This window comes from Bradyrhizobium sp. F1.4.3 (assembly GCF_040548375.1).
In the GTDB taxonomy this organism is placed as follows: Bacteria; Pseudomonadota; Alphaproteobacteria; order Rhizobiales; family Xanthobacteraceae; genus Bradyrhizobium.
Window position 1 is genome coordinate 1 of the sequence record NZ_JBEPRN010000025.1, and the last position, 56,674, is coordinate 56,674.

General features: G+C 65.0%; 48 protein-coding genes and 1 pseudogene (1 of these 49 cut by a window edge). 20 read left to right on the forward strand and 29 right to left on the reverse strand.

All coding sequences use genetic code 11. The features are described from left to right. Positions 1-422: 422 nt before the first annotated feature. The 4 genes from ABIB73_RS35125 (at position 423) to ABIB73_RS35140 (ending at position 5,466) form a co-directional block, all read left to right on the forward strand. Positions 423-2,753: a Tex family protein gene (locus ABIB73_RS35125; RefSeq protein ID WP_354231785.1), complete on the forward strand. Its 2,331-nt coding sequence runs from the start codon at positions 423-425 to the stop codon at positions 2,751-2,753. A 299-nt stretch (positions 2,754-3,052) separates the two neighbouring features. Then, positions 3,053-3,616, forward strand: a complete 564-nt coding sequence (locus ABIB73_RS35130; protein ID WP_354231787.1) for a hypothetical protein — start codon at positions 3,053-3,055, stop codon at positions 3,614-3,616. 97 nt (positions 3,617-3,713) lie between these two features. Then, positions 3,714-4,406, forward strand: a complete 693-nt coding sequence (locus tag ABIB73_RS35135; RefSeq protein ID WP_354231788.1) for a response regulator transcription factor — start codon at positions 3,714-3,716, stop codon at positions 4,404-4,406. After that, a complete protein-coding gene (locus ABIB73_RS35140) occupies positions 4,393-5,466 on the forward strand; it encodes a sensor histidine kinase (RefSeq protein ID WP_354231790.1) in 1,074 nt (357 codons plus the stop codon). The genes ABIB73_RS35135 and ABIB73_RS35140 overlap by 14 nt, the downstream gene beginning before the upstream one ends. Here ABIB73_RS35140 and ABIB73_RS35145 read toward each other — a convergent pair. The 3 genes from ABIB73_RS35145 to ABIB73_RS35155 form a co-directional block, all read right to left on the reverse strand. Next, positions 5,463-5,834, reverse strand: coding sequence for a response regulator transcription factor (locus ABIB73_RS35145; RefSeq protein ID WP_354231792.1), 372 nt, complete (start codon positions 5,832-5,834; stop codon positions 5,463-5,465). The genes ABIB73_RS35140 and ABIB73_RS35145 overlap by 4 nt on opposite strands. Then, entirely contained in the window at positions 5,831-6,697 is an 867-nt protein-coding gene (locus ABIB73_RS35150) for a S1C family serine protease (RefSeq protein ID WP_354231794.1), read from the reverse strand. The genes ABIB73_RS35145 and ABIB73_RS35150 overlap by 4 nt, the downstream gene beginning before the upstream one ends. Positions 6,698-6,877: 180 nt before the next feature. After that, positions 6,878-7,645: a transporter gene (locus tag ABIB73_RS35155; protein ID WP_354231796.1), complete on the reverse strand. Its 768-nt coding sequence runs from the start codon at positions 7,643-7,645 to the stop codon at positions 6,878-6,880. A gap of 192 nt (positions 7,646-7,837) precedes the next feature. Here ABIB73_RS35155 and ABIB73_RS35160 point away from each other — a divergent pair, with 192 nt between their 5' ends. Beyond that, positions 7,838-8,713 carry a dihydrodipicolinate synthase family protein gene (locus ABIB73_RS35160; protein WP_354231798.1) on the forward strand — a complete coding sequence of 292 codons (876 nt, stop codon included), beginning with the start codon at positions 7,838-7,840 and terminating at the stop codon, positions 8,711-8,713. A 116-nt stretch (positions 8,714-8,829) separates the two neighbouring features. Next, complete coding sequence (locus ABIB73_RS35165; RefSeq protein WP_354231800.1) at positions 8,830-11,151, forward strand: xanthine dehydrogenase family protein molybdopterin-binding subunit; 2,322 nt, start codon at positions 8,830-8,832, stop codon at positions 11,149-11,151. Between the two features lie 196 nt (positions 11,152-11,347). Here the strand turns inward: ABIB73_RS35165 and ABIB73_RS35170 are convergent, their stop codons facing one another. Genes ABIB73_RS35170 through ABIB73_RS35180 form a run of 3 tightly spaced genes read right to left on the reverse strand, consistent with a single transcriptional unit; the run spans position 11,348 to position 14,570 of the window. Continuing rightward, positions 11,348-12,544: an acyl-CoA dehydrogenase family protein gene (locus tag ABIB73_RS35170; protein WP_354231802.1), complete on the reverse strand. Its 1,197-nt coding sequence runs from the start codon at positions 12,542-12,544 to the stop codon at positions 11,348-11,350. A gap of 17 nt (positions 12,545-12,561) precedes the next feature. Further along, positions 12,562-13,710, reverse strand: a complete 1,149-nt coding sequence (locus ABIB73_RS35175; RefSeq protein ID WP_354231804.1) for an acyl-CoA dehydrogenase family protein — start codon at positions 13,708-13,710, stop codon at positions 12,562-12,564. Positions 13,711-13,715: 5 nt separating this feature from the next. Next, positions 13,716-14,570, reverse strand: coding sequence for an enoyl-CoA hydratase (locus tag ABIB73_RS35180; RefSeq protein ID WP_354231806.1), 855 nt, complete (start codon positions 14,568-14,570; stop codon positions 13,716-13,718). 178 nt (positions 14,571-14,748) lie between these two features. Here ABIB73_RS35180 and ABIB73_RS35185 point away from each other — a divergent pair, with 178 nt between their 5' ends. From ABIB73_RS35185 to ABIB73_RS35195, 3 genes are read left to right on the forward strand one after another with little or no spacing between them, the layout of a single operon-like run. Further along, complete coding sequence (locus tag ABIB73_RS35185; RefSeq protein ID WP_354231808.1) at positions 14,749-15,357, forward strand: LemA family protein; 609 nt, start codon at positions 14,749-14,751, stop codon at positions 15,355-15,357. A gap of 14 nt (positions 15,358-15,371) precedes the next feature. Continuing rightward, positions 15,372-16,250: a TPM domain-containing protein gene (locus tag ABIB73_RS35190; protein WP_354231810.1), complete on the forward strand. Its 879-nt coding sequence runs from the start codon at positions 15,372-15,374 to the stop codon at positions 16,248-16,250. A 3-nt stretch (positions 16,251-16,253) separates the two neighbouring features. Beyond that, entirely contained in the window at positions 16,254-16,751 is a 498-nt protein-coding gene (locus ABIB73_RS35195; protein WP_354231812.1) for a TPM domain-containing protein, read from the forward strand. Between the two features lie 190 nt (positions 16,752-16,941). Here the strand turns inward: ABIB73_RS35195 and ABIB73_RS35200 are convergent, their stop codons facing one another. Continuing rightward, positions 16,942-17,754, reverse strand: coding sequence for an MBL fold metallo-hydrolase (locus tag ABIB73_RS35200; RefSeq protein ID WP_354231813.1), 813 nt, complete (start codon positions 17,752-17,754; stop codon positions 16,942-16,944). Next, complete coding sequence (locus tag ABIB73_RS35205; protein WP_354231815.1) at positions 17,751-18,122, reverse strand: Crp/Fnr family transcriptional regulator; 372 nt, start codon at positions 18,120-18,122, stop codon at positions 17,751-17,753. Before ABIB73_RS35205 ends, ABIB73_RS35200 begins: the two co-directional genes overlap by 4 nt. 279 nt (positions 18,123-18,401) lie before the next feature. On the opposite strand from ABIB73_RS35205, the gene ABIB73_RS35210 reads away from it, so the two are divergent. Beyond that, complete coding sequence (locus tag ABIB73_RS35210) at positions 18,402-19,385, forward strand: hypothetical protein (protein WP_354231914.1); 984 nt, start codon at positions 18,402-18,404, stop codon at positions 19,383-19,385. 93 nt (positions 19,386-19,478) lie between these two features. Continuing rightward, the gene (locus tag ABIB73_RS35215; protein WP_354231817.1) at positions 19,479-21,029 is read left to right on the forward strand and encodes a hypothetical protein; all 1,551 of its coding nucleotides are present in this window, start codon (positions 19,479-19,481) and stop codon (positions 21,027-21,029) included. A gap of 196 nt (positions 21,030-21,225) precedes the next feature. Here ABIB73_RS35215 and ABIB73_RS35220 read toward each other — a convergent pair. The 3 genes and pseudogenes from ABIB73_RS35220 to putA all read right to left on the reverse strand — a co-directional run. After that, positions 21,226-21,780 (reverse strand): annotated as a pseudogene (locus tag ABIB73_RS35220) (glutathione S-transferase family protein); the annotation flags it as partial. Between the two features lie 159 nt (positions 21,781-21,939). After that, positions 21,940-23,145 (reverse strand): CaiB/BaiF CoA transferase family protein, encoded by a 1,206-nt coding sequence (locus ABIB73_RS35225; RefSeq protein ID WP_354231819.1) that lies wholly within the window; start codon positions 23,143-23,145, stop codon positions 21,940-21,942. Between the two features lie 307 nt (positions 23,146-23,452). Further along, positions 23,453-26,452 (reverse strand): bifunctional proline dehydrogenase/L-glutamate gamma-semialdehyde dehydrogenase PutA, encoded by a 3,000-nt coding sequence (putA, locus tag ABIB73_RS35230; RefSeq protein WP_354231821.1) that lies wholly within the window; start codon positions 26,450-26,452, stop codon positions 23,453-23,455. A gap of 114 nt (positions 26,453-26,566) precedes the next feature. Here putA and ABIB73_RS35235 point away from each other — a divergent pair, with 114 nt between their 5' ends. Beyond that, positions 26,567-27,028: an Lrp/AsnC ligand binding domain-containing protein gene (locus ABIB73_RS35235; RefSeq protein ID WP_018643717.1), complete on the forward strand. Its 462-nt coding sequence runs from the start codon at positions 26,567-26,569 to the stop codon at positions 27,026-27,028. A gap of 168 nt (positions 27,029-27,196) precedes the next feature. Here the strand turns inward: ABIB73_RS35235 and ABIB73_RS35240 are convergent, their stop codons facing one another. From ABIB73_RS35240 to ABIB73_RS35255, 4 genes are all read right to left on the reverse strand, one after another. Further along, positions 27,197-27,397 (reverse strand): cold-shock protein, encoded by a 201-nt coding sequence (locus tag ABIB73_RS35240; RefSeq protein WP_008134691.1) that lies wholly within the window; start codon positions 27,395-27,397, stop codon positions 27,197-27,199. Positions 27,398-27,605: 208 nt separating this feature from the next. Then, positions 27,606-27,914 carry a SorB family sulfite dehydrogenase c-type cytochrome subunit gene (gene sorB / locus ABIB73_RS35245; protein ID WP_354231823.1) on the reverse strand — a complete coding sequence of 103 codons (309 nt, stop codon included), beginning with the start codon at positions 27,912-27,914 and terminating at the stop codon, positions 27,606-27,608. A 12-nt stretch (positions 27,915-27,926) separates the two neighbouring features. Continuing rightward, on the reverse strand, positions 27,927-29,126 hold the full coding sequence (sorA, locus tag ABIB73_RS35250; protein ID WP_354231825.1) for a SorA family sulfite dehydrogenase catalytic subunit: 1,200 nt from the start codon (positions 29,124-29,126) through the stop codon (positions 27,927-27,929). Between the two features lie 332 nt (positions 29,127-29,458). Further along, a complete protein-coding gene (locus tag ABIB73_RS35255; protein WP_354231827.1) occupies positions 29,459-31,192 on the reverse strand; it encodes an adenylate/guanylate cyclase domain-containing protein in 1,734 nt (577 codons plus the stop codon). Between the two features lie 381 nt (positions 31,193-31,573). Between ABIB73_RS35255 and ABIB73_RS35260 the strand changes: the two genes are divergently transcribed. Next, entirely contained in the window at positions 31,574-33,187 is a 1,614-nt protein-coding gene (locus ABIB73_RS35260) for a glycosyltransferase family 39 protein (RefSeq protein WP_354231916.1), read from the forward strand. On the opposite strand, the gene ABIB73_RS35265 is transcribed toward ABIB73_RS35260, so the two are convergent. Together ABIB73_RS35265 and ABIB73_RS35270 are read right to left on the reverse strand one after the other, a co-directional pair. Continuing rightward, the gene (locus ABIB73_RS35265; protein WP_354231829.1) at positions 33,096-34,124 is read right to left on the reverse strand and encodes a YcjF family protein; all 1,029 of its coding nucleotides are present in this window, start codon (positions 34,122-34,124) and stop codon (positions 33,096-33,098) included. The two genes, ABIB73_RS35260 and ABIB73_RS35265, sit on opposite strands and share 92 nt — an antisense overlap. After that, entirely contained in the window at positions 34,121-35,590 is a 1,470-nt protein-coding gene (locus tag ABIB73_RS35270) for a YcjX family GTP-binding protein (protein WP_354231831.1), read from the reverse strand. The genes ABIB73_RS35265 and ABIB73_RS35270 overlap by 4 nt, the downstream gene beginning before the upstream one ends. Positions 35,591-35,777: 187 nt before the next feature. On the opposite strand from ABIB73_RS35270, the gene trhA reads away from it, so the two are divergent. Then, entirely contained in the window at positions 35,778-36,473 is a 696-nt protein-coding gene (trhA, locus tag ABIB73_RS35275; RefSeq protein WP_354231833.1) for a PAQR family membrane homeostasis protein TrhA, read from the forward strand. Between the two features lie 60 nt (positions 36,474-36,533). Next, positions 36,534-37,328, forward strand: a complete 795-nt coding sequence (locus tag ABIB73_RS35280; RefSeq protein ID WP_354231835.1) for an SDR family oxidoreductase — start codon at positions 36,534-36,536, stop codon at positions 37,326-37,328. A 46-nt stretch (positions 37,329-37,374) separates the two neighbouring features. Here the strand turns inward: ABIB73_RS35280 and ABIB73_RS35285 are convergent, their stop codons facing one another. Beyond that, positions 37,375-37,836, reverse strand: coding sequence for a MarR family winged helix-turn-helix transcriptional regulator (locus ABIB73_RS35285; RefSeq protein ID WP_354231837.1), 462 nt, complete (start codon positions 37,834-37,836; stop codon positions 37,375-37,377). A 75-nt stretch (positions 37,837-37,911) separates the two neighbouring features. Here ABIB73_RS35285 and ABIB73_RS35290 point away from each other — a divergent pair, with 75 nt between their 5' ends. Then, positions 37,912-38,688, forward strand: a complete 777-nt coding sequence (locus ABIB73_RS35290; protein WP_354231839.1) for an SDR family NAD(P)-dependent oxidoreductase — start codon at positions 37,912-37,914, stop codon at positions 38,686-38,688. Positions 38,689-38,851: 163 nt separating this feature from the next. Here ABIB73_RS35290 and mdlC read toward each other — a convergent pair whose 3' ends face one another. From mdlC to ABIB73_RS35310, 4 genes are all read right to left on the reverse strand, one after another. Then, on the reverse strand, positions 38,852-40,474 hold the full coding sequence (gene mdlC / locus ABIB73_RS35295) for a benzoylformate decarboxylase (RefSeq protein WP_354231841.1): 1,623 nt from the start codon (positions 40,472-40,474) through the stop codon (positions 38,852-38,854). Between the two features lie 147 nt (positions 40,475-40,621). Then, positions 40,622-41,473, reverse strand: coding sequence for an HTD2 family dehydratase (locus ABIB73_RS35300; protein ID WP_354231843.1), 852 nt, complete (start codon positions 41,471-41,473; stop codon positions 40,622-40,624). Between the two features lie 14 nt (positions 41,474-41,487). Then, positions 41,488-42,591, reverse strand: a complete 1,104-nt coding sequence (locus ABIB73_RS35305) for a CaiB/BaiF CoA transferase family protein (RefSeq protein WP_354231845.1) — start codon at positions 42,589-42,591, stop codon at positions 41,488-41,490. A 9-nt stretch (positions 42,592-42,600) separates the two neighbouring features. Next, positions 42,601-43,770: an acyl-CoA dehydrogenase family protein gene (locus tag ABIB73_RS35310; RefSeq protein WP_354231847.1), complete on the reverse strand. Its 1,170-nt coding sequence runs from the start codon at positions 43,768-43,770 to the stop codon at positions 42,601-42,603. Between the two features lie 125 nt (positions 43,771-43,895). Here ABIB73_RS35310 and ABIB73_RS35315 point away from each other — a divergent pair, with 125 nt between their 5' ends. After that, the gene (locus tag ABIB73_RS35315; RefSeq protein ID WP_354231849.1) at positions 43,896-44,816 is read left to right on the forward strand and encodes a LysR substrate-binding domain-containing protein; all 921 of its coding nucleotides are present in this window, start codon (positions 43,896-43,898) and stop codon (positions 44,814-44,816) included. A gap of 233 nt (positions 44,817-45,049) precedes the next feature. Here the strand turns inward: ABIB73_RS35315 and ABIB73_RS35320 are convergent, their stop codons facing one another. Both ABIB73_RS35320 and ABIB73_RS35325 read right to left on the reverse strand, forming a co-directional pair. Next, entirely contained in the window at positions 45,050-46,324 is a 1,275-nt protein-coding gene (locus tag ABIB73_RS35320; RefSeq protein ID WP_354231851.1) for a cytochrome P450, read from the reverse strand. 241 nt (positions 46,325-46,565) lie between these two features. Then, positions 46,566-47,831: a cytochrome P450 gene (locus tag ABIB73_RS35325; protein ID WP_354231853.1), complete on the reverse strand. Its 1,266-nt coding sequence runs from the start codon at positions 47,829-47,831 to the stop codon at positions 46,566-46,568. 292 nt (positions 47,832-48,123) lie between these two features. Here ABIB73_RS35325 and ABIB73_RS35330 point away from each other — a divergent pair, with 292 nt between their 5' ends. Beyond that, positions 48,124-49,281, forward strand: a complete 1,158-nt coding sequence (locus ABIB73_RS35330; protein ID WP_354231855.1) for a YjgN family protein — start codon at positions 48,124-48,126, stop codon at positions 49,279-49,281. Between the two features lie 3 nt (positions 49,282-49,284). Continuing rightward, complete coding sequence (locus ABIB73_RS35335; RefSeq protein WP_354231856.1) at positions 49,285-50,418, forward strand: M48 family metallopeptidase; 1,134 nt, start codon at positions 49,285-49,287, stop codon at positions 50,416-50,418. Positions 50,419-50,423: 5 nt separating this feature from the next. Here the strand turns inward: ABIB73_RS35335 and upp are convergent, their stop codons facing one another. Genes upp through ABIB73_RS35350 form a run of 3 tightly spaced genes read right to left on the reverse strand, consistent with a single transcriptional unit; the run spans position 50,424 to position 53,609 of the window. After that, positions 50,424-51,053, reverse strand: coding sequence for a uracil phosphoribosyltransferase (gene upp, locus ABIB73_RS35340; protein ID WP_354231858.1), 630 nt, complete (start codon positions 51,051-51,053; stop codon positions 50,424-50,426). 53 nt (positions 51,054-51,106) lie between these two features. Further along, entirely contained in the window at positions 51,107-52,345 is a 1,239-nt protein-coding gene (locus ABIB73_RS35345; RefSeq protein WP_354231860.1) for a URC4/urg3 family protein, read from the reverse strand. A gap of 7 nt (positions 52,346-52,352) precedes the next feature. After that, on the reverse strand, positions 52,353-53,609 hold the full coding sequence (locus ABIB73_RS35350) for a GTP cyclohydrolase II (protein WP_354231862.1): 1,257 nt from the start codon (positions 53,607-53,609) through the stop codon (positions 52,353-52,355). Positions 53,610-53,988: 379 nt separating this feature from the next. On the opposite strand from ABIB73_RS35350, the gene ABIB73_RS35355 reads away from it, so the two are divergent. Then, a complete protein-coding gene (locus ABIB73_RS35355) occupies positions 53,989-55,116 on the forward strand; it encodes a threonine synthase (protein ID WP_354231864.1) in 1,128 nt (375 codons plus the stop codon). A gap of 187 nt (positions 55,117-55,303) precedes the next feature. On the opposite strand, the gene ABIB73_RS35360 is transcribed toward ABIB73_RS35355, so the two are convergent. Next, a complete protein-coding gene (locus ABIB73_RS35360; protein ID WP_354231866.1) occupies positions 55,304-56,119 on the reverse strand; it encodes a DUF2927 domain-containing protein in 816 nt (271 codons plus the stop codon). A gap of 84 nt (positions 56,120-56,203) precedes the next feature. Next, positions 56,204-56,674, reverse strand: the 3' portion of a protein-coding gene (locus ABIB73_RS35365) for a L,D-transpeptidase (RefSeq protein ID WP_354231868.1). 111 nt of this gene lie beyond the right edge of the window; only the last 471 of its 582 coding nucleotides appear in the window; its start codon lies off the right edge, out of view; it ends in the stop codon at positions 56,204-56,206.

Here is a 56,674-nt window from a genome sequence, read left to right on the forward strand (position 1 = left end):
CCCGCCAATCCATCATCGCCAGAGAATCACATTCCACCAGCATTCGGACAGATTTACCTGGCACGCTGCCAAAAAAATCACACGCTCTGAGGTGCAAGCCTTGCGGCGCCATTGCGCCGCTGGGCGAGCCTCGAAGGGCGACGGCCTTGCTACATCCCGGCCGTTCATCCTTCGAGGCTCACCATGTGGCGCGTTGCGCCCCATGGGTCGCACCTCAGGATGACGGGGTTAGTATCTTGGTCGAAGCAAGAGGAACGCCCGCGACCCCCACGATTGTGGCGAGATCGCATCGCTTCAACAAAAAAAATCCTCTGTCGACGGTTGCGCACCGCACCTTGATGAATCAACCTCGGTTGGTCCATAAGCGGCGTCCCGCGGCCGGTTTCGGTTCGCGTTGCGTGCTTGGATAGAGGGGTTCTCGCGTGGCGAATATCAACCAGAGAATTGCGCAGGAGCTTGGGGTTCGGGCGGAGCAGGTCGAGGCGACGGTGACGCTGCTCGACGGCGGCGCCACGGTTCCCTTCATCGCCCGCTACCGCAAGGAAGCGACCGGTGCGCTCGACGACGCGCAACTGCGCACCCTCGAGGAGCGTCTGGTCTACCTGCGCGAGCTCGAGGACCGCCGCAAGGCCATCCTCGAATCGGTCCGCGAGCAGGGCAAGCTCGATGCCGCACTCGAAGCCAGCATTCTCGCCGCCGACAGCAAGGCGCGCCTGGAAGACATCTACCTGCCGTTCAAGCCGAAGCGCCGCACCAAGGCCGAGATCGCCAAGGAAGCCGGCCTCGAGCCGCTCGCCAATCAGCTGATGACCGAGCCCATGAACGATCCGAAGGTGGTGGCGGAGATCTTCGTCAACGCCGAGAAGGGCGTTGCAGACGCCGCCGCTGCGCTCGACGGTGCCCGCGCCATCCTGGTCGAGCGCTTCGACGAGGACGCCGACCTGATCGGGAGCTTGCGCGAGGAAATGTGGACCAATGCGCACATGGCCTCCACCGTGCGCCAGGGCAAGAAGACCGAGGGCGAGAAGTTCGCCGACTATTTCGATTTCTCCGAGCCGCTGACCAAACTGCCGTCGCACCGCATCCTCGCGATGTTCCGGGGCGAGAAGGAGGAGATTCTGGATCTCCAGATCCACGCCGAGGCCGAAGCACCGCCCGCGGGTGTGCCGGGCGCCTATGAGCTGAAGATCATGAAGCGGTTCGGCATTGCTGACCTCAAGCGCGCCGGCGACCGCTGGATGATCGACACCGTGCGCTGGGCCTGGCGCACCAAGATCCAGGTGCATCTCAACATCGACCTGCGCATGCGGTTGTGGAACGCGGCCGAGACCGAGGCCGTGCGCGTGTTCGCTTCCAACCTGCGCGACTTGCTGTTGGCCGCGCCCGCCGGCACCCGCGTCACCATGGGGCTCGATCCCGGCTACCGCACTGGCGTCAAGGTCGCCGTGATCGACGCGACCGGCAAGGTGGTCGATACCGCCGTGATCTACCCGCACGAGCCGCAGCGGCAGTGGAACGAGGCGCTGGCGATCCTCGGCAAGCTCGCGCTGAAGCATCGCGTCGAGCTGATCGCGATCGGCAACGGCACCGCCTCGCGCGAGACCGACAAGCTTGCGGCCGACCTCGTCAAGGGCCTGGCCGAGCTGAAGATGACCAAGATCGTGGTGTCGGAAGCCGGTGCGTCGGTCTACTCGGCCTCGGCTTTCGCCTCGGAGGAATTGCCGGGCCTCGACGTCACCCTGCGCGGTGCGGTCTCGATCGCGCGCCGCCTCCAGGATCCGCTCGCCGAGCTCGTCAAGATCGAGCCCAAGGCGATTGGTGTCGGCCAGTATCAGCACGACCTCGGCCAGGCCAAGCTCGCCAAGTCGCTCGATGCCGTGGTCGAGGACTGCGTCAACGCGGTCGGTGTCGACGTCAACACCGCCTCCGCACCGCTTCTTGCGCGCGTGTCGGGCGTAGGCTCCGGTCTTGCGCAGAGCATCGTGGCACACCGAGACGCCAACGGCCCGTTCAAGTCGCGCAAGGCGCTGAAGGAGGTGCCGCGGCTCGGGCCCAAGGCGTTCGAGCAGTGCGCGGGCTTTTTGCGTATCCTCGGCGGCGAGGATCCGCTCGATGCGTCCGGCGTACATCCGGAAGCCTATCCGGTGGTGCGTCGCATTCTCAGCGCCACCAAGAGCGACATCAAGGCGCTGATCGGCAGCAGCGAGATCGTGCGTACGTTGAAGCCGAAGGAGTTCGTCGACGAGACCTTCGGTCTGCCGACCGTCACCGACATTCTGCGCGAGCTTGAAAAGCCCGGCCGCGATCCACGCCCGGCATTCAAGGCCGCGGTGTTCATGGAGGGCGTCGAGGAGATCAAGCATCTCAAGAAGGGCATGATCCTCGAAGGCACTGTGACCAACGTCGCCGCCTTTGGCGCGTTCGTCGACATCGGCGTGCACCAGGACGGCCTCGTGCACATTTCGGCGATGTCGAAAACCTTCATCAAGGATCCGCGCGAAGTGGTGAAGCCCGGCGATATCGTCAAGGTGAAGGTTCTGGACTTCGAGGTCGGGCGCAAGCGCATCTCGCTGACGCTGCGGCTTGACGACGAGGTCGGCGAGAAGAAGGACGCCGGCATGCAGCGCGACAATTCGCGCAACACCGCCCGCATGACCTCGTCGGCGCCGCGCAAGCAGGAATCCTCCGGCGGCGGTGCCCTCGCGGACGCACTGCGCCGTGCGGCCGAGAAGAACGGCGGCAAGCGGGCGTGAGTCTTAACCTCTCCCCGCTCTTTGCGCTCTTTGCGGGGGGAGGAGCTCCCCGACGTATGGAGTGTTCTATCCACGTCGTCATTGCGAGCGCAGCGAAGCAATCCAGACTACCTCCGCTGAGACAGTCTGGATTGCTTCGTCGCAAGGGCTCCTCGCAATGACGAGGAGAGAGCGCGGGTCCGCCTTCCTAACTTCCGCGTCAGAATCTGGCGCATTTGTAAGTTGAAGGTGAGGGCGTATTTTCCTCATCTGATCCCCTGGAGCGGCGAGACTGTCGCCGCGACAAGGAGGATATTCAGATGAACAACAGGCTTCTCACCGGCGTCGTCGCGGCGGCCATGGCTGCGACGGTGGCGGTCGCTTCGCCCGTTCTCGCTCGGGGTGGCGGAGGTGGGGGCGGCGGCCATGGGGGTGGTGGTTTCGGCGGCGGCGGGCATGGTGGCGGCGGCTTCGGCGGCGGGATGCACGGCGGTGGCTTCGGTGGCGGAATGCATGCTGGCGGCTTCGGCGGCGGGATGCACGGCGGTGGCTTCGGTGGCGGAATGCATGCTGGCAGCTTCGGCGGCATGCATGTCGGCGGCATGGGCGGCGCGCATTTTGCCGGTGCCCGTTTTGGCGGGCCCGCCTTCGGCGGCGCACGCTTCGCGCATGCGGCGATCGGACCACGCTTCGCCGGCACCGGCTGGCACGGCAGGCCCTTCATCGGCCGCCACGCCTTCTTCTTCCATCACCACCATTTCCGCCGTTTCGCCGTGTTCGGCGCGCCCTATTACTACGCCGGCTATGACGATGGCTGCTGGCGCCGGAGCTTGACGCCCTATGGGTGGCAATGGGTCAATGTGTGCGGGGATAGTTGGTACTAGCATCGCCGGACCGCACCATTGTCGCGATCGCCACCGGGTGGTTCCGCTCAGCCCCGGAACGGGATAGTCTGGTGGCGATCGTCGCGCGGAGTTTGTCATGACCGGAGGCCACCGCCGCATCCTGGTCGTCGAGGACGATCCGGAAACCGCAGGCCAGCTCATCGAGGAGCTGACGACCTCCGGCTATGACGTCGATCTCGCCGCGACCGGCCGTGAAGCCTTGAGCCACGGCGTCGCCCGCGACTATGCCGTGATCACCATCGACCGCATGCTGCCCGATATCGACGGCATCACCGTGATGCGGCAACTGCGCGACGACGGTATTGCGGCGCCCTTTCTGATCATCTCCGCGCTCGGCGAGGTCGACGACCGCGTACGGGGTTTGCGCGCCGGCGGCGATGATTATCTGGTCAAGCCGTTCTCTTTCGTCGAGCTTCTCGCACGCCTCGAAGCGTTAGGCCGCCGCAGCGAGACCATCGCCAAGGAAACGATCTTGCGGGTCGGCGACCTCGCCATCGACCTGATCGCGCGCAACGCCAGCCGCCGCGGCCGGAAGATTCCGCTGCTGCCGCGCGAGTTTCAACTGCTCGAATATCTCGTCCGCAACGAGGGGCGCGTCGTCTCCCGCGCGATGCTGCTCCAGCACGTCTGGGATCTGCATTTCGATCCCTCCACCAACATCATCGACGTCTATGTCGGGCGTGTCCGCCGCAAGGTCGACGATGCCCAAGCCTATCCGCTGATTCACACCATCCGCGGTATCGGATATTGCCTCCGTGCTCCTGGCTAAGACGCTTCGTTCGTCGACCTTCCGCCTGGCGCTGATCGCAATCGCGGCGTTCGGGCTGATCGTTGCGGCCATCATGACTTACGTCTATTTCGGCACGCTCGCCTATGTGCGGAGCCGGGTCGGCGATGCCGGCGATCATGATGGCTTCACCGCCATGATCGAGCTCGCGATGATTGCCGTTGCCGTGCTGCTCGCGGTGCTGGCCAGTCTTGCAGCCGTTCTGGTGACGCGGCGCACGGTCGGGCGGATCGAAGAGATCAATGCCACCAGTCGTGCGATCATGCTCGCCGGCCTCGACCAGCGCATTCCCTTGCGCGGCAGCCATGACGAGTGGGACCGTGTCGCCGAAAACCTCAACCAGATGCTCGATCGCATCGAGACGCTGATGGGCGAGGTCAAGCAGGTCAGCGACAATGTCGCCCATGACCTGCGGACGCCGCTCACCCGCATGCGCGGCCGGCTCGAAAAGGCCTATCACGCCCCGCGCAGCGGCGAGGCCGATGCCGCGCTGATCGGCGATACCATCGCCGACCTCGACGCTGTGCTCGGCATGTTCGCCTCCATCACGCGGATCTCGGAGATCGAGACCCGCGCGCGCAGAAGTGCCTTTCGCGCGCTCGACCTCGCCGAGGTCGCGGGCGAAGTCGTCGAGCTCTACGACGCTGCCGCCGAGCAGGTTGCGACGGGTCTGAGCCTCGGCGGCGACCGAGAGGTGCCCGTGACCGGCGATCGCGACCTGCTGTTCGATGCCATCGCCAATCTCGTCGATAACGCGATCAAGCACGGCCGCGCGGGCGGGCAAGTGACCGTGACCTGCCGTAACGCCGGCGACGGCGCGATGATTGCGATCGCTGACGATGGTCCGGGCATTGCCACTGACCACCAGGATCACGTGTTCAAACGCTTCTACCGGCTCGAACAGAGCCGCTACACGCCGGGCAATGGGCTAGGCCTCAGCCTCGTCGCGGCGGTCGCACGCCTCCATGGCGCCGAGATCGCGCTGCATGACAATGCGCCGGGCCTGACGGTCCAGCTCAGCTTCCCACCGCACCGGTCCTAGAGCTCGATCACGCCGCGGCGCGCCGCGTGTGCCACCGCGTCGGTGCGGCCGGTGGCATCTAGCTTGTCGAGCAGCGAGCCGACGTGGAATTTCACGGTATGCACGGAAATGCTGAGCCGACGCGCGATCATCTTGTTGGAGGCGCCCTCGGCCATCAGCGCTAGCACGTCGAGCTCGCGCTGCGTCAGCGCGATGTCTTCGGGCATGCTGCGGGGATCGCGGGCAACGACCGTCGCCGCGGCCTGCTCGCCGGGCGCGGCGAGGCGAAGCCCGGCGACGCCGCCGAGCAGCGCCGTCAGGCGATCGGCGAGGGCGGGATCGTCGATCTCCAGGGTGAGCACGATGTCAGGCGCCTTGTCCTCGTTCACGCCTCCGGCCTCTCGCCGACCGTAACCTTGAAGCTGACCGGCTCGCCGCCGCGGCGCACGGCGACATCGACCACAGCGCCGACGCTCGCGGGTCCCAGCGTCCGCGACAGCGCGCGCACGCCGGAGAGTTTTTGGTCGTTGACCGCCACGATCACGTCGCCCTGGCGGATGCCGGCCGCAGCCGAAGGACCGCTCTTGTCGACATTCATCACCATCGCGCCGACACCGTCGTCGAGCCGCACTGGCTGGAGCCCGAGCCCGAGATAACCGCGGGCGATACGGCCGCGTGTTTCGAGCTGGGCTGCGACGCGCTCGATCGTCGCCGCCGGAATCACCAGCACGCGACGTGGTCCCAGCACGGCCATGCCGAAAGCGTCGCCCGCGGCATCCAGTGCAAGGCCGCCTTCCTGGCTGGGACGCAGGCGAACATCGAGCTCGATCCGCGCATCGATATCGCCGCCGCGCAGGCTGCGCCAGCTCTTGCCGGACAGCGACACCATCCCCAGCGCCGCGCTCGGCGCATCGCGGTTGGTGGCGACGACGACCGACAATGTGCCGAGGGCGGGGACGGTGGCGGCCAAGTTGACAGGGGCGATACCGGTATCAGCGCGCAAGAGCGCGATATCGGTGGTGTGGTCGCGGCCGGCGATGGTGGCGGCGACGGTGCTGCCGTCGGGGAGGCCGATCTCGACCTCACCCTCGTCGGCCAGCGCCTCGTCGGCGGTGACGATCAGGCCGGGCTTCCAGACAAAGCCCGTCGCGCGGGAGCGGTGGGAATGCACGGTGACGACGGACGGCGCGGCGCGGGCCACGACATCCGCGAGCGCGGACGACAGCGAAGACAGAGCAGTGGGGTCGGTCATGGGAAGCTCCTATAAGCTGCCCTCAATCTGGATTGTCGCGACCGATCCGGAAACTGGCCGGATGGCCAGGACAGGCATTCATGGTCACATGTAGGTGCTGCTTGCTGTGCGGGAAGAGCTTCGTGCAAGGGCGGCATGTAGGTCCCGGCGCCGGCGAGAGCGCGCTCAAGGGAGCGGCGATCAATCGGAATGGAGTTTCAACCTGCCGGGCGCTCTCGGCGTCGCGCTCAGGACGTTATCCCAGCGGTAGGAATAGCCGGCGCCGATGATGTAATCCGGCGAATTCCGGTTGAGGCCGAAGGCGAGATGAAAATCGAGCTGCCCGGTGCGGCTCAGGAGATAGCCGCCGCCGACATTGAGCAGCGCCGTGCTCGCGCCTCGCGACGGATAGTCGCCGACATACTCGGCGAACAGCGCCAGCTTCTCTGTGACCTTCCGTTCGATCGCGAATGTCGCCTCGCTGGTCTGGTGGCTGGCGAGATCCGATGGCCGGAAGAAGCTGGTGACCATGCCGCTGATGCCCCAGCCGCCGCTGAGCTCGTAGGACCAGGGCAATTGCTGATAGGGCTGGAGGCCCGCGCCGGCGATTGCGGGCGTGCCGGTCGGCAGGCCGACGCCGAACACCACCGACAGGTTCGCTGGCTCGGGCAGCCCGCTCGCCTGCCATTTCACTGCGGGTGAGACATTGGTGAAACCGGTGTCGACCGTGCCGGTCAGCCGTCCGACATAGTTGGGAACATCGACCAGCACTTCGAGGCAGGGCGCGACACCGAAACGGAAGCGGCTGTTGCTGCCGTCAAACCCCTTGCCGGCGCTCTGGCGGGACGTGTTGACGCCGTTCTCGCTCTGGATGCTGCCTGCCGGCACGACCAGGCTGGAATTGGTGACGTCGGGGCGATCGGTCGCGATCTGCGATTGCGGTGACGGACATTCACCAGCCTGAGCCACGCAGGGGCACAGCGCGGCCGCGAGGAATCCGGCGCAATACAACGATGCCCGCCAAATTCGCAGGACAATTCCCGAAACCACAAATACTCTCTTCGACAGCAGTTCGCTTGCTGGCAATAATGCCCCGTGATAGCACGCGCTGGATCGCGCCTGCCCAAGAAGACCAAACGTCCCCGGAATTTATTCCCCGACATGTCCGATTTTCACGGCGTCTTCCCCTATCTGGTCTCGCCCGTCGATGCCGACGGCGCGGTGCGGACGAACGTCCTCGGAAAGCTCAGCGACGACCTGATTGGCTCTGGTGTGCACGGGCTGACGCCGCTCGGCTCGACCGGCGAGTTCGCCTATCTCAACCCAACGCAGCGCATGTCGGTCGTGCAAACCACGATCGAGGCCGCGAACGGCCGCGTGCCGGTCGTGGCCGGTGTCGCCTCGACCTCGACGGCGGACGCCGTGGCGCAAGCCAAGGCCTACCAGAGGCTCGGCGCCGACGGCATTCTGGCGATCCTCGAGGCTTACTTTCCGCTCGCCGACGCCCAGGTCGAATCCTATTTCCGCAGTATTGCGGATGCCGTCGATATCCCCGTCGTCATCTACACCAACCCGCAATTTCAGCGCTCCGATCTCACCCTCGATGTCGTCGCGCGCCTCGCCGAGCATCCGCGCATCGGCTACATCAAGGACGCCTCGACAAACACCGGCCGCCTGCTCTCGATCATGAACCGCTGCGGCGATGGCTTGCGCGTGTTCTCGGCCTCCGCCCATATCCCGGCCGCGGTGATGCTGATCGGCGGCCTCGGCTGGATGGCAGGGCCGGCCTGCATCATCCCGCGCCAGAGCGTCGCGCTCTACGACCTCTGCAAGGCTGGGCGCTGGGATGAGGCCATGGCGCTCCAGCGCAGGCTGTGGCGCATCAACGAAGCCTTTGCCCGCTTCAATCTCGCCGCCTGCATCAAGGCTGGCTTGGCCATCCAGGGCTACGACGTCGGCGACCCCGTCCCGCCGCAGGCCGCGCTGACGGCGGAGCAGCGCAGGGTCGTGGAAGCGGCGTTGCGGGAGCTCGCCTAGCCGCTCCCCGGCATGACGAATCCATGGTCCGGCCGCCCAAAACCGCGGCTGGTCTCGTCTGCCTCGATCCGCTAAAAGGCAGCCCGCATTTCAAGAGACTTCAAGGACCCAGCGGAATGAACATTCTCCCCGGCAATCTGCGTTTCGGAGCGGGCCAACCCGTCAAGCGTTTGGAAGACCTCAGGTTGCTCACCGGGAAGGGGCAGTTCATCGACGACAAGCCGGAGGACGGCGCGCTGTGGTTGCACGTGCTGCGCTCGCCGCATGCGCACGCCAAAATCGTCGCGATCGACACAAGCGCGGCTGCCGGAATGCCCGGAGTCACCGCGATCTACACCGGCGCCGATCTGATCAAGGACGACATCGGCACCATTCCGACGCTAAACATCTTCAAGCGCCCCGACGGCAAGCCGATGACGGTGCCCCCGCGCCGGCTGCTTGCCCATGAAATCGTGCGCTACACCGGCGAGGCAGTGGCAGCCGTGGTGGCTTCGTCACGAGCAGAGGCCCAGAGCGCGGCCGAAGCGATTGAGGTCGAATATGACGTGCGGCCCGCAGTGGTCGATCCCGTCGAGGCGGTGAAGCCCGGTGCGCCGGTCGTGTGGCCGGACGCCCCCGACAACATCGTCGGCGCCATGAGCTATGGCGACCCCGCCAAGGTGGACGAAGCGTTCGCCAGGGCCGCGCACACCGTCGAGCTCGATCTCATCAGCCAGCGCCTTGTGCCCTCCGCAATGGAGCCGCGTTCGACCATTGCCGAGATCGACAAGGCCTCCGGTCGCCTCCTCCTCCATGTGCAGTCGCAGACGCCAGCCTCGACCCGCGACGTGTTGGCCGAAGCCGTGCTGAAGCGGCCGAAAGACAGCGTGCGCGTGCTGGTCGGCGACATCGGCGGCGGCTTTGGCCAGAAGACCAATCTCTATCCCGAAGACGGCATCGTCGCCTATGTCGCGACCAAGCTGAGCAGGAAAATCCGCTGGCGTGGCGATCGTACCGACGAGTTCGTCAGCGGCACCCACGGCCGCGACCTCACCTCGACTGCTTCCTTTGCGCTCGACGAAAAAGGCAAGGTGCTTGCCTATCGCGTCACGTCGATCGGCTGCACCGGCGCGTATTCATCGGGTGCCGGCAACATCATTCCGCTGGTGCTCGGGCCGTTCGTGCAGACCGGCGTTTACGATTTGCCGCTGGTGCATTTCGAGATCAAGTCGGTGATGACCCACACCGCACCGGTCGGCGCCTATCGCGGCGCGGGCCGTCCCGAAGCGGTCTTCATCGTCGAGCGCCTGTTTGATGCTGCCGCGCGAAAGATCGGCATGGATCCGCGCGCGATCCGCAAAGTGAACTACATCAAGCCGGCGCAGTTGCCATACACCAACGCGGCGGGCCAGGTTTACGATTCCGGCGCCTTCGCGCACATGCTCGACCGCGCGGTGAAGCTTGCGGACTGGGATGGCTTTGCCGCACGCAAGAAAGCGGCGAAGAAGAAGGGCCTGCTCTACGGCCGCGGACTCACCTCCTACATCGAATGGACCGGCGGCCGCGCGCACACCGAAAAGGTCAGCCTGCACGCGACGTCGCAAGGCCGCGTCATTCTGCATTCCGGCACAATGGCGATGGGGCAGGGACTTGCGACCACCTACACCCAGATGATCGCCGCCACGCTTGGCGTCTCCATGGACAAGATCGACGTCGTGCAGGGCGATACGGATCTCGCGCTTGGTTTTGGCAGCGTCGGCTCCCGCTCGCTGTTCGTCGGCGGCACGGCCGTGGCGGTTTCCTCCAACGATTTGATCCAGAAGGCGCGCGAGAAGGCGGCGAACGTGCTCGAGACCTCGGTCGAGGACATCGAATATCAGGGCGGCATGCTCACCGTGGTCGGCACCGACCGCCGCATCAGCCTGTTCGATCTCGCCGGGAAGGAGAGCGGCGCCAAGCTCAGCGTCGATTCCGAAGGTGAGGTCGACGGTCCGAGCTGGCCGAACGGCACGCATATCTGCGAGGTCGAGATCGATCCGGAGACCGGCATCTCCCGCGTGGTGCGCTACACCACCGTCGACGACGTCGGCGTCGCGGTGAATCCGATGCTGGTCACCGGCCAGATCCATGGCGGCGTCGCGCAGGGCATCGGCCAGGCATTGTATGAAGGCGTGTCGTACGATGCCGACGGTCAGCTCCTCACCGCGAGCTACCAAGACTACTGCATCCCGCGCGCCGACGACGTTCCGCCGATCGTGGTGACGCTCGACGACTCCGCGCCCTGCCGCACCAATCCGCTCGGCGCCAAGGGCTGCGGCGAATCCGGCGCCATCGGCGGCCCGCCCTGCGTCACCAACGGCGTGATGGATGCGCTCGCCGAGCTCGGCATCACCCAGCTCAACACGCCCCTGACGCCGCAGAAGATCTGGAAGGCGATCAGGGACGCGAGGGTGGGTTAGGAGTTGTAGCCTGCGCTGCCGCTGCAATCTCAATTGTCGTCCCGGCGAAGGCCGGGACCCATAACCACCGAATCTGATTTGGCGAAGATTGGTAGTTGCCAGCCTCGCGCCGCAACTTCTCCCTGGGGTTATGGGTCCCGGCCTTCGCCGGGACGACACCGAGGGTATGGCGCGAGCGCTATTAAATTGCTGCCGCTCAAATCCCCAGCATCATCTTCGCAATAATGTCGCGCTGGATCTCCGATGTGCCGCCGAAGATCGTATACGCCCGGCCGTTGAGATATTCCGGCACAGCCGTCAGCATCTCCTCCGGGATCGCCGGCTCATGGTTGAGCCTGTAGAGCGGGCGCATCGGCTCGACCGCAAGGGCGTCGTGGCCGATCACGTCGGCGCCAAGCCGCGTCACGGCCTGGCGGATCTCGCTGTTGCGCAGCTTCAGGATCGACGACACTGCGCCGGGGTTCTGCCCGGTCTGGAGCGCCGAGAGCACGCGCAGCTCCGTCATCTCAAGTGCGTCGATGTCGACCTCGACCTCGGAGATGCGGGTGGCGATGTCAGGGCTGTCGATCGCGCGACCCGTCAGGTCCGACTCGGCGAGCTCCGCGATCGCCTTCAACCCTTCGCGCAGCTTCGCTGACGCGATGCCGGAGCCGCGCTCGAACTCGAGCAGATATTTGCCGTAGGTCCAGCCCTTGCCCTCCTCGCCGACGCGGTTGGCCGCGGGCACCCGCACGTCGTCGAAGAACACCTGGTTGACCTCGTGGTCGCCGCCGATGGTGAGAATGGGACGCGTGGTGATGCCCGGCGTTGTCATGTCGATCAGGACAAAGCTGATGCCGTCCTGCTGCCGCGGCCCGTCGCTGGTGCGCACCAGCGCGAACATGCGGTTGGCGTGGTGGGCATGCGTGGTCCAGATCTTGGTGCCGTTGATGATGTAGTCGTTGCCGTCGCGCACCGCGCGCGTCTTCAGCGAGGAGAGGTCGGAGCCGGAGCCCGGCTCGGAATAGCCCTGGCACCAATAATCCTCGCCGGACAGAATCCGCGGCAGATAGAAATTCTTCTGCTCCGGCGAACCGAAACCGATGATGACGGGCCCGACCATCTTCACGCCCATCACATTGACGTTCGGCACACCGGCGCGCGCGGATTCCGTCTCGAAGATCCAGCGCTGCGCCGGCGTCCAGTCCGGCCCGCCATGGTCTACCGGCCAGCCCGGCGCGCCCCAGCCTTGCCTGTGCAATGCGCGCTGCCAGGCCATGCCGATATCAGGGTCCGAGAATACCGAGGGCGTCAGCGCGGTGGCGCGCTTCACCTCCTCGGTGAGATTTTTGGCGATGAAGCCGCGCACCTCGTCCTGGAAGGCGCGCTCCTCGGCATTGAACGACAGGTCCATGGTGAGCTCCTCTCGGTTCAGGTCGGCACAGCCGTGCGGCCAAGCTCGGCATGGCGGCGATAATGGTGCCCACTGCCGCCGAACAGCGTGTCGAAGGCGACCAGCCGCTTGAAATACGCGCCGACCTCGAGCTCCTCAGTGACGCCCATGCCGCCGTGAAGCTGGATCGACTGTTCGCCGACGAAGCGCGCGCATTTGCCGATCTTCGCCTTCGCGCCAGAGGCGGCTCGCGCACGCTCGACCGGTTCGGCATCGACCTTCAGCGCGGCGCGCAGCGCCATCGAGCGCGCTTCATCGACATGCATCGCCATGTCGGCGAGGCGATGACGGATCACCTGATTGGCCGACAGCGGCCGGCCGAACTGTTTTCGGATCTTGGTGTATTCCAGCGTCGTGTCGACAAGCGTCTGCATGATGCCGACGGCCTCCGCACCGAGCGCGGCCATGGCGCGGTCAACGGCCCATTCGATTGCGGGCAAGGCATCGTGATCGTCGCCGAGCAGAGCGTCCTCCGGCAGGTGAACATCCGACAGTTCGATATTGCAAGCGCGCCCGCCGCCGAGGCGCTCATAGTCAGAGATCGCAAGGCTCGGCGTCTGCGCCGACACCAGGAACAGGCCGATCCGCCCCGATCGGCCCTGGTGATCATGGACATGCGCAGAGACGATAATCTCGTCGGCGCTGTGGCCGTCGAGCACGGCGATCTTGCTGCCGGCAAGGCGCCAGCCTTGTGCCGCCTTGTTGGCGATGGTCGCGACCTTGGCAAGATCGAACCGGGCAGCGCGCTCGGAATGAGCAAAGGCCACCCTCAATGTGCCGTCTGCGATCTTCGGCAGCCTCGCGCGCTTCTGCGCCGTGCTGCCGCATCGGTCGATCAGTCCGGCTCCGAGCACGACGGTCGCAACGTAAGGCTCGGACACCAGCCCGCGGCCAAAGGCTTCCATCAAAATGCCGATCTCGACCGCACCGCCGCCGAGCCCATCAAACTCCTCCGAGATCGGCAGCGCCAGCCAGCCGAGCTCGGCGAACTGCTTCCACACCGCCGGGCTGAATCCGAGCGGATCGCTCGCCATCTTGCGGCGATGATCGGCGTCATAGCTTTCGGCGATGAAGCGTTCGACACTCTCGCGCAGCAGCCGTTGCTCGTCACTGAGATTGAGGTCCATCGCGTCTACTCCGCGGCCGCCGGCGGCTTGCGCACGGAGGGATGCAGGCCGGATGGATCGACCACCATGCCGAACTCCTGAAGGTTGTGGGCGTGGCAGAGCTGATGCAGCGCAAAGGCCTGGTCGATCGCAGCGGGCTGGCCCATCACGTCGACCGAGCGGTTGACGGCCTCCTTGGTCAGCTTCAGTGCGAAGGACGGCTTTGCCGCGATCCTACGCGCCAGCGCGAGCACGCTCGCCGACAGCTCCGCGCGGGGCACGACCTGGTTGACCATGCCGAGTTGGTGCGCCTCCTGCGCGCTCCAGCTATCTGCCGTGAACAGGAATTCCTTGGCCTTGCGCGGACCCAACTCCCAGGGATGCACGAACCATTCGACGCCGCAGACGCCCATCGTCACAACCGGGTCGCAAAACTGCGCATCGTCGCTGGCGATAATGAGGTCGCAGGCCCAAGCCAGCATCAGGCCACCGGCGATGCACTTGCCGTGCACCTCCGCAATCGTCGGCTTGGCGAGGTTGCGCCAGCGCCGCGTGATCTGGAGATAGATCTCCTGCTCGCGCGCGAAGCGGCCGTGCGCGTTGGCCTCCGCAAAGCCGCCCCAATTTCCGATCGGCGGAAAATCGACGCCGGCGGCGTTCTTGCCGCCTGGGCGCAAATCATGGCCGGAGGAGAAGTGCGGCCCGTTGCCGGCGAGGATGATCACCTTGACCGCGTCGTCCTGCACCGCCGCATCGAAAGCGGTGTTGAGATCGTAGGTCATTTGCAGGTTTTGCGCGTTGCGCGCTTCGGGCCGATTCATCACGACCCGTACTATCGCCGGCTCCGGCCTTTCGACGAGGATGGTCTCGAACGAGGTCATGGCGTTCCCCTGGCGTTTCCATCTTGGAATTATTGTTTCCTTGAGTTGACTATCTCAATCAGGATTAGGCAAGTGGCTTGCGTAAATCGGCTGCTTTTCGCGCCTCCGGCACAAGATGTCTGGTACCGCCCGCGCTCAATCTGGTAGTTTGCGCCAGATTCCACCGGGGAGAAATTTGATGCGCAAGATCCTGACCGTGCTGGCGGCGCTGGCCTCGCTCAGCCTCACCAATTGCGGCTATAACGCGATCCAGGGCCAAGACGAGCAGATCAAGGCCAATTGGTCCGAGGTCGTGAACCAGTACCAGCGCCGCGCCGATCTCGTGCCCAATCTGGTCAACTCGGTGAAGGGTTTTGCGCAGCAGGAGAAGGACGTGCTGCTCGGCGTCACCAATGCGCGCGCCAAGGTCGGCAGCATCCAGGCGACGCCGGAAGTGCTGAACGATCCCGCCGCCTTCCAGAAATTCCAGGCGGCCCAGGGCGAGCTCTCCAGCGCATTGTCGCGGCTTCTTGTGGTCACGGAAAACTATCCGCAGCTCAAGTCCGATGCGCTGTTCAAGGACCTGATGTCCCAGCTCGAGGGCACCGAGAACCGCATCACGGTGGCGCGCAACCGCTACATCAAGGCGGTGCAGGACTATAACGTCACCATCCGATCGTTCCCGAGCAACCTCACCGCGATGGCGTTCGGCTACAAGGAGAAGCCGAACTTCTCGGTCGAGAACGAGAAGGAAATCTCGACCGCGCCGAAGGTCGATTTCAACCCGACGCCTGCGCCGTCGAAGTAAGCGCGTTCGGTCCGATGCGCGCCGTCAAGGCTATCCTGCTTGCGTGGCTGCTTGGCTGGGCGTTTGCAGCCTTAGCCGACGTCGCCGTGCCGCAGCTTACCGGCCGCGTGGTCGACAGGACCGGCACGCTGTCGAGCGGTGATATCGCCGCGCTCTCGCAAAAGCTCAGTGACTTCGAGACGCGGAAAGGCAGCCAGATCGCCGTACTGATCGTGCCGACGACAGACCCGGAGACAATCGAGCAGTTCTCGATCCGCGTTGCCGAAGCCTGGAGGATCGGCCGCAAGAAGATCGACGACGGTGCGATCCTCGTGGTCGCCAAGAACGACCATCACCTGCGCATCGAGGTCGGCTACGGCCTCGAAGGCGCGCTCACCGATGTCACCTCGCGACGGATCATCGACGAGGTCATCACGCCAAAATTCAGGGAAGGCGATTTCGCCGGCGGCATTTCGGCCGGCGTCGAGCGGATGATGCGCGTCATCGACGGTGAGCCGTTGCCGGTTCCGTCACGCAGCGTGAACGTCGGCAATCTGGACGATATCGGACCGATCATCCCGGTCACGCTGTTTGCCTCGCTCATCATCGGCGGATTTCTTCGCACCTTGCTGGGGCGGTTGCTTGGCTCGGTAGCGACCGGCAGCCTGATCGGCGTCCTGGCGTTGCTCGTCCTCGGCTCTGCCGGGGTTGCCGTGATCGCCGGGATCATCGGTTTCCTCCTGGCGTTCATCGCCGATCTCTTTCCGGCGTCGACGGGGCCATCGCGTGGCGGCTCCTGGTCGAGCGGTTCTTCGTCCGGTGGCTGGAGCAGCGGATCGTCGTCCAGCGACAGCGGCAGCTTCAGCGGCGGCGGCGGCAGTTTCGGTGGCGGCGGCGCGTCGGGGAGCTGGTAGGCCATGAACATTGAGCGCATCACCCGGCATCTCTTGCAGCACCATTGGCGGGCAAGGCGGGTGTTTCCGCAAGACATGCTCGACCGCATCGAGCGGGCGATCAAGCAAGGCGAGGCGACGCATTCCGGCCAGGTCCGCTTCGTCGTCGAAGGCGCGCTCGACGGCCGCCCGCTGTTCCGCAATCAGCACGCACGCGCGCGCGCGCTCGACGTGTTCTCGCATTTGCGGATCTGGGACACCGCGCACAACAACGGCGTGCTGATCTATCTCTTGCTCGCCGACCGCGACGTCGAGATCATCGCCGACCGCGGCATCGACGCGAAGGTGGGCGCGGCGGGCTGGGAGAACATTTGCCGCGCGATGGAGGCGGAATTCGGGGCCGGCCAGTTCGAGCGTGGCGTGATCGACGGCATCGCGGCGGTGTCGCGGGAGCTAGCAAAGCACTTCCCGCCGCAGGGCCCGCATCGCAATGAGTTGCCGGATGCACCAGTGGTGATGTGAGCTCCGACGTCGTCCCGGCGAAGGCCGGGACCCATACCGCGAGGTCTATCGATCGCGCGCGGTGCGAGTCCCGAACGGCGGGTCTTCGCCAAATTACTCCCTGTGGTTATGGGTCCCGGCCTTCGCCGGGACGACATTGGGGAAGCGCCGTGTTTCGCCTCGCGAATGGACGCCCTCGGCACGAGCTTAGCTAATCATCCAGCTTGTTCAGATCGCGCACCGACTGCATGATCGGCTCGAAATTCGATCGCGCGTCCAGTGCGTCGAACAATTGCGCGGTGTCTTCCAGCAAGCCGTGCGACCTCGCGATCGCAATGCGCACGTCCTCGTGCGGCGTATCCGACAGCCGTCCGTGCCCTGAGAGCAGGATCTTTGTATCCAGCCCCTTGATGCGCTCCAGCGACTGGATGTAGTCGGCGATGCTGCCGGAGCCGAACACGCCGCCCATCACGCCGCCGGGCATCAGCGTATCGGCCGCAAACAAGAGGCCCTTGTCCTGGTCGAACAGTGTGATGCAGGCCGAGGTGTGGCCCGGCGTGTGCATGACGTTGAGACGGAAATTGCCGAGGTCGATCAGATTGCCTTCCTCGAGCCAGATGTCGATGTTGATCGGCACGTTCGGCTCGTTGAACATTTTTCGTAGCATCGAAAAATCGTCGCGCAGCATGATCTTGTTGGCGGCGAGCCGGTGCGCGGCAACATAGGTCCTGCGCTCGTTGAAATGCCAGGCTGCGCCGATATGGTCGAGATGCTCGTGGCTCAGCACCACCATGTCGATCTTCTCGGGCGGGCAGCCGGCGAAGTTGAGACATTCCACCATCGCTGGATAGTTCGAGGACAGGCCGACATCGATCAGGATCGTGCGCGCCGAGCCGCGCACGAGATAGGCGTTGGCGGCACGGTTGGAAAAGCGGATCTGATAGACGTCGTCCGCCGCCTGGATCAGCGAGCAGGTGTCGTTCTTGATCAGGATCGGGAAGGCCGTGGGCTTGCGGTCGCTCATGGTTGGGCTTCCCGGTAAGTAACTGCGTTGGAAGCGCGCAGTCGTTTCGAGAGCGCGTCCATCACCATCAGCGCGAAGGCCGGCTGCTGGCTGACGAGATAGACGAAGCGGGCGTGGTTGATCCTCATCACCTTGGTGTGCGGCGCCGCCGCGATGGCCGTCGCGGAGCGCGCCGAGCCGTCGATCACGGCCATCTCCCCGAAGAACTCGCCCTTGCCGAGCTTGATGATGCTGACCTTGCTCGCGCCGTTGACCTTGGCGATCTCGACCTCGCCGTCGAGCACGACAAACAGCTCCCGGCCGGTCGAGCCCTCCTCGAAGATGACGTCATCGACACCAAACTCGTTGATGCATTTCTCGATCGTCATGGCACGCCCTGGCCCTCTGGCTGACGGGATGGCCCATGTTAGCCGGGGAACAGTGACGGGCAAACAACCCCTTGGGCTAAGGCAAGTGGCCTGCTGCAGGGCAGCATCGGCTGACAATTTGTTGCACGCCGTCACGCCGGTTCCACTTTGCCGACCCAATTCGGCCTCGGACGAGTTCCTAAAATTTCGGTAAGCGGGTTCCGAGGTAAGGAATTCGCAAGCAATGAAAGTTACCAAAAGGTCAATCTTGACAGGAGTATTTGAGCCGTGAGCGAACCAATGCCCGAACAGGTCGTCCAGGATACTGGCGCCGCTGCCGCGTCGCAGGCCGTCGAGGCCGCCGCCGGCGTCGAAGCCCCCTCGATCGCCCCCGACCACGAGGCACCGCCCAAAGCAGATGCTCCAACGGTCGAGGCGCCCAGGATCGCGGTGCCAAGGATCGAGTTGCCGAAGTTCGGCGCCAAGCCGGAGGCTGACGCCAAGCCCGAAACCAAGCCCGAGCCGAAGCCCGGCAAGCTGATCGTGATGGCGCCCTCGGAGAGGTCCTGGGACCACGAAGAGTTTGCCCCGCATGTGAAGGCGGACGAAGTGCGCGAGACCAGCGGCAAGCGCCGTCTGTCGGCGATGGCCGCGGTGGTGGCGATCGCGGCGTGCGTCGGCGCTATCAGCGGCGCGCTCGCGACCGCCGGCGTCATGCATTTTGCCGCCAGCCCAGCGCCGGCGCAGGTGGCCGATACCAGCGCGCTGGAATCCTCGGTCTCCAGGATCGATGCCGACCTCGTCGCGCTCAAGGCGAATGTCGAGCATACCGCGAAGACCGGTCTCAGCCAGTCCAACCGGGCCAACGATCGTCTCGACAAGCTCGAGAAGGCGCAGGCCGAGCCGATGGCCAAGATCGCAAAGCTGTCCGAGACCGTCGACAAGCTCCGCGCCACGCCGCCTGCCGCCCCCGCGCAGGCCGCGGCTGCGGCGCCCGCGAGGGAGACCACCGGTTCGATCGCGCCGACCCAGGTTGCGACCGCAGCTGCCGCGCCGGTTCCCACGCCCGCTGCGCCCAAGACCGAGGTCGGCAGGCTGCCGACGGTCGAAGGCTGGGTACTGCGCGACGTCGCCAATGGCGGTGCGCTGATCGAGGGCCGCGGAGGCCTTTACGAGGTCTATGCCGGCGATCCCATTCCCGGGGTCGGGCGCGTCGACGCGATCCGCCGCCAGGACGGCCGCTGGGTGGTCGTCACCAGCAAGGGCCTGATCGTCGCGCGCTGAGCGGTCGATATCCGACTTTCAAAGAGGCGCTTCACCACGATGTGAAGCGCCTTTTTGCTTGAATAGGCGGACCCGCGCGGTGTTACTGAAGGCATGAGCCGCGTGTTGCGAATTCTCGTTGCCGTCGTCGTGTTGTTTGGCGGCGCCGTGTCGTCAATGGCTGCGGAAAACGCGCAGCTCGCGCGCGGCACCGCGATCACCGATCCCGATCTCCTGCGCAAGCTCGACCAGAACGATGCGCTGACGGTCGCGCGCCTGTTGCAGCCTGAGCGCAAAGCAGACGTTCCGCTGACGAGCGATTTGCTGTTCTCGTCACTACCGCAGCTCAAGGAGATTCTGCCGGCGATCGATGCGGAGTTCGATCGCTATGTCACGCAACACAAGGCGGCCTCGCCAAGCGAGACCATCGGTGTCGGCGAAGGTTTTGACGTCCAGCTGTTCGGTCGGGCCGTCCTGAAATCCCCTGACACGCGCTTTGTGCTGGCCGGTATCGTCAACCGCATGGACCGCGCCTATGTGTCGGAAGAGTCCTGTGGCGAGATCCGGCTGATCTATCGCCTTGCCCGGTTCGAGACCAAGCCGGACGGCGGCAAGTCCGCGACGCGACTGCCGATGACGCTCAATCTGGTGATGAAGGCGAGGGATGCCCGCCAGACCGATTCAAACGGCAAGCCCGTCACCTGCGCCGAGGTCGCGCGGCGCTGGCTCGACAATGGCGACTGGCAGGGGCTGATCGGCGGAGCCTTCTTTCCCTACGATGCCATGCTCGACCGCATCGAGACCAACATCCAGATCTCGATCGCGCCGAAATCGGCCCTGCACGATTTCCGATCCGACTATCTATTGAAGGTGTTCAAGTACGACGCCGCCACAAAGCAGTTCGAGGAATCGACGCTGGAGAACCAGATCGACCGCGATCGGATCCTCGCCGACGACGCGCTCCGGCGCGACTTCAAGGCCTGGCTGCTCGCGCCTGGGAATTTTCGCGAGTTCGATCGCGGCACGGTGCTGATCCCGGAGAAGTTTTTGGCCAAGTCTGCGATCGCGCCGACGCCGGCCGGCTTCGATGCATCGGACCTGCAACCGGAGTTCGGAATGATGCAGGGGGAAGGCAAAGGCGAGGGTAAAAGCGAGCCGGTCTTCACCGACAACGATGTGGTCGGTGCGCTGAAGCAGGCGGCCGCACGCGGCATCGCCATGGAGAACATCCGCTCGGTCGCGGGCTTTCAACGCCGCCTCAACGACGTCACCTGCTCGGGCTGCCACCAGACTCGCGGCATCGGCGGCTTCCATTTCCCGGGCGTGGACTGGCTTGCGGACAAGCCGTCGAATTCCAACATCGTGCCGGCCTCGCCGCATTTCTTCGGCGACCAGTTCCGCCGCCGCGACATCCTGACCGCGTTCGCCACGGGCAAACGCCCTGATTTCTCACGCGGATTTGCCAGCCGCCCGCAGACCCGCGGCGGCCAGGAGCTGGCCGGTACCGAGTATCAGGACGGCTGGGGCGCGCATTGTTATTTGCCAGATCCGGGATCGGGAACGGCTGACAGGAGTTTTACGTCATGGACCTGTGCTAAAGGTCTCACCTGTCAGGCTGCTTCGGCCTCGAGCCGCATCGGCATGTGCTTCATCAAGACGCGCTAGCGCGGCGATAGCCGATTTTGGATGACCCATGACGGATACCAGCGACGCCAACAAGGAGCGCAATCGCGAGATCGCGCGGAATGAAGAAGCCAAACAGGTTACCGGCAGCATCCGCGTCAGCACCTGGGCGGTCGCGGTGGTCGTGATCATCGGCGGGATTTTGTTCACGCTCGGCTGGCTGGCGCTCCGGTAGCAGAATGGCGGGATGGCTGGCTGCGAAATCGTAGCCGTGCTCGTCGCTCGGATAATGCAGATGAGCCATCATCGAAAAGTCAGCGACACTCGGCTTGGCGCCGATCGCAAACTCGTTGCGGCTGAGGTGCTGCTCCAGGATGCCGAGAAAATCGTCGATCCGGTGGCGAAAATGCTTCAGCACGTGCGGATCGCCATTGGGAATGAACGTCCGCATGAAGCGGTAGGTCGCCATGTAGCCGGTGAGCTTGTGGTTGTCCCAGAACAGCCAGCGCAACAGCTCGAATTTTTCCTCCGCCGTGTCGCCGCCGAAGCGGCCACACTGCTCGGCAAGCTTGAGCAGGATCGGCGCGGTCTGCGTCAACTTCACGCCGTCGACTTCGAGCACGGGAATCTCGCCCATCTCGTTCACGGTCCTGCGCCATTCTGGCGTCCGCGTCACGCTGCCACTGAAGTCTGTCCAGACCGGCTCGAACTTTTCGCCGCAGAGGGTGAGCATCAGCGCCAGCTTGTAGCTGTTGCCGGATTCGGGGAAGTAGTGCAGGCGGTAGCTGGGCATGGGGACCTCACGGCGCGGGATGCTTTGTCGATTGTTATACCGAGATGATCCCACGTCGTCATTGCGAGCGCAGCGAAGAAATCCAGCAATGCATCCGCGCCCATCGTCGTCCCGGCGAGGGCCGGGACGACGTCGGTGTATCTGGTGCCGCCGAAGCCCTTACCCCACCGCCCCCAATCCTCGCAGCTGGTTGATCGCCGCCTCGTCGTATCCCGCCCCACGCAGAATCTCGTCACTGTGCTCGCCGACGCCGGGCGGCTTGCGCGGCTGAACCTTCTTGGTGCCGTCGATCCAGATCGGACTGGAGATGGTCAGCATGGTGTCGTTCTCGAACGGCACCAGCACCTCGTTGTCGAGCATCTGCTTGTCGTTCGGGATGTCGTCGAGAATGCCGACGACGCCGAACACCAGCCCATTGCCGTCGAGGATTTTGCGCCATTCGGCGAGATCTTTGGTGACGAACACTTCGTCAAAGATCTTGATCAACTCGACGGAGCTGGCGTGGCGGTCAGGCTTGGTGGCAAAACGGGTATCGCTGATGAGGTCCTCGCGCCCCATGCAGCGTGCGAGTGTCGGCCACTGCCGGTCCTCATTGAGCAGCGACAGGATGATCCAGCGGCTGTCCTTGCACTGATAATGGTTGGTCACGGCGTTGAGCGCGCGCTCGCGCGGGCGCCGCTCGCCGAACTTCGCGCCACAAAGCTTGGCCTGCGCCAGCACGCTCGCCGCCCACACGCCGTTCGCCATCAGATTGGAGGCGACATGCGAGCCCTTGCCGGTCTTCTCGCGCTGATAGAGCGCGGTGACGATCGCGCTGTACAACGCCATGGCGCAGGGATGGTCGCCCATGCCGGCGACCGAGCGGGCCGGCGTCGTGTCGATGTCGGCGCGGACGAGGTCCATCAGGCCGGAGCGCGCCCAATAGGCGTTGCTGTCGAAGCCGGGCTTGTTGGCCTCCTCGCCCTTCTCGCCATAGCCGGTGAAGGAGGCATAGATCAGGCGGTCGTTAAGATGCGCGAGGTGGTCATGGGTGATGCCGAGCTTGGCACGCACCGGCGGCGGCATGTTGGTGATGAAGACGTCGGCCTCTTCGACGAGCTTGTAGAGCACCGCCTGCGCCTCGGGCTTGGAGAGGTCGAGCGCAAGGCTCTTCTTGTTGCGGGCCTCCAAGAGCCAGGCGAAATTGTGCTCGCCGGTGGGATAGCCCGGCAGGTTCGGCAGATTGCGGTAAGGGTCGCCGGCGCCGGGCGGCTCGATCTTGATGACATCGGCGCCGAAATCCGACAGCACCGTCGCAGCCGCTGGCGCTGCGATGAAGCTCGCGCAATCCAGAACCTTGAGCCCTGCAAAAATGCCTTTTTCCATCGTGGCGTTGCTCCCTCGCTCTTGTTGTTTCCCGCGCGCTGGAATTGGCGCGGCCATGTCGAGGGAGCATTAGACCGATGTTTTGTCGGGATGCAACGGCGTCGCGCGCAGGGCTTCGCTGCGGTGTGAGTCCCGTCATCCTGAGAGGTGCGAGGCATGGGGCGTGGTGCGCCCCATGGGGAGCCTCGAAGGATGAACGGCCCGGCTGCATCTCGGCCGTTCACCCTTCGAGGCCTCCGCTACGCTCCGGCGCCTCAGGATGACGGAACAGGCATCACGCGTTGTAGCGTGCTCCGCGCTGCGAGGCTCATTCCTCCCCCGCGAGCAGGGCAGCGTTGCCGCCTGCAGCCGCGGTATTGATCGTCACCGTCTGCTCCGTCGCAAAGCGCGCGAGGTAGTGCGGGCCGCCGGCCTTCGGGCCGGTTCCGGACAGGCCGTTGCCGCCGAACGGCTGCACGCCGACCACGGCGCCGATCATGTTGCGGTTGACGTAGATGTTGCCGACCTGGACGCGATCGATGATCGCCTCGACCGTGTCGTCGATGCGGGAGTGGACGCCGAGCGTGAGCCCATAGCCGCTGCGCTCGATCGCTTGCAGGACGCGCTCGAGGCTCTCGGCACGATACCGCACGACATGCAGGATCGGGCCAAACACCTCCTCGGTGAGCTGGCCGGCCTCCCTGAGCTCGAAGATGTGCGGCGCGACGAAGCAGCCGTCGGGCGCCGTGCCGGCGAGGTGCAGCCGTGCCTCTGTTTTCATTCGCGCGACGTGCGCATCGAGGCGCTGCTTGGCTTCAACGTCGATCACCGGCCCGATATGGGTTGCGACATCGGTGGGGTCGCCGATTCCAAGCTCGCGCGCCGCGCCCGCGATCATCTCGATCATGCGGTCGGCGACGTCCTCCTGCACGAATAGCAGCCGCAGCGCCGAGCAGCGCTGGCCGGCGGAACGGAAGGCCGAGGTGACGACGTCATCGGCGACCTGCTCGGGCAGTGCGGTCGCATCGGCGATCATGGCGTTGATGCCGCCGGTTTCCGCGATCAGCGGCACGATCGGCCCGTCCTTGGCGGCAAGCGTCCGGTTGATCGATCGCGCGACCTCGGTCGAGCCGGTGAAGACGACGCCGGCGATGTCGGGATGCGCCGTCAGCGCAGCGCCGATGCGGCCGTCGCCGGTGACCAAATGCAGCGCGCTTGCGGCAATGCCGGCCTCGTGCAGCAGGGCTACGGCCTCCCGCGCGATGCGCGGCGTCTGCTCGGCGGGTTTTGCCACCACGCTGTTGCCGGCCATCAGCGCCGCCGCGACCTGGCCGAGGAAAATCGCCAGCGGAAAATTCCACGGCGAGATCGCCACGAAGACGCCGCGGCCGCGCATGGCGAGCACGTTGCTCTCGCCAGTCGGACCGGGCATCGCGGCCTCGCTGCAAAATTGCTTTCGCCCCTGCGCGGCATAGTAGCGGCAGAAGTCGGCGGCCTCACGCAGCTCCGACAGCGCATCGTCGAGCGTCTTGCCGCCTTCGCGCTGCAGCAGCGCGATGAAATGGGCGTTGCGGCTTTCCAGCAGATGCGCGGCCTGCTCCAGCGCCGCGGCCCGCGTCCCCGCCAGCGTCCGGCTCCAAGCCGCAAAGCCCGCGCGTGCTGCTGCGACCGCCGCGTTGGCCTGCTCGGGCGTTGCATCGGCGACCAGCCTGAGGTCAACCGTCTCGGCCTTGACGTTGGCGAGCAGCCGGTCGAGCGCGGTGCGCTCGCCGAATTCGATACCGCTGGAGTTATGACGCTCCGGGGCGAAGAGATCGCCAGGCAGCGGAATTTTGGCGTGATGCGCGTGATCCGGCCGGACGATGAGATCGGCCGGACGCTTCAGCAGCGCCGGCACCGGCACGCGATAATCGGCCGCCTGCGCCACGAAGGACGAATTGGCGCCGTTCTCCAGCAACCGCCGCACCAGATAAGCGAGCAGGTCGCGATGGCTGCCGACCGGGGCATAGGTGCGGTAGGCGATGTCGGGGTGATCCTTGGCAAGCTGCTCGTAGAGCGCTTCGCCCATGCCGTGCAGGCGCTGGAACTCGAAGCAGCCAGCATCACCGGCAAGCTCCAGCACGGTCGCGACCGTCAGCGCATTGTGAGTGGCAAATTGCGGGAAGATGCGCGGCCGCAGGGCGAGCAGCTTCGCGGCGCAGGCGACGTAGTTCAGATCCGTCATGGCCTTGCGCGTGAACACGGGATAGCCGTCGAGCCCGCGCTCCTGCGCGCGCTTGATCTCGGTGTCCCAATAGGCGCCCTTGACCAGCCGCACCATCAGCTTGCGATCGTGTGCGCGGGCAAGCTCGTGGATGTAGTCGATCACGGCGCTCGCGCGCTTCTGATAGGCCTGGATCGCGAGCCCGAATCCGTCCCAGCCGGCGAGGGAGGAGTCTGCAAGCGTCGCTGCGATCACGTCGAGCGAGAGCTCCAGCCGGTCGGCCTCCTCGGCATCGACGGTGAAATTCAGGTTATGCGCCTTGGCGCGCTGGGCCAGATCGAGCAGTTGCGGCACGAGCTCGCGCATCACGCGCGCGTGGCTGATCGCCTCGAAGCGCGGATGCAACGCCGAGAGTTTGACGGAGATGCCGGGCCGGTCGGGCAAGGGATGGCTGCCCGCCGCCTTGCCGATGGTTTCGATCGCACTGGCATAGGCCTCGAAATAGCGCGTCGCGTCCGCCGCCGTGCGCGCGCCTTCGCCGAGCATGTCGAAGGAGTAGCGCGGTTTTTGGCCGGAGCGCGGCCGGCCCCGCTCCAGTGCCTGCTCAATGGTCTCACCTAACACGAAATGATTGCCCATCAGCCGCATCGCCTGGCGCGTGGCGGTGCGCACCGCCGGTGCGCCCAGCCGCTTCACCAGCCGCCCGATGGTGCCGTCGGGCGTCTCGCCGGGCTGGATCACCCGCGCCGACAGGCCGAGCGCCCAGGCCGAGGCGTTGACCAGGAAGGCGGTGGACTTGGTCTCATGATGGATGAAGTCACCTTCGCCGAGCTTGTCCTCGATGAACTGGTCGGCGGTGCGCGCGTCCGGCACGCGCAGCAGCGCCTCCGCCAGCACCATCAGGGCCAGACCTTCCTTGGTCGAGAGCGCGAACTCGCGCAGCATGTCCTCGACCCCGCCGAAACGGTCGTCGCGTTTGCGGATCGCCTCGATCAGCCGCGTCGCGGTCCGGTCGATCCGCGCCTCCTGCGGCGGGCTGAGATGGGAAGCCGGTAAGAGGCGTGCAGCGATCTCGGCATCATCGGGCGCATAGGGAGCGATGAAAGGGGGCGGGATGTCCGGCATGGCGTGTCCTGTGGCTGAAATCCAGGGTAATGCCCGCGTCGCCGTAGTTCGATAGACAAATTAGTCGATTTGCCTTAGGAAATGAAGATGGGTAACCTGTTGGCCGTATAAATTATGGAACTCGATCGAATCGACCGCAAAATCCTCTCGATTTTGCAGGAGGATGGGCGAATCGCCAATGTCGAGCTCGCCGAGCGCATCGGCTTGTCGCCGACCTCGATCGGCGAGCGGCTGAAGCGCTTGCAGCGCGAGGGTTTCGTCGAGGGCTATGGTGCGAGGCTCAATCCGCACCGGCTCGGTCTTGGCCTGTTGGTGTTCGTCGAGGTGCTGCTCGACAAGACCACGCCGGACAATTTCGAACGCTTCGCGCGCGCGGTAAAGCTCGCGCCTGAAGTGCTGGAGTGTCACATGGTTGCCGGCGGCTTCGACTATCTCGTGAAGGCGCGGCTTGCCGACATGACCGCGTATCGGCGCTTCCTCGGCGAGACCTTGCTGTCGATGCCGGGCGTGCGTGAGACGCGGACCTATGCGGTGATGGAGGAGATCAAGCGCGACGCACCGTTGCCGGTGGGCTGACGAAGTGCGGTCGCGATTGTCATTGCTGTGGCGTTGATCGGCGATCTCTACGGGCAAATAGCCTTCCGTGCGCAATCGCAACGCCTGTCGTCGAATGCACTGATCGTCTTCTAAATTTTCTTGACCCCGCTCCCGGATCAATCCGGGAGGCAGCAAAGGCTGGCGGGCTTATACTTTGAGGTTCTCTGCGGACGTCTTGCCCCGGTTTGCGATCTCTTCATACTCAACCGTCTGGCCCTCGTTGAGGGAGGACAGACCGGCTTTCTGCACTGCCGAGATATGCACGAACACATCCTTGCCGCCCGACGCAGGCTGGATAAATCCATAACCCTTCGTCGGATTGAACCACTTGACCGTACCTTTAGCCATCACGTCTTCTCCGCGGGTCTTCCTCCGAGATCTCGAACCGCCAGTCCCCGCCAACCGGCCGGTTCGGTCCTAACAGGATACGCGGAATGTGGCGGGCTTGGTAGATCAAACCATATCGGCAACTCGCGGAAAATCGCTCAACTTCGCGGCGTTTTTACCGGTTTTGCCCGTTTCGCGGTCAATTGGATCGCGCGCGTCCCCTCATCCATCAATAAGTCGCGGCCAGATAATCGACGATCTTGCCGACATCGGCATCGTCGATCGGTGCGCCGTAGACCTTGATCATCTTGGTCACCTCGGCCTGCCAGAAGCCCTTCTTGTCTTTCATCGGCGGCTGCGTGTTGATGTAATCGGCCGAGTGGCAGGCGCTGCAATTGCTCTGCACGACCTCGAGATTGGGGCCGGGCTTGAACGCGGCGACCTCGTCCGGGACCTGGTAGTTGACGGGTGCCGCGGTCACGGTGCCGAAGCCTGCGGCGAGGCCGAGCGTGATGGCGAGGAGAACGGTGCGCTGCATGATAATTCTCCTTTAGGCCACGCTGACGCGGACGGTCTCGACGACGTTGCGCAAATAGCCCGCCGGATTCCAGCGCGGCTGGTCCGGCTGCGTCTCGCCGGAATTGCTGGTGGCGCGCACCTTGAGCTCGTGGCTACCTGCCGCGAGCTTCACCGGCAGCTTCCATTCGCGGAAGGAGTATTTGCCGAGATCCTTGCCGAGCTTGGCGTTGGTCCAGGTCTTGCCGCCGTCGGTGGAGACCGAAACCTCCTTGATGCCCTCGCCGCCGTCGAAGGCGATGCCGCGCAACGTCGTCCCTCCCGCCTTGAGCTTCGCACCATCAGGCACGCTGGTGATGAAAGAGCGGATGGTAAAGCGGTTGATCGGGATCGTGGCCTTCGGCGCAGTGCCTGGCTCGATCGCATTGTTCGGCGTGTCCGGAATCCGATAGGCCGACTTCATCCAGAAGCCGTCATAGACATTGTCGATGACGGTGATCTCGTTGAGGTGCTTGACCCAGTAGGTGCCGTAATAGCCGGGCACGATCAGGCGCAGCGGAAAGCCGTTGAGGAACGGCAGATCCTCGCCGTTCATGCCATAGGCCAGCATCACCTCGCCGTCGGTGGCGTGGTCGAAGTCCAGCGCTTTGGCGAAATCAGGCGTCTTGTCGCTGACCGGGCCGTCCATGCCGCCAAAGACGACCTGCTTGGCGCCGGCCTGCACGCCCGCCATCTCGAGTACCGCCTTCAGCGGCACGCCGCGCCAGCGCGCGTTGCCCATCGCACCGTTGGCGAGTTGGCCGCCGGCGACGCGCGGCTCTACGAGGCCGCGGCTGTTGCCGGAGCATTGGTTGACGGCGACGATCTCGGTCGCCTTCATCTTCCTGATGTCCTTCAGCGACAGCTTGAGCGGCTTGTCGACCTTGCCCTTGACCTCGAGCGTGAACTTGTCGGGATCGAGATTGTAGGGCAGGTCCGACAGGTGATAGCGCACGAAGAACGCGTTATTCGGCGTGATCGGGCCGTCGTTGAACACCGCAAACGGTGTTTCCAGCTGCGGCGGCCGGCTGGTCAGGCCGATCATCGGCCGCTTCTGCGGATATTTCACCAGCGGTCGTTCGCCATTGGCGAAGGGCAGGGTGACGGTGTCCAGTGCCAGTGCTTTGGTTGAGTTCAAGGTGGCCGCAACAACGGCAAGTCCCGCTCCTTTGAGCAGGTCGCGTCGATCAAACATGTAGTCTCCTCCCGGAGCTTTTCGTTGGCTAGCGGTCATCACCGCGAACCCACGCCCATCTGTCGCAACGACTCGGATGAAGTCAATTCGTGCTTTCGCAGCAGGCTCATGCCGTTGCGTTGCAACAACGCGGTGTTGCGCCGTGATTTTTAATTTGGTTGAATCAATCTGGCCGCGGGCTCGCTGCACCTCTCCCGCTTGCGGGAGAGGTCGGCGCAATGCGCCGGGTGAGGGCTTTCTCCGCGTGGGGATTGTCCCGTTGCGGAGACACCCTCTCCCCAACCCTCTCCCGCAAGCGGGAGAGGGAGCGCACTTCCCGCGTGGCTCGCGCCCTATGCCGCGACGCGCTCGCCACCTCCGATGAGCGCCGACAACTGCCTCGTATCTGCGACGACGCGCACGACCATGGGCTCGTCGCGGCCGCGGATCGCGACCTCCTGCTGCGGCAGCGCATCGTCGCGAAGGCCGGCGGTGCGGCGGACCTCCTCCGAGACGATCGCCTCGCAGGCGAGCGTCTTGGTCATGTCCTGGAGGCGTGCGGCGACATTGACGGCATCGCCGAGTGCGGTGAAGACGATGTGGTCGCGATAGCCGATGTCGCCGATGATGACCTCGCCGCCGTGGACGCCGATGCCGAAGCGGATCGGCTGGCGCAGATCGTGGCTCAGCAGCTCATTGAGCTCGTCCACATGGGTGGCGATGGCGGCAACGGCCTTCAGCGCCTGCCGGCAGGCCGTCTGCGGATCGCTCGTGAGGCCGAACAGCGCCAGCATGCCGTCGCCAACGAACTGGTTCGGCTGGCCGCCATTTTCGATCACGGCTTGCGAGACCGCGCCAAGGAAGCGGTTGACGATGAAGACGGTGTCGAATGGCAGCCGCTTCTCGGCGAGTTGCGTCGAGCCGCGCATGTCCACGAACAGACTGACGAGATAGCGCTCCTGGCCGATTCTAGCAGGCGCCGAAGCATGCGCATTCGCCGACAGCATCTGTGGCATGAAAAGCTGGAAGAAGGATAGGTCAGAGCTCGGCCGCAGCTGGCAGGCGAGGCGAATCGAGGGATCGGCGGTACCGACGCGGGCAAGCACGAAGGCCTCGCGCTGCGACGGTTCGGGCAGGGTGGCGTGGTCGCCAATGATGCGGATGCGGCAGGTCGAGCAGCGGGCGCGGCCGCCGCAGACGCTGGCATGCGGCACGTTATGGCGCAGGCTCGCCTCCAGCACGGAGAGACCCTTGGGTACGCGCAACGTCTTGCCGTTGCCGTAGGACAGCGCAATCATGCCGCCACGCCGCTCGCGCCAGCCGCGCACGCCGCGCGCGAGCAGCACCAGCCCGAGCAGGCCGATGTAACCCATGGTGAGTCCGCCGATGATGCGGTCGAGCGTATCGGCTTCCGCCACCGTGCCGACCTGGCGCTGCGTGAAATTATGCGTACGCCACTCCCCGTCGTCGCTGTCGGCGGCGACGCTGCGGCCGCCCTGGTAGACGCCGAGCAGCGCTAGCGTCGGGATCAGCACGGCGGCCGACAGCAGGAACGGCGCCGCGCGCGTGAAGAACGCCTTCAGGCGAAGCCAGAAATAGACGCCGATGCAGCCGTGCACCCAGGCGATGATCAGCAGGATCGTCATGGTCCAGATGCGGTTCGACGCGACGAAGAACAGATAGAGCTCCTGCGGATAGAGCTTTTCATGCCCGTACAGCGTCAGGCCGAGCCTCACGCCGATCACATGCGCCATGACGAGGGCGGGGATGCTCAATCCCAGCACGAGTTGCAGCGGCTCGATCGTCCGCCAGCGGAACTGCCGGCGCTGATACATCGCATACACGCCGAGCCCCATATGGGTGAGCGCGGCGCCGTAGAACACGATCGAAACCGGCCGGAACTGCCAGAACGTCGTATGGTAATAGACCCCAACCTGCATGGCATCGACGGAGATGTTGCCGAGCGCATGGTTCAGAAAATGGCTAACCACATAGGCGAACAGGATGACGCCGCAGATCAGCCGCACCTGGCGCGCGCTGGTGCCGCGGACAAGTTCGGACAATCGTGAAAGGGCGGTGGCGGCCATGATTCGGTTGTACCAGTTCATCAAGGAGAACAGCCAGCGGAGAGTTAAATTCCGCCTGTGAGCGGCCCGTCCGATCACATACGCGGCAAGCCGCCACGCTCCGGCGTCGTCCCGGACAAGCGCGCCTTAAGCGCGCGCAGATCCGGGACCCATAGCCCCAGGAGTAGTTTGGCGAAGACTCGGGGTTATCAGCTCGCGCCACAACCGCTCCCTGTGGTTATGGGTCCCGGGTCCGCGCTTCGCTTGTCCGGGACGACATGGAAATGCGTGGCAATATCCCCCACATTGACTCCCCCTTCCAAGTCGGGGAAAAGCGCGGGCGTGACGACCGCTCCCGACATCACCGTGAAGCCCGACGGCGCCGCGCGCCGGCCCCTCGTCATGGCGGCGCTCGTCATGGCGGCGCTCGTCATCGCCGCGATGACCGTGCTGCGCATCGTCTATGCTTCCACGATCGAGCTGCGCACCGACGAGGCCTATTATTGGACCTGGTCGAAGGAGGCGGCGCTGAGCTTCCTCGATCATCCGCCGATGATTGCCTGGTTCATCCGCTTCGGTACCGCGATCTTCGGCGACACCACGCTCGGTGTCCGCTTTGGCGGCATCGTCGCGATGCTGGTGACGCAGTTCCTGCTCGCCGACATCGTCCGCCGCCTCACCCATGACGCGCGCGCGGTCGTGCTCGCGGTGCTGATGCCGGAGGCCGCGCTCTATTACGGCCTGCTCATGGCCAAGGTCGCCCCCGACGTCGCCATGATCCCGTTTGCGGTTGCGATGATGTGGTCGCTGGTGCGGCTTGCGCTGAGCGGCGAGGGCCGCTGGTGGCTCGCGGCCGGGCTGTTCGCCGGTCTGTCACTGCTGTCGAAATTCACCGCGATCATGTTTGTACCCGCGGTCGCCGCCTTTCTGCTGGTGCCGGATTGGCGCTGGCGCTGGCTGCGCAGCCCCTATCCTTATCTCGCCGTGCTGATCGCGATCGCCGTGTTCTCGCCGGTCCTGATCTGGAACGCGCAGCACGACTGGGCCTCGTTCCGTTTCCAGGGCGTGCGCGCCACCGCCAATTACGGCATCTCGCTGCGTACCATCGGCGACTATATCGGCTTGCAGTTCGGCCTCGTCGGCTTCGTCATGCTCCCGGTGGTGCTGTCGGGGTTGGCGATGACGGCGTGGCACGGCTATCGCACGCGCGAGCCGGTCGCGATTTTGCTCTCGACCGCGGTCCTGGTGCCGTTCCTCTATTTCTTTGCGAAATCGCTGACGCTGAGGGTCGGCGACACCTGGCCGATGTTCATGTGGCCGATCGGCTTCGCCGCCGCCGCGGTCAATCTCGCGACGCTGCCTGGGGACGGCTGGTCGGCGCGGATGATCCGGTCGAGCTTCTTCTGCGTCAACACGGCGATCGTTTCGGGGATCGCTTTCGTCGTTATCGTATTCCTCTACTACGTCGCTGCGCCCTGGAATTTTCTCGGCAAGATGGATCCGATCGGCGCCGAGGCCGGCTACGATCAGGTCGCGGCGCGCGCGCAAGCCGCGCTCGATGAGACCGGCGCGACCTGGATCGCGACCACGGACTATCGTACTTACGCCATGCTGCGCTGGCTATTCCGCGGCCGCGTACCTGTCATCGAGATCAACGAGCGCGGCCGCTTCCAGGCCTTCCGCGATCCCGGCATGGATGGGATCAAGGGACACGCCGGCATTTATGTTGGGCGTCAGCCGGACGATCATTCCCCGCTGTGGGATTCGATCCCGGCCAAGCGCGAGCCGCTGGCGCAAGTCGAACGTCGCTGGCGCGGCGTCCTGATCGACACCTATGCGCTGGACAAGCTCACCGGCTGGACCCCGGAGCTGTCGCCGCCAAAGGACTCGCCGCTGTTCCAGTGGCGGGTGCTGGCCTTGGGAATCACTCCTCGTCCTCTTTCTTCCGCAGCAGATCCGTCGCCAGATCTGACAGCTTCGGCTGCGGCAGCGCCGCGAACGGCAGCGGCCTTGTGACGTCGATCGCGGCCAGACCCAGCCGCGCCGTCAGCAGTCCGTTCAGCATGCCTTCGCCGAGGCGTTGCGACAGCTTTGCCGCGATGCCGTGTCCGAGCATCTGCTGCACCAGGCTGTCGCTCGCGGCCATGCCGCCGGTGATGGCGAGGTGAGCGATGACGTGGCGAAGCAGGCGGACCATGCCGAGCGCGCCGGGCCGACCGCCGTAGAGCCGGGCGAGCTGGCGGATCAGGCGGAGCGAGGCCACGAATACGAACATCACGTCGATCAGCGCGCGCGGCGAAACCGCTGTCACGATCGAGACCCGCTGTGCGGCAACCGACACCAGCCGCCGTGCCTCGGTATCCAGAGGCGACATCAATTCCCGTTCGGCGAGCCGGATCATATCCGCGCCGTCGATGATCTCGCCGGCGTGGCTCTCCAGCGTGGCGCGGGCGCGCGCGAGCTGCGGGTTCTGGTGCGCGATCTTGACCAGGTCCTGCACGATGGCGCGGCTCTCCTTGCGGTCGTCGCTGGCGAGCACCGCGGCCGCGCGCTGATGCAGCTTCTCGATGGTCGCGAGCCGTGCGAGGCCAAGGACTTCACGCCCGACCACCACCGCGAGCGCGAGCGTGGTGACGAACGCAAGAGCCAGCCCGACAAAGCCGAGGCTCTCGCTGCGCGCGAACAGATCCTCGATCAGATGGACGACGCCAAGCCCGGTGCCGAGCAGCGTCAACCCGGCGACGCCGGACCAGAACAGCGCGCCCCAGGGAAAGCCGCGCCGCACCGGGACGGGCGCCTCGATCGGCATCGGCAGCGTCGACGGATCGGGCTCCGGCGTGATCTGGATGGTGCCGCGACTGATCCGCGCGGTCTCGTCAGCTTCGGTGACGACGACGCCGGGATCGTCCAGCCGGAACGTCGCCGGCGGCCGCTGCTGGGATCGGTCGTTCATGACAATCTGTCTCCGATCAGGAACTGCAAGGCACGGTCGAGGCGGATGTGAGGCAGCGCGGGCTCTTCCGCGCCCTCGCGTTCGAGCTTTGGCGGCCGGAAGCGCAGAAAGCGAAAGTCGCTCTTCTCGGCTGCCGCCGTCGACAGCCCACGGAACGCGTCGCTGCCGTTGAACAGCGCCTCCGGATCCAATGGCAGATCGCCCGGAAACGTCGCAACCTCCGTGTTGCCGTCAAAGAACTCACCGCCTGCGCTTTCGCCCGCCGCGGGCGTTCCCAGGATCGACGGTAATTTGTCGCGGCCGTGCGCGACCTGGGCCTCGCGCGTGGCGCGCACGGCGGCGAGCGCCACCACGTCGATCTCCGCACCGGTGTCTTCCGCGCGCGTCACGGCACGAGCCACCGCCCGGCGCAGCACGGCCTCGAGCCGGTCGTGACTGGAATGATGCAGATGGTCCGCCTTGGTCGCCGCAAACAGGATGCGGTCGATGCGCGGCCGGAACAGGTTGGAGAGGAATGTGCTGCGGCCCATGCGGAAGCAATCCAGAATGCCGGCAAGCGCGGCTTCGAGGTCGTGCAGGGCCTCTGGTCCTGAGTTGAATGCGGCGAGCGCGTCCGCCAGCACGATCTGGCGATCGAGCCGCGCAAAATGGTCGCGGAAGAACGGGCGCACCACGACGTCCTTGTAGGCCTCGTAGCGGCGGACCATCATCGCCCAGAGCGAGCCGTCCGGTGCCTGCCCGCCCGTAGGCACGTCGAGCGGCGCAAAAGTCAGCGCCGGCGTGTCGGCGAGACTGCCGGGCATCAGGAAGCGGCCGGGCGGCAGCAGGCTCATGGCGAAGCGCTCGTCACGGCAGGCACGCAAATAGCCGGTGAAGAGTTTTGCGGCGACAAGCGTCGCCTGCTCGTCCTCGCGCGCTTCGGGCTTGAGTGCTGAAAGATGCGCGTGCCACTCGGCAGCCAGATGGGCGCGCGGTGCTTCGCGCGAGAGCGCCAGGCTCTCCGCCGACCATTGCTCATAGCTCTTCTGGAGCAGCGGCAGGTCGAGCAGCCATTCGCCGGGATAGTCGACGATGTCGAGTGTCAATGTGCGGTCGGCGCCGTTCTGGCGCTGATAGTCGATGACGAGGCGCAGCTCGCTGATGTCCACGGTCGAGCTCGGCCAGCGCCGCTCCTCGATCAGCGCCCGCAGATGGCTTTCATAGGCGAAGCGCGGCACGGCGTCGTCAGGCTGCGGTGCCAGATTGGTGCGTGCGATCCGGCCCGAGGCATGGGCCTCGAACACCGGAAACCGCCCGCCCCGGGTCAGCCCATGGATCAACGCGGTGATGAACACGGTCTTGCCGGCCCGCGACAGGCCGGTGACGCCAAGTCGTACCGTCGGGTTGAAGAAGTGCTCGCCATAGTCGATCAGCGCCCGGGCCGACAGGCGCGCCTCCTCGACCATATCCTGGAAACTGAATGCCATGTGAACGAGAGGGGTCTCGGGCGAGCGGGCGGGCCAAATAGGCAAAACGTACTAGTCACAAAAGTGGCAACTGCCTGACGAAAATCAAGCTTCATACTTCCACCGCGTTCCTGGGCGAAGCAGCCCTTGAACGCCACGTTAACTGCGAAAGACCAATATTGGACCTCTATCGCGCTTTCGGACCGCCATGCCTGTCTTCACGCTGAAACAGTTCGCCTCCAACTCCGTCCATGCCGCGGCCGACGCGTTCCGGTGGAACTACGATCGCGCCGAGATTATCGCCGACGGTATCGTCCATGCCATCGGTGTGTTGTCCGGTATCATTGCCGCGACCGTTCTGGTGGTGCTCGCGGCGATCTATGCCGACGCGATCGACGTCGTCGGCGTCTCGATCTATGTCGCCGGTCTGCTGTCGATGCTGGTGTTGTCGGCGACCTATAATCTCTGGCCGGTGTCGCCGGTCAAATGGCTGCTGCGGCGGTTCGACCATTCCGCGATCTATCTCCTGATCGCTGCGACCTACACGCCGTTCATCCTGGAGCTGAAGGACAGCGTGTTCGCGCTGGCGCTGCTCTTCTGCGTCTGGTGCGTGGCGATCGTCGGTATCGTGCTGAAGCTTCGCTATCCCGGCCGGTTCGACCGTGTCGCCGTCGGCATTTATCTCGCCATGGGCTGGAGCGGCATGATGCTCTATGATTCCGTGGTCAAGGCGTTGCCTGCGATGGCGCTGGGCCTGGTGCTTGCGGGCGGTGCGCTCTACAGCCTCGGCGTGATCTTCCACGCCTGGCGGCGGCTGCGCTTCCAGAACGCGATCTGGCACGGCTTTGTCTTGGCGGGTGCGGCGTGCCACTATACCGCGGTGCTCGACCTCGTGTTGAGCTGAGCAAGGTCCGCGAAGCGGTATAAGACAAGCGAAACTTACAAGAAAAAGAGGAGACGTCGCATGCAGGTGACCGGCAAGGTCGTGGTCGTCACGGGCGGCGCCAATGGCATCGGCAAGGCGCTGTGCGAGGCCTTTCACAAGGCCGGCGCGGCCAAGGTCGTGGTCGCCGACATGGAGGCGGCCGGCGCGCGAGCGGTGGCTGCCACGGTGGACGGCGCGGCCTTCAAATGCGACGTCGCGCAGGAAAAGGACGTCACCCACGTCATCGAGGAGACCGAGCGGCAGTTCGGGCCCATCGATCTGTTCTGCTCCAACGCCGGCATCGGCGGCGGCTTCGATCCGATGTCGGTGAATGCCGGCGGCGCCTCGGACGAGCCTTGGCAGCGCAGCTGGGCGATCCACGTCATGGCCCATGTCTATGCCGCGCGGCATCTCGTCCCCCGCATGAAGGCGCGCGGCGGCGGCTATTTCCTCAACACGATCTCGGCGGCAGGCCTGTTGTCGCAGGTCGGCAGCCCGGCTTATTCCACCACCAAGCACGCCGCAGTCGGCTTTGCCGAAAATCTCGCGATCTCGCACAAGGCTCATAACATCCGCGTCTCGATCCTCTGCCCGCAGGGCGTCGACACCAACATGCTGCGCGCGATCCCCAAGGGCCCGCAATCCGGCGACGGCGATCTCACGCCGGAGCAGGTGGCGAACGACGTGCTCGCCGGCCTCGATCAGGAGGCCTTCCTGATCCTGCCGCACCCGCAGGTGCTCGGCTATATGCGCAAGAAGACCGAGAATTACGACCGCTGGATCGGCGGCATGGCCAAGATCCAGGCCAAGATGCGGGACGAGTTCGGGAAGTAGGGAAGGTACGTTCGAGGTACGGCCTTCGCCGGGACGACGCTGGTGGCTACGCCGCCGATCGCGCCTCATCTTCCGCACGGCTCTGCCGCAGCGCCCGCGCATAAAGCATCATCCCCTCCCGCACCGTGCGCTGCTCGGCCTCCGTCAACGCCGCCAGCGCGCCGGCGACCTGCTGCCGGCCGAACGCATGCAGCGCCTCCAGCGTGCGCCGTCCCTTCGCCGTCAGTGACAGCAGCTTGCTGCGCGCATCGGCCTCATCCGGCGTCTCCCGCAACTCGCCGCAATCGATCAACTTGCGCACCATGCGGCTGACGCTGGATTTCTCCAGGCGCAGGAAATCGCCGAGCTCGCCCGAAGTCATTGGACCGCGGATGCCGATCTCCAGGATGGTGTGGACGGCCGATGCCGGATAGTCCGTGGCCGCCACCGTGGCGTCCATGAAGCCGAGCTCGCGCACCATCAGCCGCGACGCGGCGCGAATGTCGTCGATCAGCGCAAGCTTGGCCATCTTGACTCCCGGCATATAGTTGTACCATACAACTATATGCGCGCAACGACGCGTGCAAGCGTTTTGGAGTGGCCCATGAGCGGAACTTTGCCGGCCGGCGAGCGGATGAGGGGCAAGGTCTGCCTGGTGACGGGCGGCGGCAGCGGCATCGGTCGCGCCACCGCGCTACGGATGGCGTCCGAGGGCGCGGAAGCGATTGTGGTTGCGGGCCGGCGCGAGGCCGAGATCGAGGCTGCGGCGGCTGCGTGCCGGGAACTCGGTGCGGAAGCCATCCCGATCAAGACTGACATCACGCGAGAGGACGACGTCAAACGCATGGTGTGTACGGCCATCGAGCGTTGCGGCCGGCTCGACGTCGCCTTCAACAATGCCGGATTCCAGGAGCGGCGCGCGCCGCTGGAAGAGCAGGGCCTGGATATCTACGACAGCGTGTTCGATACCAATGTCCGCGCGCTGTTCCTGTGCCTGCGCCATCAACTGCCGGCGATGCTCGCGCAGGGGCGCGGCAGCATCGTCGTCAATGCTTCCGTGAGCGGCGTGCGCAATCCCAATCCCGGCTTCTCGCTCTATTCGGCCTCGAAAGCGGCCGCGATCTCGCTGACACGCTCAGCCGCGATGGAGAATGCCCCGCGCGGCATCCGCATCAACGCGATCGCCCCCGGCCGCGTCGTCACCGACATGATGCTGCGTGCCGGCGTCGGCGATATCGCGACCGTCAGTGCCGGCCTGCCGCTACGGCGGATGGGCAATCCAGAGGAGGTGGCTGAGGCGGTGGTGTGGCTGTTGTCCGACGCGTCGTCATACGTCGTCGGGCACGTGCTGGCGGCGGATGGGGGATTCTTGGCGTCGTAGTTTTGCTTGCAGCGTTCGCCAAAAACTCGGTGTCGTCCCGGCGAAGGCCGGGAACCCATAACCCCAGGGAGAAGTTTGGCGAAGATTGGTTGTTCGGGATTAGCACGGCGCACAATCGATAGATCACGCGGTATGGGTCCCGGCCTTCGCCGGGACGACATCGTCAATGCTTCTGCCCGTACAACACCGGCACCGCGGAATCTACAACCACCTCCACAAGGCTCGCTCCATCGAACGCCATCCCGCGGTTCAGCGCCTCACCCAGCTCCGCAGCTTTCGTCACCCGCACCGCATGGCAACCCATGCCTTCGGCGAGCCGGACGAAATCGATCCCCGGTAGCTCCAGCCCTGGCACGTTGCGCACCTGCATCACCTGGCTGAACGAGCGCATCGCGCCGTAGCCGGAATTGTTGATGACGACGATGGTGAGCGGCAGTTTTCGTTGCGCGGCGGTCCACAGCGCCTGGATCGAGTACATCGCCGAGCCGTCGCCGATCAGGCAGACGGTGCGTCGCTTGGGCTTGCCGAGCGCCATGCCGACCGCGGCGGGCAATGAGTAGCCGAGGCCGCCGCTCGCCATGGTGTAAAAGCTGTCCTGGCCGCGCATCGGCATGAATTTTTGCATCGCCGGCCGGTGTGATGGCACTTCCTCGACGAGTGACGCGCCATCCGGCATCGCCTGCGACAGTGAATGCAGCAGGAATTCGACCGGCAGCGGATCGGCGGCTTGCGGTGCCGGCGGCAGCGTGCGGCCTTTTGGTGTTGAACGTTTGCTCTCCGGCAATAGGTCGAGCAGCAGGCTAAGCGCCGGCTTCATCGTCGCGACGATGCTGGTGCCGACGGGCGTCACGGCCGCCGCATCGGGATCATCGGTGATCTGAAAAATCGTCGCGCCACGGTCGAAGATCGCGGCATGGCCCTCGACATGGAAGGTAAACACCGGCGCACCGACCACGACGACGACATCATGCTCGCGCAGCGCGTCGGACAGTTGCGCGGGCGAGGCGTGCAGGAAGCCGGCAAATTGCGGGTGGCGTTCCGGGAAGGAGCAGCGCGCCGAGAACGGGCTGACCCAGACCGACGCCTTCGCCTTCTCGGCGACGCGCACCATCAGGTCAACCGCGCCGGCGCGGTCGACACCAGGGCCGACCACAAGGGCGGGGTGCTTGCTCGCGCCGAGTGCGGCGACCAGCGCCTTCATCGCATCCAGCTCGGGCCCGATCTCGCGGCTGACCTTGCGCGCCTCGACCGGTGCCGTCGCATGGGCCCAGTCATCAATCGGGATCGACACGAAGGTCGGCCCGCACGGCGGCTGCATCGCGGTGTAATAGGCGCGCGCGATCGCGGCCGGCACGTCCTCGGGCCGCGCCGGCTCGACGCTGTACTTGACGTAAGGCCGCGGAAACTCAGAGGCGCGCTCGGCATAGAGGAACGCCTGCAACGGCAGGATCGAGCGTGCCTGCTGGCCCGCGGTGATCACCAGCGGCGTCTGGTTGCGATGCGCGGTGTAGATGTTGCCGAGCGCGTTGCCGACGCCGGCCGCCGAATGCAGATTGACGAAGCCGGCATTGCGCGTCGCCTGCGCGTAGCCATCGGCCATCCCCACCGCGCTCGCTTCCTGAAGCGCCAGTACATAGTCGATGTCGTCGGGCCAGTCGCTGAGGAACGGCAGCTCGGTCGAGCCGGGGTTGCCGAAGACCTTCTTGATGCCGAAAGAGCGCAGCAGGTCGAGGGTCGCCTGCTTGACGGTGACGGATTTGCTGCCGGTTTTGCCGTTCTTGGACATGGTCTCCGTCCCCGTTGTTTATTGACGCTATCAGCCCCACCCGTCATTGCGAGGAGCCCTTGCGACGAAGCAATCCAGACTGTCGCCGTAGAGGGATTCTGGATTGCTTCGCTGCGCTCGCAATGACGAGGAGGAAGCAGCGGTGGCCTACCACACCGCCGTGCCCTTCATCGTCGGCTGACCCTCCGCATTCGCGGTCCACAGCTCCATGCTCTCGCCGCTATCATTGGCGTTGACGGAAAACTCGGAGCCCTCGAACAGCGGCTGGAGGCCGCGATACGTGAACTTCTCTGGCGGCTTGCCGCCGCGGAGCTTCGCCGCCATCTCGACGATGAATGCCGCCTGCAACGGGCCGTGGAAGATCAGTCCCGGATAACCCTCGACCTTGGTGACGTAGTCGCGGTCGTAATGAATGCGGTGGCCGTTGAAGGTCAGCGCCGAGTAGCGGAATAGCAGCACGGGATCGGAGACATGGGTCTCGCGATGCTGCGCCTTGGGCGGCGGAGGCGGGGCCTTTGCCGTCGTGGGCGTGCTGGTCGTCATCTCGCGATAGACGATGTCCTGCCGCTCGCGGATGGCTGTGCCGCGCGGCGAGGAGATGCTGTGCTCGACCGAGACGAAGCACAGTGTGCCGGTCGAGCCGGTCTTCACCTGCACATCGGCAATGCGCGACGTCCGGGTAGACTCGTCACCAACTCGTAGCGGCTCGAGAAATTCGATCTCGCCGCCGGCCCACATCCGGCGCGGCAGCGGCACCGGCGGCAGGAAGCCGCCGCGGGTCGGGTGGCCGTCGGGGCCGAGCATCGCCATCGGAAACACCGGCTGCGCCAGGCACCAATGCACCGTGAACGGCGCGGCGTCGCCCCTTTTGGGCTCGCCGACCTCCTGGAACAGCGTCGCGCGCAAACCCATGACGAGATGCGCGGTGACGGTGTCGGTCGCCTCCGTGCTGCGGCCGATCCATTGCCGCAAATGATCGATGTCGAGCTTCTCGGTCATGACGCCTCGCTCTGTTATTTCTTGGATTGGGGACGGTCGCCAATGGCGGGCACCGCGCCGTAGGCACGCGTCTCGCCGACGATGATCGGCGCCGGTGCGGGATAGCTGACGCGGCCGTTCGGAGTGTCGACCTCGATGCGGCGCAGATGCGGGTGGTTGGTGAGGTCGGCCATGGTGTTGACCTCGGCAAAGGCGATGTCGGCGTCGGAGAGGCGCTTGAGCAGCTCGTCGCGCGTCATCTTAGCGAAGGCGTCTGCGACCGCCTTATCGGTGAAATCGCGATTGCGCACGCGCTCGACCATGTTGGCGACGCGCGGATCGGTCGGAAGGCTCGGCTGGTCCAGCACCTCGGCGCAGAGCGTCTTCCATTCGCGCTCGCTCTGGATCGAGATCAGGATGTCCTTGCCGTCACTGGACGTGAACACGCCATAGGGCGCGATCGAGGGATGACGAAGGCCCATGCGCTTGGGCGGATTGCCAGCCTCGGAATTGAGCAGCGGCACCGTGCACCAGTCCGCCATCACGTCGAACATGGAGATGCGGATGTCCGCGCCCTTGCCGGTACGGCCGCGCGCGATGAGTGCTTCGAGAATTGCCGCATGCGCCGTCGCGCCGGTCGCGACGTCGACGATCGACATGCCGACGCGCGAGGCGCCGTCGGGATTTCCGGTGATCGAGGCCAACCCGCTCTCGGCCTGGATCAGTAAATCATAGGCCTTGCGGTGGGCGTAGGGGCCCTCGTCGCCATAGCCGGTGATCGTGCAGGAGATCAGCTTTGGATAATCCATCAGGAGCCGTTCGCGCGAAAAACCGAGCTTGTCCATCGAGCCCGGCTTGAGGTTCTGCACCAGCACGTCGGCGCTTGCGATCAGCTTCTCAAGCTCTGCGCGCCCCTCCTTGGTGGTGAGATCGACCACCGCGGATTGTTTGCCGCGGTTGAGCCAGACGAAATAGCTGCTCTGGCCCCTGGCCGCCGCGTCATAGCCGCGGGCGAAATCGCCCTCGGGCCGCTCGATCTTGATCACCTCCGCGCCCGCATCCGCCAGGCGCGACGAACAGAACGGTGCGGCGACCGCCTGCTCGACCGCGATCACCCTGATCCCGTCCAATGCTCCCATGATGCGACCTCAGTACGAGCGGGGCATGCCGAGCACGTGCTCGGCGATGAAGGACAGCACCAGATTGGTCGAGATCGGCGCCACCTGATAGAGCCGCGTCTCGCGGAACTTGCGCTCGACGTCGTATTCCTCGGCGAAGCCGAAGCCGCCGTGGGTCTGGACGCAGGCGTTTGCTGCTTCCCAGGACGCATCCGCCGCCAGCATTTTTGCCATGTTGGCCTCCGCGCCGCAGTCAAGCCCGGCTTCGTATTTCCGCGTCGCTTCCTTCACCATCAGCTCGGCCGCACGCATCGCAGCGTAAGCCTTGGCGATCGGGAACTGGATGCCCTGGTTCTGGCCGATTGGCCGTCCGAACACCGCGCGTTCCTTGGCGTAGTTCGTGGCCTTCGCGATGAACCATTTGGCGTCGCCGACGCATTCGGCCGCGATCAGGATGCGCTCGGCATTCATGCCGGAGAGGATGTAGCGAAATCCCTTGCCTTCCTCGCCGATCAAATTCTCCGCCGGCACTTTCATGTCGGTAAAGAACACTTCGGTGGTGGCGTGGTTCATCATGGTGCGAATTGGACGGATCTCGAGGCCTTTATTCTTGGCCTCGCGCATGTCGACGATGAACACCGAGAGACCGTCGGTGCGCTTCTTGACCTCGTCCTTCGGCGTCGTGCGCGCCAGCAGGAGCATCAGGTCGGAATGCTCTGCGCGGCTGGTCCAGATCTTCTGGCCGTTGACGATGTAGCCGGCATTGCCGTCCTTGCGCGCAAAGGTCTTGAGCGAGGTCGTGTCGGTGCCGCTGGTAGGTTCGGTGACGCCGAATGCCTGAAGCCGCAATTCGCCGCTCGCGACTTTCGGCAGATACTTTGCCTTCTGCTCGTCACTGCCGTGCCGCAGCACGGTGCCCATCGTGTACATCTGGGCATGACAGCCGCCGCCGTTGCAGCCGGCGCGCTGGATCTCTTCGAGGATCGCCGCCGCAGCCGAGAGCTTCAGGCCCGCGCCGCCATATTCCTCGGGGATCAGCACCGAGAGATAGCCGGCCTGCGTCAGCGCGTCGACGAAGGCCTTGGGATAGGCCATCTCGCGATCGAGCTTGCGCCAGTATTCGCCGGGAAACTGCGCGCAGAGCTTTGCCACGGCTTCGCGGATGTCGGCGTGATCTTCGGTGTGGTGGTCGTCACTCATGGCGTTTCCCGTTGGGTGCGGCGGTTAAGATAACGCCGGCCAATCCTCTTGCGTTGTGAAAACAACGCCATCCCCCTATGCTCATTTGCTATAGCGTATGGAGTAGCCTTCCAGGATTGGCAAGCATGGATTTCCGGCAGCTCAGGACCTTCAGTTGCGTGGCGGAGCTCGGCAGCCTCTCCAAGGCATCCGACACGCTGCGCGTCGCGCAGCCGGCGCTCAGCCGGCAAATCAAGCTGCTGGAACACGAGCTGCGCGTCGAGCTGTTCACCCGCAACGGCCGCGGCATGGTGCTCACGGACGCCGGCCGGCTCTTGCTGGCGCGCACCTCGGGCATCGTTAGGCAGATCGACCAGATCCGCGACGACATCCAGTCGGCCGAGGGCCCGCCGTCGGGCCAGGTCGTGCTCGGCCTGGTTCCGACCGTGAGCTGCGTGCTGTCGGCGCGCTTTGCGCGGCGCTGCGTCGAAAAGTTTCCCGGCATCTCGCTGCGCATCGTCGAGAGCTACAGCGGCCATCTCGTCGAATGGCTGCATCGTGGTGAGATGGATCTCGCCATTCTCTACGGTCGCTCGGCCGATTTGCATCTCAATGTGGAGAGCCTCGGCCGTGATAACATCGTCGCGGTCGGTCCGCGCGGCTGCGGACTGGCGCGCAAGAAGAGCGTTGAGATCGGCTGGCTGTTGCGGCAACGGCTGGTGTTGCCCAGTCATTCGCACGGCCTCCGCGCGCTGATCGAGCACGCAGCTGCCCAACGCAAGATCAAGCTCAACGTCCAGCTCGAGGCGGATTCGTTCCGCGTGCTGACGAGCCTCGTCGAGGAAGGGCTTGGCTTTGCGCTCTTGCCGCCTTCGTCGGTCCATGGCGAGGTCGCGGACGGGCGGCTGGAAACCGCTGTTGTCTCCAGGCCGATGACACGCGAGCTCATTTTCGCCTCTCCGATCGACCGCCCGGCCTCGACGGCCTCGCTCGCCATCACCGCCCTCCTGCGCGACGAAGTCGCCGCCTGCCGCAAGGAAGGCCTGTGGGAGATCAAGTTGAGTTAGATGTGCTCGTGTCCTAGAACAGTCGCGCGCCATCTTGCCTTCGCATCTGGCGCGACCTGTCATGCCGAAATTTTATAGCTGACGTGTCGCCGCGCTTGCCGATGCGGCCGCGACGCGCTTGCGCATCCAAGACCTCGTCATTGCGAGCGCAGCGAAGCAATCCAGAATCCCTCAGCGGTGAAAGTCTGGATTGCTTCGTCGCAAGAGCTCCTCGCAATGACGGAGGGTAGGGCCTACCCCGGTATCCTTACCGGCAGCGACTCATATCCCTTGATGAAGCTCGAATAGATCCGCTTCGGCTCGCCGACCACCTCGATGCGGTCGAACCGCTTCAGCATCTCCTCCCAGACGATCCGCAGCTGCAATTCGGCGAGCCGCATGCCGACGCAGCGGTGGATGCCGAAGCCGAAGGAGAGATGCGTGCGCGGCCGCGCTCGGTCGATGATGAACTCGTTGGGACGGTCGATCATCTCTTCGTCGCGGTTGCCCGAGACGTACCACATCACGACGCGGTCGCCCTTCTTGATGTGCTTGCCGCCGATCTCGGTGTCCTGGAGCGCGGTCCGCCGCATATGCGCGAGCGGGGTCTGCCAGCGGATCACCTCCGGCACCATGGTGTCGATCAGCTCCGGATTGGCGCGCAGCTTGTCGTATTGCTCGGGATTCTCGTTCAGCGCCAGCACCGAGCCGGTCATGGTGTTGCGGGTGGTGTCGTTGCCGCCGACGATGAGCAGGATGATGTTGCCCATGAGGTTGTCGGGGTCCATGAAGCGCGTGGCGTCGCTATGCGCCATCAGCGACAAGAGATCGTTGCGCGGCGCGGAATTGACGCGTTCGTTCCACAGCTTCGACATATAGGCATAACATTCGTCCATCTCGCGGCGGCGCTGCTCGGCGGATTCGACGATGCCGCTCTTGGGCAGCGCGGTCGAGACGTCCGACCAGCGCGTCAGCTTGCGCCGCTCTTCCCACGGGAAGTCGAACAGGGTCGCGAGCATCTGCGTCGTCAGCTCGATCGAAACGCGCTCGACGAAGTTGAATGTCTCGTTGCGGGGCAGATTGTCCAGCACGGTCTGCGAACGCTGGCGGATCAGCTTGGCCAGCTCGTCCAGATGCGTCGGTGTGAACATCGGCGACACCGTCTTGCGCTGTGACGAATGCCGCGGCTGGTCCATGGCGATGAAGCTCGGCCAGTCATAACCGGGCGGGACGTCGCGGATCGCGATGCCGCCGAGCGTCGAATCGGAGGAGAACAGGCCGTGATTGGTGTCGACGTGCATGATGTCGTTGTATTTCACTACCGACCAGTAGGGCTCGATCGGCGCATTGGTGCAGTAATGCACCGGCTCTTCCCTGCGCAGCCGCTCGAACCACGGCCACAGCGTGTCGTCCTGGAACAGCCGCGGCGCGCCAGGGTGGAATTGTGCGAGCGGCGTCGCATAGGCCTCCTCTCGGGCCCTGCGCACGCGTTCGGCCTTGTCCACTTTAACCGGCGCTTGGATGTTCATGGTGGTTGCTCCAGGTTGTTTGTCTAACCTCTCCCGCTTGCGGGAGAGGCGCAGGCCGCCTTTGGCGGCCGTTCTAAGCGACGCCGAGGCGTGGCCTCGGCTGCGGCGCAGCGCCGGGTGAGGGCTCTTTCCTCTCGGGGGTTCTCGCCCGTGGAAACACCCCACCCCAGCCCTCGCCCGCAAGCGGAAGAGGGGGCGCAGCTTCCTCGTGGACGTAGTTCGAAGTCACTCTAACGCGAACTCACACCGCAATCTTGACCGGCAGTGTTTCCAAACCCTTTACGAAACTCGAATAGACCCGCTTGGGTTCACCGACCACGTCGATATGGTCGAAGCGCTTGAGGATCTCTTCCCAGATAATCTTGAGTTGGAGTTCGGCAAGCCGCAGGCCGACACAGCGGTGGATGCCGAAGCCGAAGGAGAGATGGGTGCGCGGGCGGGCGCGGTCGATGATGAAATCGTAGGGCTTTTCGATCGCCTCCGCATCGCGATTGCCCGAGACGTACCACATCACGACCTTGTCACCCTTCTTGATCTGCTTGCCGCGGAACTCGAAGTCGGCGAGCGCGGTGCGGCGCATATGCGCGAGCGGCGTCTGCCAGCGGATCACCTCGGGAACGAAGCTGTCGAGCAGCGCGGGATTTTCGCGCAGCTTGCGGTACTGTTCCGGGTGCTGGCTCAGCGCGTAGATCGAGCCCGACATGGTGTTGCGGGTGGTGTCGTTGCCGCCGACGATCAGCAGGATGAGATTGCCGAGGAAGTTCCTGGCGTCCATGTCGCGTGTCGCCGCGCCATGCGCCATCATCGACAAGAGGTCGCTCTTCGGCGGCTGCTCGATACGCTCCTTCCAGAGCCGCGCGAAATAGCCCGCGCATTCCGTCAGTTCGGCCTGCCGCTCGTCTTCGGTCGCGACGAGGCCGTCGGGGCCGGGGATGGTGGTGGCGATATCCGACCAGCGCGTCAGCTTGCGCCGATCTTCCCAGGGGAAGTCGAACAGCACGGCGAGCATCTGCGTGGTGAGCTCGATCGAGACGCGGTCGACCCAGTCGAACACTTCGCCGCGGGGCAAATTGTCCAGGCACTCCGCCGAGCGCTGGCGGATGTTGAGCGCGAGATTGTCCAGATGCGTCGGCGTGAACATCGGCGCCACGGTCTTGCGCTGCGCCGCATGGCGCGGCGGATCCATCGAGATGAAACTCTCGCGGCGCAGATCCGGGTCGATGTCACGGATGGTGATGCCGCCAAGCGAAGAGGCCGAGGAGAACACCGAATGATTGGTTTCGATGTCCATGATGTCGTTGTAGCGGGTTACCGACCAGTACGGCCCGAACATCGAGTCCTTGCAGTAGTGCACGGGATCTTCGCGGCGCAGCCGATCGAAATAGGGCCAGAACGTATCGGTCCTGAACAGCTCAGGATCGCCGGGATCGAATTGTGCGAGTGACAATGACGAGGCGCGCTCGCGCAATGCGTCGAGTTTCGCCGTGCTCTCGATCGTCCCGTGCATGACCGTTCTCCCTGAACTGAACCGCGCGATTTTCTTGAATTCTGCGCTGCGGTATTTGGATTGCAATTACAGCCGGTTGTCTGCGTCGGAGCAAGGGAGAGTTTTACCACATCCAACCCTTACGGGCGACGGCCAGACCTTTCCGGGCGTGACCTGTCGCACGCCGGCCGGCCTGAAATCATGCGAGAAATCGTTCGAAACCGAGGTAAAATCGAACCCGGCCATCTTGGGGATCGACCAACCTCTGATCTATAGTTTGAGCGGATCAGGTTCGCATCCCGAGGTTGCTGCCGTGAATGATTTGCAATGGGCTCCCGTCGGCCCGCCTCAACCGATACCGCCGCCGCTGCCGCCCGCGCGGGTCGACTTCAGCGGCGATCGCTCGGAGTTCCGCAGGCTGGTCACCAAGGGCGCGGCACTGGAGCTCGTCACCTTCGGCTTCTACCGGTTCTGGCTCGTTACCGACATCCGCCGGCATTTGTGGTCGAACACCTCGATCGACGGTGACGCCGCCGAATATACCGGACGCGCCAGGGAGCTCCTGATTGGTTTCCTGGTCGCGCTCGCGATTCTCGTGCCGATCTATGTCGTCTATTTCCTGATCACCATCGAGGCCGAGCGCTGGAAGGGCTTTGCCTCGACGCCGCTGTTCATCAGCTTCTACGCCTTCGGCCAGTTCGCGATCTATCGGGCGCGGCGCTACCGGCTGACGCGGACGGTCTGGCGCGGCGTGCGGTTCTGGATGGACGGCTCCGGTTGGGCTTATTCGTTCCGCGCCGTGCTGTGGGGCTTGCTGATGTTTCTCACGCTGGGCCTGGCGCTGCCGTGGCGCGAGGCGTCGCTGGAACGCTACAAGATGCAGCACACGCATTTCGGCGATCTGCAAGGCGATTTCGAGGGCGACGGCTGGGTGTTCTTCAAGCGCGGCTGGTGGCTGTGGCTGCTCACCCCGATCGCGATCGTCATCTTTCCGCTCGCACCGTTCCTCTATGCCGAGTTCAAGGCGCGCGAATGGCGCTGGTGGCTCGACGGCATCCGTGTCGGCGGCGTCAGCCTGTCCTCGACACTGCCGCACAACGCGTTCTACGGGCTCTATTGGAAGGTGATCGGCTGGTGGCTGCTGCTGACGACGGTATACGGCGCCTATCTCGCCGGAGCCATCGCGCTCACCGTCAAGCTCGGCGACGTGCCGCTCGAGCAGGCGGCCGGTCCTGGGGCGCATGCCGCGAACATCCCGATGCTGGTCGTGACGGTGATCGGCTATTTCGCCCTTGCGCTCGGCGCCAACATCGTCATGCGGGTCTATCTCCAGCGCGATCTCTGGGTGAAGGTGCTGGAAACCGTCGAGGTGCACGACATCGCAGCCGCGGCGGATGTACGCGGCAGCGGCGAGCTCGCCAGCGCACTCGGCGAAGGTTTTGCCGATGGGCTCGATGTCGCGGGATTTTGAGCTGTGAGTGAAGTGACCGCCGAGGCCGGAGCCGAGACGCAACCCGGAAAACCAGCGATCTTCTTCGACGGCGTGTCGAGCCGAAGGCGACAGGTCACACTGACGCTCGGGGACGCGCTCGAGATCGCCGAGCTCAGCGACGTGCAGGCGGGATCGACCGTCACGCGCTGGGCCTATGCCGAGATCCGCCGCGCCGACAGCCCGGCCGGTATTTTGCGTCTGACCTCGACCTCCGCCCCGCCGCTGGCGCGGCTCGAGATCCGCGACATTGCTCTCGCGTTGGAGATCGTCGTGCGCTGTTTGCGGCTCGACGAGCACCTGACCACGCGCCGCGGGGTTGCAAAAATCGTCGGCTGGTCGGTTGCTGCCGCCGTCTCCATCGTTTGCGTCGTAATGTTCGGGGTGCCGCTCGCCGCGGATCGCCTGGCGCCGCTGGTGCCGAAACCGATCGAGCGGCGGATCGGAGATGCGTCCGAGGTCCAGGTGAAGACCATCTTCGGCCGCGAGTCCTGCAGCGACCCGGCCGGTCAGGCGGCCTTTTCTAAGCTGGTCAATCGCCTGCGCGATGCCGCCGGCCTCGACGACGACTCCATGACCGCCGGTGTGCTGCCGACCTCGGTGCCGAATGCGTTTGCGCTGCCCGGCGGCAAGGTCTTCGTGCTGAAGGGACTGCTCGACAAGGCCGAAAATCCCGACGAGCTTGCCGGCATCATCGCCCACGAGCTCGGCCATCTCAAGCATCACGACAACATGCGCGGGCTGATCTACAATGGCGGCACCTCGTTCCTGATCGGCCTCTTGTTCGGCGACGTCACCGGCTCGTCCGCCGTGATCTTCGCCTCGCGCAGCGTGGTCGAAGCCTCCTATTCGCGCGAGGCCGAGACCGGCGCCGACACCTTCGCGATCGATATCATGCACGCGCTCGGCCGCTCGCCGAAACCGTCAGCCGAATTGATGTTCCGCATCACCGGCAAGGAAGGCGGCTCGGGCTTTAGCACGATCCTGGCGAGCCATCCGCTTACCGAGGACCGCCTCGCGCGCATGACGAAGGAAGATCGCCCCGCGAGCGGCCCGCCGCTGCTGACGGATGCGGAGTGGCAGGCGCTGAAGGGGATTTGCGGCAGCGGGAAGATCTGAGCTTCTTATCTCGTCCCATAAGCGCGGTCGCCGGCGTCGCCGAGGCCTGGGAGAATAAAGCCGTTCTCGTCGAGCCCCTCGTCGACTGCGGCCGTCCAGATCGGGACGTCCGGATGCAGCCCGCGCAGCCGTTCGAGCCCCTCGGGTGCGGCAATCAGGCAGGCGAGGCGAATGTCCTTGGCGCCGCGCTCCTTCAGCCGGTCGATCGCGGCAACAGCCGTGTTAGCGGTGGCGACCACCGGCGTGACCACGATCGCAAGCCGCTCGCCGAGGTCGGACGGCGATTTGAAGAAATACTCGACCGCTGCAAAACTGTGCGGCTCGCGATAGAGTCCGATATGCGCCACGCGCGCGGTCGGCACCAGGTCCATCATGCCGTCGACGAACGTCGTGCCGGCGCGCAGCATCGGCACGAACACCAGCTTCTTGCCGGCGATCTTGGCCGAATGCATGCGCGCAAGCGGCGTGTCGACCACGACATCCGTGAGCGGCAGGTCGCGCGTCACCTCGTAACACAAGAGCATGCCGATCTCCTTGATCAGCTCCCGGAACGATTTTGTCGAGATGGATTTGTCCCGCACCAGCGTCAGCTTGTGCTGGACCAGCGGATGATCGACAATCGTGACGCCTTCCATGATCGAGTGCTCCTGAAATTCATCAAGTGAATACGTTGGGCGGCAACTATGGTCTAGAAAACGGTCCCGTCGCTGATCACCTTGAGCGGCGGCGCGCCGTCGGGACGGCGCGCGAAGGCGATGGCGCGGCCCGCGGCCCAGGTGCCGCCTTCCAGAATGCTGGCGAGCGGCAATGTATCAGACGTGCGTCCGAGCTTTGCGCGAACCAGTCCGGCGAGCCGGTCCAGCAGCGCGACGGTCAGCGCACGCCATTCGACGACGAGCAGCGAGTCCACCGCATGCGCGCGCGCGGCGTCCGCGGCATCGCGCAGCCGCAGCACCTCGTGATCGACGAACAGGCCGCCATTGCGGTATTCAGCAAGTCCGGTCAGGCCGTCGATGTCGGTCACTTCAAGACCTGCGCGCTGGAGCGGCTCGATCAACGAATAGCTCAGCCATTGCGACAGCTTGTGCAGGGGAACGAGGCCTGTGGTCGCATCGTCCGCCTTGATTGCCGGATGATGCCAGCAATCGCCGAGCGGAACGCCCGCGAGTTCGAGCCGCGATGGCCAGATCGGCCCGAGCTGGTTCAGCACCGCGGACAGGATGGCAGGCGCGGGAATAGTGCCGTTGTTCGCACTCGTCGCGATGTGGTCGAACAAGCCGCCCGGCCGCGGCGTGTCGTGCAAGCCGAAAACCTCGGCGCGCTCTGCGACCAGCCGGCCCAGACGTCGCAGCAGATCCATGCGTCCTTCGAGGCCGAGCAGCGGATTGGCATCGCTCACCTGAAAGGCGGATGTGAGCGCGGCGAGCGGCAGTTTTGCGAGTACGTCAGCATCGACCCGGAAGGGTGCGCGCGCATCGCCGGAAAACAGGCCGCTTGCGAACATGTCGAGGCTTGCGATCGCAAGCCCTTCGGACCGGCCGATGCCTTGCCCCGTCACCGCGTCATGGTATCGCCACGTTGCGCCGGCGCCGGCATCGAGCAGCACGCTGACGATGGCGAGGTCGAACTCCGCGCGCGCACGCGCCGCGCGATCGGCCCATGAGGCGGCGTCGGCAAGTCGCGCCCAACGGTCGACGCCGCCAAGCACGAAATGTCGCCACCGCGCATGGAAGGGAATATCGAGCGTCGGATAAGCCCGTCGCGTCACCGCGACCACGGCGTCGGCAACGCCGTCCATGCGATCGAGATCGATGGTGAAATGCGTGAGCCCGCCATTCAGGCCGATATCGAGCATCTCGCCAGCCCGCGCGCGAACCGCTGCTGCGGAGAGCAGCGAGCGGGCCTGTTGTTCTTTGCTGTCCGCCATCAATTGATCAGTATTTTTCCAGCGAACGCCCGACCACGCCGTTGACGTCCTTCTCGGGCGCAATGTCGGTCGAGTAATATCCGGCGGCTTTCTTTGCGGCGATCTCGACATAGGCGTCGGCCGGAATGAGCTCCGCCGGAATCGGCACGCGCTCGACGATGTCGATGCCCTGCGAGGTCAGCGCGTCGTGCTTCATGTCGCTCATCGACAGGAACCGGTCGATGCGCTTTAAGCCCAGCCAGTGGATCGTGTCCGGCATCAGTTGCTGGAAGCGGGCGTCCTGCACGCCGGCGACGCATTCGGTGCGCTCGAAATAGGCCGCGGCCGCGTCGCCATCCTCCTGGCGCTTGCGGGCGTTGTAGACTAGGAATTTCGTGACCTCGCCGAGCGCGCGGCCTTCCTTGCGGTTGTAGATGACGAGCCCGAGGCCGCCCTCCTGCGCGCCGCGCGCGGATTCCTCGATGCCGTGGATCAGGTAGGGGCGACAAGTGCAGATGTCGGAGCCGAACACGTCGGAGCCGTTGCACTCGTCATGCACGCGGCAGGTGATCTTGGTGCGATGGTCGGGCAGCTTGGTCACGTCGCCGAACATGTAGATTGTGGTGCCGCCGATCGGCGGCAGAAATACCTTCATGTCCGGCCGCGTCACCAGTTCGGGGAACATGCCGGCGGTCTGCTCGAACAGCGTGCGGCGCAGCTCTGTCTCGCCGGTCGCAAAGCGTTCCGCCAACCCCGGCAGATACCAGACCGGATCGATCGCGATCTTCACCACCGACACGCTGCCGTTGGCGTGCACGACCTCGCCGTCGGCGCGCAGCCGCTTTGCGGCCAGCGCCTCACGGATCTCCGGCAGGTCGAGCCGCGCGCGCGTCACCGCGATGCTTGGGCGGATATCGACGCCCTCGGCGATGTCCTTGCCGAAATTCTCGGCGACGAGATGGCCCCAGGGATCGAGCGCAACGATCTTGGCCGGCTCGCTCCATTGCGGAAACGGCCCGATGGTCGCCGCCGGAAAGGTGTTGGTGAGATCGGGGCGCCGGATCGGATCGAGCGCGCCGGCAGAAACGGCGAGCGCGCGGTACATCGCATAGGATCCGCCATGGCTGCCGATCACGTTGCGATCCTGCGCGCGCGACACCGTGCCGATGATCGGCCCGCGGGCGCGCGCATCCGCGGCGCCCCAGTGAATCGGAAAGGCGGCCTTTCTGCCTGGCTCCGGATGGGAGGTGAGGCGGATATGGTCGGTACGGTTCGCGCGGCTCATGGCCAAACTCCCAAAAAGCCAACGGCCCGCCGCTCGGACGGGCCTGGCTCGGTCGCGCTGCCGGCACGGACTCCGGCGACGCAATCCAACATATTGTAGCGGCCAGCCACGACAGACAAGTTAATCGTGTCGCGCGGGGCAGGGCCGTTCGCTGCCAAATTCCCGTCATCAGCGCGCCGGCAGGGCTTGCCCGGGCGCCGCAACCTGGCGCTGGCTAACCTTGCCCGTGCGCCAGAACGATTGGCGTAAGAGGCTGAAGTAGCTATATTTTTCATGTTTTCAAGGGGCGGCGCATGGCTTGCGCGTTGGCGTCGAATTTCTGGACAAAACATGTCATCAGTCCAAATCGTACAGATTGCCTTTGCCTCCGGAGACCGCCATGACCGCCGCCAGTTACATCGACCCCCGCAACGGAAAGCTCTATCCGCTCGACGAGCCGCGGTGGTGCTCGGACGAGCGCACGCCACTGCTGGTGACGCCGGGGGCAGGGATGTCACGCGAGGACATCGACGGCCGCACGCGATCGCTCTGGCGCTACAAGGCCGCACTGCCGGTCGAGATCGCAAGGCCGATCACGCTCGGCGAAGGCTGCACGCCGCTGGTACAGCAGGACTGGGGCGATCTGCGCCCGTTGTTCAAGCTCGAATGGTTCAACCCGACCGGCAGCTTCAAGGACAGGGGCTCCGCGGTCATGCTGTCCTTCCTGCGGCAGATCGGCGTCGACGCCATTCTGGAGGACTCTTCCGGCAATGGTGGCTCCTCGATGGCGGGGCTTGGCGCTGCCGGCGGCATGCGTGTAAAGATTTTGGCGCCTGCGTCGACGTCGCCGGCGAAGATCGCACAAGTGCGCGCTTACGGCGCCGCGGTGCAGCTCGTCGAGGGGCCGCGCGAGGAGTCGGAGGCCGAGGCCATCCGCCAGTCGAGCCAGACGTTCTACGCCAGCCACAATTGGCAACCGTTCTTCCTCGAAGGCACCAAGTCGCTTGCCTATGAGATCTGGGAAGATCTCGGTTTTCGCGCCCCCGACAACGTCATCGTCCCCGTCGGCGCCGGCAGCAGCCTGCTTGGTTGTGCCTTCGGCTTCCGCGAGCTGTTGAAGGCCGGCCAGATCGCAAGACTGCCGCGCCTGTTCGCGGCGCAGCCGCAAAATTGCTCGCCGATCGATGCGAGCTTCAAGGCGGGTGTCGACACGCCGGTGCCGCGCGAGGTGAACAAGACCATCGCGGAAGGCACCGCCATCAAGAACCCCCTGCGCCTGCGCGAGATCATCGACGCTCTGCGCGAGAGTGGCGGCGGCACCGTTGCTCTCACTGAGGACGAGATCGTCGCCGCCCTGCGCCGCCTTGCACGGCAAGGCCTGTTCGCCGAGCCCACCAGCGCCAGCGCGGCCGCCGCGCTGGAAAAACTCTCCGCCACAGGTGCCATCAAGGTGAGCGAGACCACGGTCGCGGTCCTCACCGGCACCGGCCTAAAGGCCGCAACCACGGTCGCTGATCTCGTGCAGTAGGCCGGGCGATGGCTCTTACCCTCCCCTGGAGGGGGAGGGTCGATCGCGCGAGGCGCGAGCGGGGTGGGGGGGTCTATCCGCACCGGCCCCCCTTCTGTGGTGAGAAGGTCCCCCCCCCCCCCCCAACATTTTCGCTTCGCTCAAATGCGAGCCGACCCTCCCCCTCCAGGGGAGGGTAAGAAGGCGCTCACTCCTTCAGATCATTCACCCGCTTCACCCAGGCGCGCACGTCGATGAGCACCTCGGGCAGCACCGACCTGACTTCCAGCACGGTCATGCCTGGCTTGATGCGGGGATCGTAGAGCAGATTGAGGATGTATTGGTCGTAGACGTCAAAATAGCCCATCGACACATTGTCGTTGAACATCGTCCACGGCACGCTCGCGGTGTCGTTGATCGGGCCGAGCGATTGCAACAGCTCCTCATAGGCGCAGTCGAGGAAGGTGAAATCGCCGTTGTCGACGGTGAGGATGACGTCGGAATGCTCGATCTCGAAATTGTCGTTCTTGCGGAAGCCGGACAGGCATTGCGGATCGAGCGAGGTACGGATCTCGCGCGCCTTCTCCGCGCCGTAGAAGCTCGTGATGGTGCGGTAGAGATCGCGGTCGCGCACGAGCTTCACCCGCACATTCGCCGCCTCGCTGGTGTCGGTCATGGCGATGTCGAGATGCTGCACGCGCGTGCCGATGTCGGCCACGACCCTGGCGAGCTGCGCCTTGCGGTCGGCGCGGTCGCTCTCGGTGAAGACGCGCACCGGCCCGTCGAACTTGCGGATGCGGTCGACGCGGCCGGCGAGGTGGTATTCGGCGCCGAAGGCGGTCTTCAGAAAGCCGTCGACGATCTCGGCGTCGGTAAAGCTCTTCTTCTCGGCACGCTGGCGCGAGGCGATCGCGGGCAATTCGCCCGCTTTGGCCATGGTAGCGGTGTCACCGGCGAACATGAGCGCTGCGAGCGCCAGCAGGGCGAAGCGAACGGCAGGCGAGGGCGGATGCAATGCGCTCATCGTCGCACAACGCTGCCGTATTCGCTGGCTGCGCACAAGTCCGCAAATTCACGCGCCCTGCAGGTTCCGGCCGTGGCCGCCCGGCTAGTTGTTGTTCAGGACCACCACGGTGGTGCCGACCGAGACGCGGCCATAGAGGTCGGTGACGTCGTCATTGGTCATGCGGAAGCAGCCCGAGGAGACCGCCTGGCCGATCGTCTCCGGCTCGTTGGAGCCGTGGATGCGGTAGAGCGTCGAGCCCAGATACATCGCGCGCGCGCCGAGCGGATTCTCGATGCCGCCCTTCATGTGGCGCGGCAGGTCCGGCCGGCGCGCAATCATCTGCGACGGCGGCGTCCAATCCGGCCACTCCTTCTTGGCGGTGATCCTGTGCACCCCGCCCCAGCGGAAGCCGTCGCGGCCGACGCCGATGCCGTAGCGGAGCGCCTGGCCGTTCTGGAGCACCAGATAGAGCCGCCTCTCGGAGGTGTTCACCACGATCGTGCCGGGGGCGTAGTTGCCGGAGTAGTTGACGGTGGTGCGGGGGATCGGATTGGCGCCGGAACGGAAGAAGTT

Excerpts from the sequence above, each read along its gene's own strand:
- ABIB73_RS35130 (WP_354231787.1), top strand. The coding sequence starts at position 3,053 with ATGAACAACAGGCTTCTCACCGGCGTCGTCGCGGCGGCCATGGCTGCG.
- ABIB73_RS35135 (WP_354231788.1), top strand. The coding sequence starts at position 3,714 with ATGACCGGAGGCCACCGCCGCATCCTGGTCGTCGAGGACGATCCGGAA.
- ABIB73_RS35150 (WP_354231794.1), bottom strand. The coding sequence starts at position 6,697 with ATGACCGACCCCACTGCTCTGTCTTCGCTGTCGTCCGCGCTCGCGGAT.
- ABIB73_RS35160 (WP_354231798.1), top strand. The coding sequence starts at position 7,838 with ATGTCCGATTTTCACGGCGTCTTCCCCTATCTGGTCTCGCCCGTCGAT.
- ABIB73_RS35165 (WP_354231800.1), top strand. The coding sequence starts at position 8,830 with ATGAACATTCTCCCCGGCAATCTGCGTTTCGGAGCGGGCCAACCCGTC.
- ABIB73_RS35170 (WP_354231802.1), bottom strand. The coding sequence starts at position 12,544 with ATGGACCTGTCGTTCAATGCCGAGGAGCGCGCCTTCCAGGACGAGGTG.
- ABIB73_RS35175 (WP_354231804.1), bottom strand. The coding sequence starts at position 13,710 with ATGGACCTCAATCTCAGTGACGAGCAACGGCTGCTGCGCGAGAGTGTC.
- ABIB73_RS35180 (WP_354231806.1), bottom strand. The coding sequence starts at position 14,570 with ATGACCTCGTTCGAGACCATCCTCGTCGAAAGGCCGGAGCCGGCGATA.
- ABIB73_RS35185 (WP_354231808.1), top strand. The coding sequence starts at position 14,749 with ATGCGCAAGATCCTGACCGTGCTGGCGGCGCTGGCCTCGCTCAGCCTC.
- ABIB73_RS35190 (WP_354231810.1), top strand. The coding sequence starts at position 15,372 with ATGCGCGCCGTCAAGGCTATCCTGCTTGCGTGGCTGCTTGGCTGGGCG.
- ABIB73_RS35195 (WP_354231812.1), top strand. The coding sequence starts at position 16,254 with ATGAACATTGAGCGCATCACCCGGCATCTCTTGCAGCACCATTGGCGG.
- ABIB73_RS35200 (WP_354231813.1), bottom strand. The coding sequence starts at position 17,754 with ATGAGCGACCGCAAGCCCACGGCCTTCCCGATCCTGATCAAGAACGAC.
- ABIB73_RS35205 (WP_354231815.1), bottom strand. The coding sequence starts at position 18,122 with ATGACGATCGAGAAATGCATCAACGAGTTTGGTGTCGATGACGTCATC.
- ABIB73_RS35210 (WP_354231914.1), top strand. The coding sequence starts at position 18,402 with ATGCCCGAACAGGTCGTCCAGGATACTGGCGCCGCTGCCGCGTCGCAG.
- ABIB73_RS35215 (WP_354231817.1), top strand. The coding sequence starts at position 19,479 with ATGAGCCGCGTGTTGCGAATTCTCGTTGCCGTCGTCGTGTTGTTTGGC.
- ABIB73_RS35225 (WP_354231819.1), bottom strand. The coding sequence starts at position 23,145 with ATGGAAAAAGGCATTTTTGCAGGGCTCAAGGTTCTGGATTGCGCGAGC.
- putA (WP_354231821.1), bottom strand. The coding sequence starts at position 26,452 with ATGCCGGACATCCCGCCCCCTTTCATCGCTCCCTATGCGCCCGATGAT.
- ABIB73_RS35235 (WP_018643717.1), top strand. The coding sequence starts at position 26,567 with ATGGAACTCGATCGAATCGACCGCAAAATCCTCTCGATTTTGCAGGAG.
- ABIB73_RS35240 (WP_008134691.1), bottom strand. The coding sequence starts at position 27,397 with ATGGCTAAAGGTACGGTCAAGTGGTTCAATCCGACGAAGGGTTATGGA.
- sorB (WP_354231823.1), bottom strand. The coding sequence starts at position 27,914 with ATGCAGCGCACCGTTCTCCTCGCCATCACGCTCGGCCTCGCCGCAGGC.
- sorA (WP_354231825.1), bottom strand. The coding sequence starts at position 29,126 with ATGTTTGATCGACGCGACCTGCTCAAAGGAGCGGGACTTGCCGTTGTT.
- ABIB73_RS35255 (WP_354231827.1), bottom strand. The coding sequence starts at position 31,192 with ATGGCCGCCACCGCCCTTTCACGATTGTCCGAACTTGTCCGCGGCACC.
- ABIB73_RS35260 (WP_354231916.1), top strand. The coding sequence starts at position 31,574 with ATGGCGGCGCTCGTCATGGCGGCGCTCGTCATCGCCGCGATGACCGTG.
- ABIB73_RS35265 (WP_354231829.1), bottom strand. The coding sequence starts at position 34,124 with ATGAACGACCGATCCCAGCAGCGGCCGCCGGCGACGTTCCGGCTGGAC.
- ABIB73_RS35270 (WP_354231831.1), bottom strand. The coding sequence starts at position 35,590 with ATGGCATTCAGTTTCCAGGATATGGTCGAGGAGGCGCGCCTGTCGGCC.
- trhA (WP_354231833.1), top strand. The coding sequence starts at position 35,778 with ATGCCTGTCTTCACGCTGAAACAGTTCGCCTCCAACTCCGTCCATGCC.
- ABIB73_RS35280 (WP_354231835.1), top strand. The coding sequence starts at position 36,534 with ATGCAGGTGACCGGCAAGGTCGTGGTCGTCACGGGCGGCGCCAATGGC.
- ABIB73_RS35285 (WP_354231837.1), bottom strand. The coding sequence starts at position 37,836 with ATGGCCAAGCTTGCGCTGATCGACGACATTCGCGCCGCGTCGCGGCTG.
- ABIB73_RS35290 (WP_354231839.1), top strand. The coding sequence starts at position 37,912 with ATGAGCGGAACTTTGCCGGCCGGCGAGCGGATGAGGGGCAAGGTCTGC.
- mdlC (WP_354231841.1), bottom strand. The coding sequence starts at position 40,474 with ATGTCCAAGAACGGCAAAACCGGCAGCAAATCCGTCACCGTCAAGCAG.
- ABIB73_RS35300 (WP_354231843.1), bottom strand. The coding sequence starts at position 41,473 with ATGACCGAGAAGCTCGACATCGATCATTTGCGGCAATGGATCGGCCGC.
- ABIB73_RS35305 (WP_354231845.1), bottom strand. The coding sequence starts at position 42,591 with ATGGGAGCATTGGACGGGATCAGGGTGATCGCGGTCGAGCAGGCGGTC.
- ABIB73_RS35310 (WP_354231847.1), bottom strand. The coding sequence starts at position 43,770 with ATGAGTGACGACCACCACACCGAAGATCACGCCGACATCCGCGAAGCC.
- ABIB73_RS35315 (WP_354231849.1), top strand. The coding sequence starts at position 43,896 with ATGGATTTCCGGCAGCTCAGGACCTTCAGTTGCGTGGCGGAGCTCGGC.
- ABIB73_RS35320 (WP_354231851.1), bottom strand. The coding sequence starts at position 46,324 with ATGAACATCCAAGCGCCGGTTAAAGTGGACAAGGCCGAACGCGTGCGC.
- ABIB73_RS35325 (WP_354231853.1), bottom strand. The coding sequence starts at position 47,831 with ATGCACGGGACGATCGAGAGCACGGCGAAACTCGACGCATTGCGCGAG.
- upp (WP_354231858.1), bottom strand. The coding sequence starts at position 51,053 with ATGGAAGGCGTCACGATTGTCGATCATCCGCTGGTCCAGCACAAGCTG.
- ABIB73_RS35345 (WP_354231860.1), bottom strand. The coding sequence starts at position 52,345 with ATGGCGGACAGCAAAGAACAACAGGCCCGCTCGCTGCTCTCCGCAGCA.
- ABIB73_RS35350 (WP_354231862.1), bottom strand. The coding sequence starts at position 53,609 with ATGAGCCGCGCGAACCGTACCGACCATATCCGCCTCACCTCCCATCCG.
- ABIB73_RS35355 (WP_354231864.1), top strand. The coding sequence starts at position 53,989 with ATGACCGCCGCCAGTTACATCGACCCCCGCAACGGAAAGCTCTATCCG.
- ABIB73_RS35360 (WP_354231866.1), bottom strand. The coding sequence starts at position 56,119 with ATGAGCGCATTGCATCCGCCCTCGCCTGCCGTTCGCTTCGCCCTGCTG.